This window comes from Enterobacter sp. V89_11 (assembly GCF_029967775.1).
GTDB lineage: Bacteria > Pseudomonadota > Gammaproteobacteria > Enterobacterales > Enterobacteriaceae > Enterobacter > Enterobacter ludwigii.
Genome location: NZ_JASCAN010000015.1, coordinates 1 through 56,500 on the forward strand (window position 1 = coordinate 1; position 56,500 = coordinate 56,500).

At 55.1% G+C, this 56,500-nt stretch carries 55 protein-coding genes (1 of these 55 cut by a window edge); 39 read left to right on the top strand and 16 right to left on the bottom strand.

What is annotated here, in order from left to right; genetic code table 11:
* The first annotated feature begins 276 nt into the window (after window positions 1-276).
* Complete coding sequence (locus QLG09_RS12795) at window positions 277-1,572, top strand: MFS transporter (protein WP_025203439.1); 1,296 nt, start codon at window positions 277-279, stop codon at window positions 1,570-1,572.
* Here QLG09_RS12795 and QLG09_RS12800 read toward each other — a convergent pair.
* From QLG09_RS12800 to trxC, 5 genes are all read right to left on the bottom strand, one after another.
* Window positions 1,569-1,892: a YfiM family lipoprotein gene (locus tag QLG09_RS12800; RefSeq protein ID WP_014171230.1), complete on the bottom strand. Its 324-nt coding sequence runs from the start codon at window positions 1,890-1,892 to the stop codon at window positions 1,569-1,571. The two genes, QLG09_RS12795 and QLG09_RS12800, sit on opposite strands and share 4 nt — an antisense overlap.
* A gap of 44 nt (window positions 1,893-1,936) precedes the next feature.
* Window positions 1,937-3,292, bottom strand: a complete 1,356-nt coding sequence (gene pssA, locus QLG09_RS12805; RefSeq protein WP_044858135.1) for a CDP-diacylglycerol--serine O-phosphatidyltransferase — start codon at window positions 3,290-3,292, stop codon at window positions 1,937-1,939.
* 110 nt (window positions 3,293-3,402) lie between these two features.
* The gene (gene pat / locus QLG09_RS12815; protein WP_282488956.1) at window positions 3,403-6,066 is read right to left on the bottom strand and encodes a protein lysine acetyltransferase; all 2,664 of its coding nucleotides are present in this window, start codon (window positions 6,064-6,066) and stop codon (window positions 3,403-3,405) included.
* A gap of 35 nt (window positions 6,067-6,101) precedes the next feature.
* The gene (tapT, locus tag QLG09_RS12820) at window positions 6,102-6,800 is read right to left on the bottom strand and encodes a tRNA-uridine aminocarboxypropyltransferase (RefSeq protein WP_282488957.1); all 699 of its coding nucleotides are present in this window, start codon (window positions 6,798-6,800) and stop codon (window positions 6,102-6,104) included.
* A gap of 69 nt (window positions 6,801-6,869) precedes the next feature.
* The gene (gene trxC, locus QLG09_RS12825; protein WP_014171226.1) at window positions 6,870-7,289 is read right to left on the bottom strand and encodes a thioredoxin TrxC; all 420 of its coding nucleotides are present in this window, start codon (window positions 7,287-7,289) and stop codon (window positions 6,870-6,872) included.
* A 204-nt stretch (window positions 7,290-7,493) separates the two neighbouring features.
* On the opposite strand from trxC, the gene QLG09_RS12830 reads away from it, so the two are divergent.
* A complete protein-coding gene (locus tag QLG09_RS12830; protein ID WP_282488958.1) occupies window positions 7,494-8,579 on the top strand; it encodes a tRNA/rRNA methyltransferase in 1,086 nt (361 codons plus the stop codon).
* A 46-nt stretch (window positions 8,580-8,625) separates the two neighbouring features.
* Here QLG09_RS12830 and ung read toward each other — a convergent pair whose 3' ends face one another.
* Complete coding sequence (ung, locus tag QLG09_RS12835) at window positions 8,626-9,315, bottom strand: uracil-DNA glycosylase (protein WP_223398846.1); 690 nt, start codon at window positions 9,313-9,315, stop codon at window positions 8,626-8,628.
* Between the two features lie 314 nt (window positions 9,316-9,629).
* Between ung and grcA the strand changes: the two genes are divergently transcribed.
* Complete coding sequence (gene grcA, locus QLG09_RS12840) at window positions 9,630-10,013, top strand: autonomous glycyl radical cofactor GrcA (RefSeq protein ID WP_013098327.1); 384 nt, start codon at window positions 9,630-9,632, stop codon at window positions 10,011-10,013.
* Between the two features lie 52 nt (window positions 10,014-10,065).
* Here grcA and srmB read toward each other — a convergent pair whose 3' ends face one another.
* Window positions 10,066-11,394, bottom strand: a complete 1,329-nt coding sequence (gene srmB, locus QLG09_RS12845; RefSeq protein ID WP_020882998.1) for an ATP-dependent RNA helicase SrmB — start codon at window positions 11,392-11,394, stop codon at window positions 10,066-10,068.
* 132 nt (window positions 11,395-11,526) lie between these two features.
* Here srmB and QLG09_RS12850 point away from each other — a divergent pair, with 132 nt between their 5' ends.
* Entirely contained in the window at window positions 11,527-12,264 is a 738-nt protein-coding gene (locus QLG09_RS12850; protein WP_032680478.1) for a tRNA1(Val) (adenine(37)-N6)-methyltransferase, read from the top strand.
* On the opposite strand, the gene nadB is transcribed toward QLG09_RS12850, so the two are convergent.
* Entirely contained in the window at window positions 12,249-13,868 is a 1,620-nt protein-coding gene (gene nadB, locus QLG09_RS12855; protein WP_020883000.1) for an L-aspartate oxidase, read from the bottom strand. The genes QLG09_RS12850 and nadB overlap by 16 nt on opposite strands.
* A 424-nt stretch (window positions 13,869-14,292) precedes the next feature.
* Between nadB and rpoE the strand changes: the two genes are divergently transcribed.
* From rpoE to acpS, 11 genes are all read left to right on the top strand, one after another.
* Entirely contained in the window at window positions 14,293-14,868 is a 576-nt protein-coding gene (gene rpoE, locus QLG09_RS12860; protein ID WP_006176728.1) for an RNA polymerase sigma factor RpoE, read from the top strand.
* Window positions 14,869-14,899: 31 nt separating this feature from the next.
* Window positions 14,900-15,550, top strand: a complete 651-nt coding sequence (gene rseA, locus QLG09_RS12865; RefSeq protein WP_025203448.1) for an anti-sigma-E factor RseA — start codon at window positions 14,900-14,902, stop codon at window positions 15,548-15,550.
* Complete coding sequence (gene rseB, locus QLG09_RS12870; RefSeq protein WP_014171218.1) at window positions 15,550-16,503, top strand: sigma-E factor regulatory protein RseB; 954 nt, start codon at window positions 15,550-15,552, stop codon at window positions 16,501-16,503. Before rseA ends, rseB begins: the two co-directional genes overlap by 1 nt.
* Complete coding sequence (gene rseC / locus QLG09_RS12875; protein WP_151711810.1) at window positions 16,500-16,976, top strand: SoxR-reducing system protein RseC; 477 nt, start codon at window positions 16,500-16,502, stop codon at window positions 16,974-16,976. Before rseB ends, rseC begins: the two co-directional genes overlap by 4 nt.
* Window positions 16,977-17,161: 185 nt before the next feature.
* Window positions 17,162-18,961 carry a translation elongation factor 4 gene (gene lepA / locus QLG09_RS12880; protein ID WP_014171216.1) on the top strand — a complete coding sequence of 600 codons (1,800 nt, stop codon included), beginning with the start codon at window positions 17,162-17,164 and terminating at the stop codon, window positions 18,959-18,961.
* 15 nt (window positions 18,962-18,976) lie between these two features.
* A complete protein-coding gene (gene lepB / locus QLG09_RS12885) occupies window positions 18,977-19,951 on the top strand; it encodes a signal peptidase I (RefSeq protein WP_014171215.1) in 975 nt (324 codons plus the stop codon).
* 222 nt (window positions 19,952-20,173) lie between these two features.
* On the top strand, window positions 20,174-20,854 hold the full coding sequence (rnc, locus tag QLG09_RS12890) for a ribonuclease III (RefSeq protein WP_003860711.1): 681 nt from the start codon (window positions 20,174-20,176) through the stop codon (window positions 20,852-20,854).
* Window positions 20,851-21,756 (top strand): GTPase Era, encoded by a 906-nt coding sequence (era, locus tag QLG09_RS12895; protein ID WP_014171212.1) that lies wholly within the window; start codon window positions 20,851-20,853, stop codon window positions 21,754-21,756. Before rnc ends, era begins: the two co-directional genes overlap by 4 nt.
* A gap of 11 nt (window positions 21,757-21,767) precedes the next feature.
* Window positions 21,768-22,475, top strand: coding sequence for a DNA repair protein RecO (gene recO, locus QLG09_RS12900; protein WP_014171211.1), 708 nt, complete (start codon window positions 21,768-21,770; stop codon window positions 22,473-22,475).
* A 77-nt stretch (window positions 22,476-22,552) separates the two neighbouring features.
* Window positions 22,553-23,284, top strand: coding sequence for a pyridoxine 5'-phosphate synthase (pdxJ, locus tag QLG09_RS12905; RefSeq protein ID WP_282488959.1), 732 nt, complete (start codon window positions 22,553-22,555; stop codon window positions 23,282-23,284).
* A complete protein-coding gene (gene acpS, locus QLG09_RS12910) occupies window positions 23,284-23,664 on the top strand; it encodes a holo-ACP synthase (protein WP_014171209.1) in 381 nt (126 codons plus the stop codon). Before pdxJ ends, acpS begins: the two co-directional genes overlap by 1 nt.
* Here the strand turns inward: acpS and QLG09_RS12915 are convergent.
* The gene (locus QLG09_RS12915; protein WP_282488961.1) at window positions 23,661-23,921 is read right to left on the bottom strand and encodes a YfhL family 4Fe-4S dicluster ferredoxin; all 261 of its coding nucleotides are present in this window, start codon (window positions 23,919-23,921) and stop codon (window positions 23,661-23,663) included. The genes acpS and QLG09_RS12915 overlap by 4 nt on opposite strands.
* Window positions 23,922-23,977: 56 nt before the next feature.
* A complete protein-coding gene (locus QLG09_RS12920; protein WP_014171207.1) occupies window positions 23,978-24,826 on the bottom strand; it encodes a MurR/RpiR family transcriptional regulator in 849 nt (282 codons plus the stop codon).
* Window positions 24,827-24,944: 118 nt separating this feature from the next.
* Between QLG09_RS12920 and murQ the strand changes: the two genes are divergently transcribed.
* Genes murQ through tadA form a run of 4 tightly spaced genes read left to right on the top strand, consistent with a single transcriptional unit; the run spans window position 24,945 to window position 28,414 of the window.
* Window positions 24,945-25,838 (top strand): N-acetylmuramic acid 6-phosphate etherase, encoded by an 894-nt coding sequence (murQ, locus tag QLG09_RS12925; protein ID WP_014171205.1) that lies wholly within the window; start codon window positions 24,945-24,947, stop codon window positions 25,836-25,838.
* A gap of 11 nt (window positions 25,839-25,849) precedes the next feature.
* Window positions 25,850-27,211 (top strand): PTS transporter subunit EIIC, encoded by a 1,362-nt coding sequence (locus tag QLG09_RS12930; RefSeq protein WP_282488962.1) that lies wholly within the window; start codon window positions 25,850-25,852, stop codon window positions 27,209-27,211.
* A gap of 3 nt (window positions 27,212-27,214) precedes the next feature.
* On the top strand, window positions 27,215-27,850 hold the full coding sequence (gene yfhb, locus QLG09_RS12935; protein WP_020883009.1) for a phosphatidylglycerophosphatase C: 636 nt from the start codon (window positions 27,215-27,217) through the stop codon (window positions 27,848-27,850).
* Window positions 27,851-27,874: 24 nt separating this feature from the next.
* On the top strand, window positions 27,875-28,414 hold the full coding sequence (gene tadA / locus QLG09_RS12940; protein WP_020883010.1) for a tRNA adenosine(34) deaminase TadA: 540 nt from the start codon (window positions 27,875-27,877) through the stop codon (window positions 28,412-28,414).
* On the opposite strand, the gene mltF is transcribed toward tadA, so the two are convergent.
* On the bottom strand, window positions 28,302-29,852 hold the full coding sequence (gene mltF, locus QLG09_RS12945) for a membrane-bound lytic murein transglycosylase MltF (RefSeq protein ID WP_014171200.1): 1,551 nt from the start codon (window positions 29,850-29,852) through the stop codon (window positions 28,302-28,304). The two genes, tadA and mltF, sit on opposite strands and share 113 nt — an antisense overlap.
* A 268-nt stretch (window positions 29,853-30,120) precedes the next feature.
* Here mltF and purL point away from each other — a divergent pair, with 268 nt between their 5' ends.
* The 5 genes from purL (at window position 30,121) to glnB (ending at window position 38,474) form a co-directional block, all read left to right on the top strand.
* Window positions 30,121-34,008, top strand: coding sequence for a phosphoribosylformylglycinamidine synthase (gene purL, locus QLG09_RS12950; protein ID WP_282488963.1), 3,888 nt, complete (start codon window positions 30,121-30,123; stop codon window positions 34,006-34,008).
* A 534-nt stretch (window positions 34,009-34,542) separates the two neighbouring features.
* The gene (qseE, locus tag QLG09_RS12955) at window positions 34,543-35,970 is read left to right on the top strand and encodes a two component system sensor histidine kinase QseE/GlrK (RefSeq protein ID WP_063156713.1); all 1,428 of its coding nucleotides are present in this window, start codon (window positions 34,543-34,545) and stop codon (window positions 35,968-35,970) included.
* 1 nt (window position 35,971) lies between these two features.
* The gene (qseG, locus tag QLG09_RS12960) at window positions 35,972-36,721 is read left to right on the top strand and encodes a two-component system QseEF-associated lipoprotein QseG (RefSeq protein ID WP_282488964.1); all 750 of its coding nucleotides are present in this window, start codon (window positions 35,972-35,974) and stop codon (window positions 36,719-36,721) included.
* The gene (gene glrR, locus QLG09_RS12965) at window positions 36,718-38,055 is read left to right on the top strand and encodes a two-component system response regulator GlrR (RefSeq protein ID WP_014171196.1); all 1,338 of its coding nucleotides are present in this window, start codon (window positions 36,718-36,720) and stop codon (window positions 38,053-38,055) included. The genes qseG and glrR overlap by 4 nt, the downstream gene beginning before the upstream one ends.
* Before the next feature lie 80 nt (window positions 38,056-38,135).
* On the top strand, window positions 38,136-38,474 hold the full coding sequence (gene glnB, locus QLG09_RS12970; RefSeq protein WP_003860685.1) for a nitrogen regulatory protein P-II: 339 nt from the start codon (window positions 38,136-38,138) through the stop codon (window positions 38,472-38,474).
* A gap of 95 nt (window positions 38,475-38,569) precedes the next feature.
* On the opposite strand, the gene hmpA is transcribed toward glnB, so the two are convergent.
* A complete protein-coding gene (gene hmpA / locus QLG09_RS12975; protein ID WP_282488965.1) occupies window positions 38,570-39,760 on the bottom strand; it encodes an NO-inducible flavohemoprotein in 1,191 nt (396 codons plus the stop codon).
* A 304-nt stretch (window positions 39,761-40,064) separates the two neighbouring features.
* On the opposite strand from hmpA, the gene glyA reads away from it, so the two are divergent.
* The gene (glyA, locus tag QLG09_RS12980; RefSeq protein ID WP_282488966.1) at window positions 40,065-41,318 is read left to right on the top strand and encodes a serine hydroxymethyltransferase; all 1,254 of its coding nucleotides are present in this window, start codon (window positions 40,065-40,067) and stop codon (window positions 41,316-41,318) included.
* A 53-nt stretch (window positions 41,319-41,371) separates the two neighbouring features.
* Here glyA and QLG09_RS12985 read toward each other — a convergent pair whose 3' ends face one another.
* A complete protein-coding gene (locus tag QLG09_RS12985) occupies window positions 41,372-41,794 on the bottom strand; it encodes a DoxX family protein (protein WP_014171191.1) in 423 nt (140 codons plus the stop codon).
* A 173-nt stretch (window positions 41,795-41,967) separates the two neighbouring features.
* Between QLG09_RS12985 and QLG09_RS12990 the strand changes: the two genes are divergently transcribed.
* On the top strand, window positions 41,968-43,107 hold the full coding sequence (locus tag QLG09_RS12990; protein WP_282488967.1) for a 3-phenylpropionate MFS transporter: 1,140 nt from the start codon (window positions 41,968-41,970) through the stop codon (window positions 43,105-43,107).
* On the opposite strand, the gene csiE is transcribed toward QLG09_RS12990, so the two are convergent.
* Complete coding sequence (csiE, locus tag QLG09_RS12995; protein ID WP_282488968.1) at window positions 43,108-44,385, bottom strand: stationary phase inducible protein CsiE; 1,278 nt, start codon at window positions 44,383-44,385, stop codon at window positions 43,108-43,110. It abuts the gene before it with no gap.
* Window positions 44,386-44,510: 125 nt separating this feature from the next.
* Here csiE and QLG09_RS13000 point away from each other — a divergent pair, with 125 nt between their 5' ends.
* Together QLG09_RS13000 and QLG09_RS13005 are read left to right on the top strand one after the other, a co-directional pair.
* Window positions 44,511-45,149, top strand: a complete 639-nt coding sequence (locus QLG09_RS13000) for a DUF1007 family protein (protein ID WP_047743086.1) — start codon at window positions 44,511-44,513, stop codon at window positions 45,147-45,149.
* Entirely contained in the window at window positions 45,140-46,120 is a 981-nt protein-coding gene (locus tag QLG09_RS13005; protein ID WP_282488970.1) for a nickel/cobalt transporter, read from the top strand. The genes QLG09_RS13000 and QLG09_RS13005 overlap by 10 nt, the downstream gene beginning before the upstream one ends.
* Window positions 46,121-46,172: 52 nt before the next feature.
* Here QLG09_RS13005 and suhB read toward each other — a convergent pair whose 3' ends face one another.
* The gene (gene suhB, locus QLG09_RS13010; protein ID WP_020883019.1) at window positions 46,173-46,976 is read right to left on the bottom strand and encodes an inositol-1-monophosphatase; all 804 of its coding nucleotides are present in this window, start codon (window positions 46,974-46,976) and stop codon (window positions 46,173-46,175) included.
* Window positions 46,977-47,106: 130 nt separating this feature from the next.
* On the opposite strand from suhB, the gene trmJ reads away from it, so the two are divergent.
* From trmJ to sseB, 11 genes are all read left to right on the top strand, one after another.
* Window positions 47,107-47,835, top strand: coding sequence for a tRNA (cytosine(32)/uridine(32)-2'-O)-methyltransferase TrmJ (trmJ, locus tag QLG09_RS13015; RefSeq protein WP_032669904.1), 729 nt, complete (start codon window positions 47,107-47,109; stop codon window positions 47,833-47,835).
* Between the two features lie 165 nt (window positions 47,836-48,000).
* Entirely contained in the window at window positions 48,001-48,492 is a 492-nt protein-coding gene (iscR, locus tag QLG09_RS13020) for a Fe-S cluster assembly transcriptional regulator IscR (protein WP_020883021.1), read from the top strand.
* A gap of 119 nt (window positions 48,493-48,611) precedes the next feature.
* Window positions 48,612-49,826, top strand: a complete 1,215-nt coding sequence (iscS, locus tag QLG09_RS13025; protein ID WP_020883022.1) for a cysteine desulfurase — start codon at window positions 48,612-48,614, stop codon at window positions 49,824-49,826.
* 23 nt (window positions 49,827-49,849) lie between these two features.
* Window positions 49,850-50,236, top strand: a complete 387-nt coding sequence (iscU, locus tag QLG09_RS13030; protein ID WP_003860661.1) for a Fe-S cluster assembly scaffold IscU — start codon at window positions 49,850-49,852, stop codon at window positions 50,234-50,236.
* 13 nt (window positions 50,237-50,249) lie between these two features.
* Window positions 50,250-50,573, top strand: coding sequence for an iron-sulfur cluster assembly protein IscA (gene iscA / locus QLG09_RS13035; protein WP_003860659.1), 324 nt, complete (start codon window positions 50,250-50,252; stop codon window positions 50,571-50,573).
* A gap of 76 nt (window positions 50,574-50,649) precedes the next feature.
* A complete protein-coding gene (hscB, locus tag QLG09_RS13040; protein WP_014171181.1) occupies window positions 50,650-51,165 on the top strand; it encodes a co-chaperone HscB in 516 nt (171 codons plus the stop codon).
* Window positions 51,166-51,179: 14 nt separating this feature from the next.
* The gene (hscA, locus tag QLG09_RS13045) at window positions 51,180-53,030 is read left to right on the top strand and encodes a Fe-S protein assembly chaperone HscA (RefSeq protein ID WP_020883023.1); all 1,851 of its coding nucleotides are present in this window, start codon (window positions 51,180-51,182) and stop codon (window positions 53,028-53,030) included.
* A 1-nt stretch (window position 53,031) separates the two neighbouring features.
* On the top strand, window positions 53,032-53,367 hold the full coding sequence (gene fdx, locus QLG09_RS13050) for an ISC system 2Fe-2S type ferredoxin (protein WP_014171179.1): 336 nt from the start codon (window positions 53,032-53,034) through the stop codon (window positions 53,365-53,367).
* A gap of 1 nt (window position 53,368) precedes the next feature.
* Window positions 53,369-53,569: a Fe-S cluster assembly protein IscX gene (iscX, locus tag QLG09_RS13055; protein ID WP_014171178.1), complete on the top strand. Its 201-nt coding sequence runs from the start codon at window positions 53,369-53,371 to the stop codon at window positions 53,567-53,569.
* Between the two features lie 53 nt (window positions 53,570-53,622).
* Window positions 53,623-54,909, top strand: coding sequence for an aminopeptidase PepB (pepB, locus tag QLG09_RS13060; RefSeq protein ID WP_020883024.1), 1,287 nt, complete (start codon window positions 53,623-53,625; stop codon window positions 54,907-54,909).
* Between the two features lie 96 nt (window positions 54,910-55,005).
* On the top strand, window positions 55,006-55,782 hold the full coding sequence (sseB, locus tag QLG09_RS13065) for an enhanced serine sensitivity protein SseB (protein ID WP_049022225.1): 777 nt from the start codon (window positions 55,006-55,008) through the stop codon (window positions 55,780-55,782).
* 17 nt (window positions 55,783-55,799) lie between these two features.
* Here the strand turns inward: sseB and QLG09_RS13070 are convergent, their stop codons facing one another.
* Window positions 55,800-56,500, bottom strand: the 3' portion of a protein-coding gene (locus tag QLG09_RS13070) for a MurR/RpiR family transcriptional regulator (RefSeq protein ID WP_014171175.1). It continues 70 nt past the right edge of the window; the window shows 701 of its 771 coding nt (coding positions 71-771); its start codon lies off the right edge, out of view — the gene reads right to left on this strand; its stop codon occupies window positions 55,800-55,802.

Consider the following 56,500-nt stretch of genomic DNA (forward strand, 5'->3'; position numbering starts at 1 on the left):
GAGAGTAGGGAACTGCCAGGCATCAATTAAAAGAACCCCGTACCGTATGGTGCGGGGTTTTTTGCTTTGGGTTTTTCCCGTCGCCGGAGACGGCATCAGACTGCACACCGCCACACCAGCCAACGAACCTTAGTCTTTATCCTATAACTTACCTTGCTAACAGAAAATGTGATCTTACTCTCAATGTTATTTATAACAAAATAATAACATTTGCTTTACAAGATCGTGAGTTCTCAGGACTCAGCATGCCGTTTTTATGGCAGGAGCATAATCACAATGACAGAAAGCATAACATCGAACGGGACGCTGGCTGCCAGTGATTCCCGTAGAAGGGTATGGGCAATCGTCAGTGCCTCTTCAGGGAACCTGGTGGAATGGTTCGACTTTTACGTCTACTCATTCTGTTCACTTTACTTCGCACATATCTTTTTCCCGTCCGGCAACACCACCACACAGCTTCTGCAAACGGCGGGCGTATTTGCTGCGGGCTTCTTAATGCGCCCCATTGGTGGATGGTTGTTTGGACGGATCGCAGACCGTCGAGGACGTAAGGCATCCATGCTGATTTCGGTCTGCATGATGTGCTTTGGCTCGCTGGTGATCGCCTGTCTCCCCGGTTATGACGCTATCGGGACATGGGCGCCGGCTCTTTTGCTACTGGCTCGTCTGTTCCAGGGACTTTCTGTTGGAGGAGAATACGGTACCAGCGCCACTTACATGAGTGAAATTGCCCTTGAGGGCCGGAAAGGGTTTTACGCCTCTTTCCAGTACGTCACGCTTATTGGTGGCCAGCTTCTGGCCATTCTGGTGGTGGTTATTCTGCAGCAGGTCCTTACCGACAGCCAGCTTCATGAGTGGGGATGGCGAATTCCTTTCGCGATGGGCGCTGTACTGGCGGTCGTCGCACTCTGGTTGCGTCGTCAGTTGGATGAAACCTCGCAAAAAGAGGTCCGGGCGCTGAAGGAGGCGGGGTCGTTTAAAGGGCTGTGGCGTAACCGCAAAGCTTTCCTGATGGTTCTCGGGTTCACCGCGGGCGGTTCTCTCAGCTTTTACACCTTCACCACCTACATGCAAAAATATCTGGTGAACACCACGGGCATGCACGCCAACGTCGCCAGCGCTATCATGACCGCCGCGTTGTTCGTCTTTATGCTGATTCAGCCACTTATTGGCGCGCTCTCCGATAAAATAGGGCGTCGCACATCAATGCTGATCTTTGGCGGCATGTCCGCGTTATGTACTGTTCCCATTTTAACTGCGCTTCAGCACGTTTCCTCACCGTATGCCGCCTTTGGTCTGGTCATGCTGGCGATGGTCATTGTCAGTTTTTACACATCGATCAGTGGGATCCTGAAGGCTGAGATGTTCCCGGCACAGGTACGCGCTTTGGGGGTAGGGCTTTCTTATGCGGTCGCCAATGCGCTGTTCGGTGGCTCTGCGGAGTACGTCGCGCTGTCGCTTAAATCATGGGGAACGGAAACAACCTTCTTCTGGTACGTGACGGTGATGGGGGCACTGGCCTTTATTGTCTCCCTGATGTTGCATCGAAAGGGTAAAGGTATTCGTCTCTAATAGCGAGCCATCTGCCACACGGCATAGCCGGTCGTGGCACCGGCTACGTCCCAGGCAAAGTCTTTCCAGCTCCAGCCGCTCCCCGCGGGGCGGCTATCCCACAGTTCTTTTGAAGCCCCAAGGCTTACAGAGAACATCAGGCCGATTGCCGCACTACGATCCCGACTGTACCCCTGATGTTGTGCATACTCATTACCGGCAGCGGACAACATCGCGGAGGCGAGAAAGTGTTGCGCTTTATCCTGCCCGGACCAGCTATCGTTAGCCATGTGGCTACAGCCACTGAGAAAGAGAGCACTCAGCAAGAGAAGAATACGCATTAGCGGACTCCAAAAAAAGCCCTGTCGCTGACAGGGCCCGGACATCACAGAATACGGCTGATAAGTCTGTCAATACGGATTCGACGCAGGCGACGAATAAGCTTGCGGACTTTCACCGGGTAATCGGCAATGCTCTGCAGTTCACGGTAATGCTGAACCACAGTGGTATGCGTGCGAATAAGCTCGAGCTCACGTTCACGACTGGTCGCTAACTCATGTTTCGGGTCATGGATCAGGATGGCATTTTCGAGATCCAGACGCCAGGCGCGAGGGTTGAGGTTATTGCCCGTAAGCAGCATCCATTCATCGTCGACCCACATCCCTTTCAGATGATAACTGTTGTCTTCATCTTTCCACAGACGCACGACCAGCTGGTCAGTGTTAACGTAATACTGTAAACGGCTCAGGAAACGGCGCAGGTTAATCTCATAGAGATAAGGGAGGGCACCGATAATCTTGAACGGTTGATCTTCAGGAATAAAGAAGTCGTTAGCCGTTTTGTCACCGACGATAATTTCAACTTTTTTACCATCACGCAGCAGCTGAATGATATTACGCACCAGCACGGCGGGAAGGTTGAAGTAAGGGGTGCAGATGATGAGTTTCTGCTCCGCACACGGCATCAGGTGGAAAATCGTTTTGTTCAGCAGGCTTGATTTGCCTAACCCCACCAGCGGTGTAACGGATAGCTCTTCGTTATTGGCATCGCCCTGGAAATGGTAGACCGCATCACGCAGTTCCTGGCGGAACGCGCGGATATCATTTTTAATTTCCGGGCTTTTAGGACGGTGTGGATCGTCAAGACGATTTACGCCGCGACCCTGTACTAAGTTCTTATCAACCCAGTTAAACATGATATCCGCCATCTGGGGATTACGAACCAGATGGTAACGGTCATATCGATATTTATCGAGCTGATGAAGGTAAACATCATTCAGGCTCGCGCCGCTGTACAGCACGCTATCATCAATGATGAACCCTTTGAAATGAAGGACGCCGAGCGCTTCTCGGGTATTTACAGGTACGCCGTAAACGGGCACATCGACGCCAGGATTTTCCTGCGCCGTGCGGCAATACCAGTCAGCATTGGTGTTTGAAGCAGCAGCGCCTATACGGCCACGCTGAGCGCGGTGCCAGTCGACCAGCACGCGAACATCCAGTTCCGGACGTTGACGCTTGGCTTCATAGAGCGCATTTAAGATCGCGCGCCCACCTTCATCTTGTTCAAGATACAGGGCCACAATGCAAATGCGACGCGTGGCACTGGCAATCTTTTCCAGAAGCGTCTCCCGAAAATGGGCGGGAGCGTAAAAGAACTCTACATCATCAACTGACTGAGAAATCTTCGGTAGTTGAGCAAGGTGTTGTTGATGTTTATTACGCTTAAATTTTGACAACATCACAGTGCGTTTCTTCTCTGTTCATTGAAGGGTTGTCTGTACCATGCAAACAACATAAGCGGACAATGATACCACCAGTCCCGTCCAAAGTGGGTAACATTTCCAGTAGCTTACTCGGCTTTATCCGCTGATATCAGGCTCAGGGATAAGGCCACAATACCTTCGTCCAGCTGAATATCAACGTCAAATCCAAGTTTTCGCGCCAGGGTCACCATACCGCGATTGTTAGGCATAGTAATGCCATTGAGGCGTAACAATCCGTGATCTCGCGTATAACTGATGAGTTTTTCCAGCAGCCGTCGCCCCAGACCCAACCCTTTCAGATCGGAGCGCACCAGCACAGCAAACTCCGCATCAACATTATCCGGGTCGGAAATAGCACGCGTAACGCCGAGGATCTCATCGCCCTTATCGGAACGACGAACGGCGACAAATGCCATTTCTCGATCGTAGTCGATCTGGGTCATATTGGCTAAATCATCGTGGGTAAATTCGTTGATTTCGCTAAAATAGCGATAGTAAAGATCCTCTTTCGTTACCTGAGAGATGAACGTGCGCAGCTGCGGTTCATCTTCCGGCAGGATAGGGCGGAACAACGCGCGCTCTCCGTTTTTCATCTCCACCCACTCCTCCAGTTGCAGAGGATACGGGCGGATCGCAAGGCGGCTCTCTCTGTCACCCTCGAAAGGCGCGATATCCAGCGTGACGTCCAGGGCCGTAAACTCACTGCCGGAGGCGAGCAGCGGGTGGATGTCCAGCCGCTGGATCTCCGCGCAATCAACAATCAGGTTAGACACCTGCACCAGGAACTGACTCAACCCGGCAATATCAAGAGGGCGCAGCGCGCTTCGGCCCCGGATTTTTTTGCTTTTGATGGCCTGAATGATCAGATAGCGCGCCAGGTTCATGTTCAGTGGTGGCAAAGCCACGACCGCCTGCTCCTCAGGACGCCACTCGACGCCGCCTTCCCCCAGCATGATAAGCGGGCCAAAGACAGGATCGTATTCAACCACCACGCGCAGCTCCTGAGCGCCCGCGCGATTAGCCATGCTTTGCACCAGCAGCCCGTGGATCCGCGCCTGAGGCCAGGCCATTTTGACCCGGTCGAATATGGCATCAGCGGCTTGCTGTACCTCGGTCGCAGTCCGCAGGTATAACATCACTCCCTGGACATCAGACTTATGCGGGATATCCGGTGAGCGAAGCTTGAGGGCAACGGGATAGCCAATTTGTTCGGCAATATGCACGGCTTCGGCGCTGTCGCCGGCAATCCAGGTGGGCAGGGTTTGCATCCCGTAACTGCCCAGAATCGGCTGCACTTCGTGCGTATCAAGCGAGGTGGCTCCCTCTTCGATAGCCTGCTGTAAAAGCCGATGAACATCGGCGGTGTTCGCCGTCAGGTTACCCGGTAAAGCCGGGGTTTCACGGAGCTGCTTCTGGTTGCGGCGATACTCAACCATATGCATAAACGCCGTAATCGTGCCTTCCGGAGTGCGGTAGGTGGGCAGACCGGCTTCACTGAACAGGCGTCGTGCCTCCTGGGAAGAGAACTCACCGCACCAGTTGGTCAGCAGGGTGACATATTTTCCACGAGGATGGTTCCGGACGGCGTCAATCAGTGCGCGCGCGCTTTCACTCCCGGGAGCGACCGCGCTGGGGGAGTGAATAATCATCAGCGCGTCGAAATCCTGGCTATCCAGTAAAAGGGAGATCGCCCTGATATAGTGATCGCTACTTGCGTCATCGCGCAAATCGAGGGGATTGCCTGGGCTAACGCTTGCCGGCAGCGCCTCTTTCAGGCGTTGTAGCGTCTCCTCACCCAGGGTGGCCAGCTTGCCATTGCGCAGCCACAGTTCATCCAGTGCAAGTGCGGCAGGAGCCGCGCCATTACTGACAATCATTAACTTCTCACCGCGTAATGGACGCATATGGCTTAACGTCTCGACGGCGGAAAAAAGCTCGTGTGTATCCTGAACCCGTAACAAACCTGCGCGTTGAATCGCGGCATCCCAGGCGGGATCCATGCCGGAATGCGACTTCAGCAGACGCTGGGCGGCGGGGCTACGCCCGCTTTTGATCACCAGAATCGGTTTGTTACGGGACGCGCTACGGGAAGCTGATACAAAACGACGGGCGTCGCTCAGGTGCTCAAGATAAAGAAGAATGGCGCTGGTTTTGCTGTCGCGAGCCAGAAAATCGAGCAGTTCATCAACGTCGATGTCCAGGCTGTCACCCAGAGCAATGAAGTAGGAAAACCCCATCTCACGCTGTTGCGCCCAGTCGAGGATCGTGTTCGATACCGCAGCCGATTGCGAAATGAAAGCGAGTTTGCCTTTGCGGATAGGGACCGGGGAGAAGCTGGCATTCAGCCCCTGCCACGGGGCGAGCAGGCCCAGACTGTTTGGCCCAAGAATGCGCATCTGGTAGCGACTGGCGCATGCCAGAAGCTCCGGCTGCTGTTCGGGCGGAGACGAGAGAATAATGCAGGTTTTACATCCTTTCCTGCCGAGCGACTCCAGCAGGGCTGGATTACGTTTCGCATTTGTACACAGGATGGCAAGGTCCGGTATGAAAGGCAGGCTCTGCACGTCCGGCCATGCCAGCACCCCTTGAACAGCCTTATAGGCAGGCGTCACAGGCATGACGGGGCCATTAAATCCGCCAGCCAGCAGGTTACGCATCATCAGATAGCCTGCGCGATCTGGTTTCATTGATGCGCCGATAACGGCAATGGATTTAGGACGAAGTAGCGCTTCTAACCCTCGCTGGCTCATGCAGGCCTCCTGTGAATGCAAGCGACCTGATGATTTTAAACGTTTTCTGTCTCAGTTGCTGTGACGCTGCCCTTATGAACGGTTTTTCCTGCCAGGTAGCGTTCACGAAAGCGGGAGAAATGGCTCCCCAGCGCACCTGCCGCGACGGTATCTCCCGCTAAATCCAGAAGGGCAATCGCCACTTCAGCAGTACAGTACTGCCCTTCAGCATGCGCTTCTCGCAGGCGATAGGCCGAGACGCGGGAAAGGTCGACCGAAATCACCGGCAATGAATCGAGATAAGGACTTTTGCGGAACATTTTTCGCGCTTCGGTCCAGGTTCCGTCCAGCATAATAAAAAGCGGCGGTTTACCAGATGGCGGTGCCGAAAGTACCTGGCGATCTTCGCCAGCATACGAGGCCGGAAATACGACCATTGGCTGATAGTCCGGGTTTGCCACTAAGTCGAGCAGGGCCTGCGGAGGTTCCGTGCGTGACCACTGAAATGCCGCGGTATCCGGCAGAATGTCGGCAATAAGGCGTCCGGTATTGCTGGGTTTCATTGGTTCGGTATCGAACATGACCAGGCAAAAACGACTCTTCGCGGTGCTCGGCGCAAGGGTCTCGCACAGACAAACTTTTAGCGGCAGCAGACAACGCTGACAGCGGCGAATACGATTGCCGCGGGCAAGAAAAGGGCGAGTCGCGCGGGCCAGGCGTGTGGCGCGCAGTTGAAGAACAGCGTTATCAGTCATGGGCGAAGTGCAGGAAAAACCCTATTTTCGCAGAGGAAGGAACGGGGCACAAGATGCGCCCCGTTAATGTTACAGTGATTCGTTTAACCAGCTATCAAACGGTGCTTTAGGAACGGCACCGTTAAGCATGTCGATCACTTCACCATTTTTGAAAATCATGATGGTTGGGATGCTGCGAATGCGAAAGCGTGCGCTCAGCTCACGTTCTGCTTCGGTATTGACCTTAACAAAACGCATTTTGCCGCTGCGTTCTTCGGCAACATCTTCGAAGACTGGCGCGAAGCTACGGCACGGACCACACCACGGTGCCCAAAAATCGACAACCACCGGAAGATCGTCCTTGAGAAGTTTGTCCAGCGTAGCACCCGTAGCGTTGATAACATCGCCATCAAACAGTTCATGGCCACAACGCCCGCATTTCGCACCATCTTCAATCCGATCGTCCGGAATGCGATTAAGAGCCTGACAGTTGGCACATACGGTATTCATAACTAACCTCTGATAGAGCCGTGGGACAGCGGCAGAATGCCGATAATGTTTCTAATATGTTACATATTATCATTCAGCCTGTTTGAAACGACAATGCGTTTTATTCAATGAGAACAATAGTCACAGGCTTTTGTACGAATTTATGGCTATGAGCTTGCACATCGGGTAATCTGCGCGCTTCGCGCAGCGCTGGTGGAGAAAAGCATGAACGACGAAATGAAAAACAAAAGCGGCAAGGTCAAAGTGATGTATGTCCGCAGTGATGATGACTCTGATAAACGCACCCAAAATCCGCGTACCGGAAAAGGTGGCGGGCGTCCGGCGTCTTCTCGTGCAGACGGTGGCCGTCGCCCCGCCCGCGATGACAGAAATAACCGCGGTGATGACCGCAAACGTGATGACCGTAAGCGTGACGATCGCAAACGCGATGATTTCTCGCGCGAGGGTTCATCCCCCTGGCGTACCGTTTCTCGCGCCCCTGGTGATGAGGCGCCTGAAAAAGCCGATCACGGCGGCATCAGCGGGAAAAGCTTTATTGACCCGGAAGTGCTGCGCCGTCAGCGTGCAGAAGAGACCCGAGTCTATGGCGAGAACGCCTGCCAGGCGCTGTTCCAGAGCCGTCCTGAGTGCATCGTTCGCGCATGGTTTATCCAGAGCGTAACCCCGCGCTTTAAAGAAGCGCTGCGCTGGATGGCGGCAAACCGTAAAGCCTACCATGTGGTGGATAATGCTGAGCTGACGAAAGCATCAGGCACTGAACACCACGGTGGCGTGTGCTTCCTGATCAAAAAACGTAACGGGACTACCGTACAGCAGTGGGTTAGCCAGGCGGAAGCCGATGACTGCGTGCTGGCACTTGAAGATGTGGGCAACCCGCATAATCTGGGTGCAATGATGCGTAGCTGCGCGCACTTTGGCGTGAAAGGCGTGCTGTTACAGGATGCCGCGCTGCTGGAATCGGGTGCCGCGATCCGTACCGCAGAGGGCGGGGCAGAGCATGTGCAGCCGATCACCGGCGACAGCGTTCTGGATGCCATTGAGCAGTTCCGTAATGCGGGATATGCCATCGTCACAACCTCCAGCCATGCCGCTACGCCGCTGTTTAAAGCGACACTGCCGCGTAAAATGGTGCTGGTGCTGGGTCAGGAGCGTGATGGCCTGTCGGATGCTGCGCTTTCCAGCGCGGATCTGAGCGTCTCTATCGACGGTACAGGCAATGTTGAAAGTCTGAACGTTTCCGTTGCGACTGGCGTACTGCTGGCGGAATGGTGGCGTCAGAATAAAGCATAATACTGTGCGTCGGATGTGCCCGCTAAAAACGGGCACATCCGCTGCGTTACTCACTCTCAGCCGGTAACACTGGCAGCCAGTCAATTGGCGTTTCGCCACGTTTTTCCAGCCACTCGTTCGCCAGAACAAAATGATTACAACCAAAGAAACCACGATGCGCTGACAGCGGTGACGGATGCGGTGCCTTCAGGACATGATGACGCTGCCTGTCGATAATCGCCCCTTTCTTCTGCGCGTGGGAACCCCACAGTAAAAACACCACCCCTTCACGATGCTGGTTGATAAGGCTGATGACTTTATCGGTAAAGGTTTCCCAGCCCAGGCTGGCGTGAGAATGTGCCTGACCGGCACGTACGGTGAGTACCGTATTCAGTAACAGCACGCCCTGGCGCGCCCAGCTTTCCAGATAACCATGAGTGGGCCGGGTAAACCCGGGCACGGTCTTTTCGAGTTCTTTGTACATGTTCAGAAGCGAAGGGGGGATAGCAACCCCAGGACGTACAGAGAAAGCAAGCCCGTGAGCCTGTCCCGGTCCGTGGTAAGGATCCTGACCGAGGATAACAACTTTTACATCGCTGAGTTCGGTATAGCGAAACGCGTTGAAAACATCCTTTTGTGGCGGATAAATCGTCTGGCCAGACTGCCGCTCTGCCGCAACGGTGCTGAGGGTGTTAATAAAATAGGGCTGCTGTTTCTCTTCTGCCAGCACATCGTGCCAGGTCAACGGTGTCGTCATCTCGCTCTCCTGCGAATCACATTCTGCGCCTAGCTTAACCGCTAAAACCCGGGGTGCAAAATCCCAGGCATAAAATCACCGTAAGTCATTCAATTTATTTTGAATAGATGCGAAAGGAGTTGAGCTGGTAAAGCAATGAAATTGATCTGGAACAATAAAATCAAACCACACTCTTTGTGTGGTTGGTGTTTTTGTTGATTTAAATCAATAAATGACCGGGGTGCGAGTGATATATATACACACAAGAAACAATGGTTTTACCAATTGGCCGCGCGAGGCCGACACCAGTTAATGTAGCCTAAGGGAGGCAACACATGATTACAGGTATCCAGATTACTAAAGCTGCAAATGACGACCTGCTCAACTCTTTCTGGCTGCTGGACAGCGAGAAAAATGAAGCGCGCTGTGTAGTAGCGAAAGCGGGTTTTGCTGAAGATGAAATCGTTCCGGTGAACAAACTGGGCGAAATCGAATACCGTGAAATCCCAATGGAAGTAAAACCGGAAGTGCGCGTTGAAGGTGGTCAGCACCTGAACGTGAACGTGCTGCGTCGTGAAACGCTGGAAGATGCGGTTAAGCACCCGGAAAAATACCCACAGCTGACCATTCGTGTATCAGGTTATGCAGTACGTTTTAACTCTCTGACCCCGGAACAGCAGCGCGACGTTATTGCGCGTACCTTTACTGAAAGCCTGTAAGGTTTCAGTCTCGGGGGGGGAATAAAAAAGCCGGGGTTTTCCCCGGCTTTTTTTACTCTTCAGTTTTCGTCTCTGGTGCGGCAGAGCTTGGTTTACGGCGTTTACCAATATTCTTGGTATCGCGGTGGCGCTGCTTCACGCGCGGCTTCTCTTTTTCTTTCTCTTTTTTCTCAGCACGTTTTGCGAGCGCTTTTTTAGACGGTTTGCCCGTCATTTTTTCACTCGGTGCACGTGTGGTCGGGCGAAGCTCATCAATAACGCGTGCTTTCAGTGGCTCATCAACGTAGCGGCCAATTTTCTGCAGCAGCAGGTAGTCATGCGCTTCGACCAGAGAGATCGCGATACCTTTGCGTCCGGCACGGCCGGTACGGCCAATGCGGTGCAGATAGGTGTCGCCGCTGCGTGGCATATCGAAGTTAATGACGTGACTGACGTCCGGAATGTCGATCCCGCGTGCAGCAACGTCTGTTGCGACCAGCACGTTCACGCGACCATCAGTCAGACGTTTAATCCCTTCGGTACGCTTAACTTGCGCCATCTCGCCTTCGAGATAGCAGTTATTGATTCCGGCATTACGCAGCATTTCAGCCAGTTCATGCACACGCTCGCGCTTACGCACAAAGACGATGGTACGGGTGGCATCGTCCTGCTTCAGCAGGTGCTTAAGTAACTCAACCTTGTGTTCAAGGTTATCTGCACGGTAATACCACTGGTGGATCTTCTTGCGTTCGCGCGTGGACGGCGTCGCGGAAACTTCCACCGGATCTTCCAGCAGGCGCTCTGCGAAGTCTTTGATCGCGTCCCCTTCAAGGGTGGCAGAGAACAGCATCGTTTGGTTACGCCAGCGCGTCTCACCCGCGATATGTTCAATATCCTGCGCGAAGCCCATGTCCAGCATACGGTCAGCTTCGTCCAGAATCAGTGTTTCTACCGCGCGGCAGTCGAAGTTCTCTTCTTTAATGTACTGCAGCAGGCGACCGGTCGTCGCAACGACGATGTCCTGGTTTTCGCTGAACACTTCGGCGTGGTTCATATACGCAACGCCGCCAGTGATCGTGGCGATATCCAGATGGGTATTGGCCGCCAGCTCGCGGGCGTGATCGGCAACCTGCATCGCTAGCTCGCGCGTCGGCGTCAGAATCAAAATACGCGGCGGGCCTGATTTTTTACGTGGAAAATCGAGCAGATGCTGCAACACAGGCAGCAAGTAAGCTGCTGTCTTCCCCGTGCCGGTTGGCGCAGAACCGAGCACATCGCGGCCCTCAAGCGCAGGCGGAATGGCCGCTGCCTGAATGGCGGTCGGGCGTGTAAAGCCTTTGCTCTCAAGTGCATTGAGCAGGCTTTCATCGAGTTCAAGTTCGGAAAAAGTCGTTACAGTCATGTTCTACCTCTGTGTGGGGCGCTGATTATAGACGTTACGGCTGTAATCTTCATCTGTTTGTATGGATATCGCTTTGCGGCCACTTCGCTTTCCCCTATGCTACTCCAGTTTCACTTAGAAGGTTGCCCTGACATGTCTCAACTCAAAGCGCAGTTGCGCCGCGATGGTTTTACGTTTAAACAATTTTTTGTCGCTCACGATCGCTGTGCCATGAAAGTCGGTACAGACGGTATTTTACTGGGTGCCTGGGCACCTGTCGCAGGTGTAAAGCGTATTCTGGATATTGGGACGGGCAGCGGGCTGTTGGCGCTGATGCTGGCGCAACGTACCGAAGCGCATGTCACCATAGATGCGGTGGAGCTGGATGCGCAGGCGGCGGAGCAGGCGAGTGAAAATGCGGCTGAATCTCCGTGGGCCGCCCGGATTAACGTTGAATGTGCAGATGTGCTCGACTGGACGCCGGAGCAAACCGCGCGTTACGACCTGATTGTCAGTAATCCTCCCTACTACGCGCCCGGTGTTGAGTGCGGAACGCCTGAGCGTGAACAGGCCCGTTATACCGGCTCTCTCGACCATAAGGCGCTGCTGATCAGTGCCGCAGAGCTTATTTCAGAAGAAGGGTTTTTCTGCGTGGTTCTGCCAGAAAGCACAGGCAATGCGTTTATTGGCATAGCGCAAGAGATTGGCTGGAAATTACGTTTACGCACCGATATTGCAGATACCGAAGGGCGATTGCCGCACCGTGTGCTGCTGGCGCTCTCACCCAAAGAAGGTGAATGCTTTAACGACCGAATGGTGATCCGTGGGCCAGACCAGCGTTATTCCGAAGATTACACCGCTCTGACCCAGGCGTTTTATCTGTTTATGTGAACCTGCGGGGAGAGGATCGACGGGCCGGACTCGGCCAGTTGATCGGGGTAGTCGAGGGTATAGTGCAAACCGCGGCTCTCTTTGCGCATCATCGCGCAGCGAACAATCAATTCGGCAACCTGAACCAGATTGCGCAGCTCCAGCAGATTATTGGATACGCGGAAATTGGCATAATATTCATCGATTTCCTGCTGCAGCATCGTGATACGGCGTAATGCGCGTTCAAGACGTTTCGTGGTCCGCACAATCCCGACGTAGTCCCACATAAACAGCCGCAGTTCGTGCCAGTTATGCTGAATAACGACCAGCTCATCCGGGTTCTCCACGCGGCTTTCATCCCAGGCAGGCAGATTTTCTGTCTGACGGGCGTAAGGCATGCGCTTCGTGATATCTTCCGCGGCAGACCAGCCGTAAACCAGACACTCCAGCAGTGAGTTCGACGCCATCCGGTTCGCGCCATGAAGTCCGGTATAACTTACTTCACCGATAGCATACAGGCCATCCACATCGGTGCGACCATGATCGTCAACCATTACGCCCCCGCAGGTATAGTGGGCGGCAGGCACGATGGGCACCGAATCGCGGGTTAAATCAATCCCCAGACCCAGCAGCTTTTCGTAGATCATCGGGAAATGCTGGCGGATAAACTCTGCCGGCTTATGGCTGATGTCCAGATACATGCAGTCCACGCCAAGACGCTTCATTTCATGGTCGATGGCGCGGGCAACGATATCACGCGGTGCCAGCTCGCCTCTGGGGTCAAAGTCCGGCATAAAGCGGGAGCCGTCAGGGCGTTTCAGGTATGCGCCTTCACCGCGCAGGGCTTCCGTCAGCAGGAAATTACGCGCCTGAGGATGGAACAGGGCGGTCGGGTGAAACTGGTTGAATTCAAGGTTTGCCACGCGACAACCGGCGCGCCAGGCCATGGCGATCCCGTCTCCGGAGGCAATATCGGGGTTGGTGGTATACTGATACACTTTGGATGCACCGCCAGTCGCCAGTACCACAGCCTTCGCTTGACAGGTCTCAACCTTCTCTTTATTGCGATTCCAGACCCAGGCACCCACGACACGACGCGTACCCGGAAGGCCAATCTTGTCGGAAATAATCAGGTCAACGGCATTGCTGCGCTCAAGGACCCGAATGTTAGGATGGCTGAGGGCTTTGCTGACCAGCGTGGTTTCGACTTCTTTACCGGTAGCGTCTGCGGCATGCAGGATACGGCGGTGGCTATGCCCGCCTTCGCGGGTCAGGTGGTAACTCTCTTCACCGTTTGGCTGCACCTGTGTATCAAATAATACGCCCTGATCGATTAACCACTGCACGCAATGACGGGCATTACTGGCCACAAACTCTGCGGCATGCGCATCCACGATCCCGGCCCCGGCAATCAGCGTATCGTCGACATGCGACGCAATGCTGTCTGTCTCATCAAACACGGCGGCAATACCGCCCTGGGCATAAAACGTAGAACCTTCACTTATCGGCCCTTTGCTCAGAACGATAACGCTCTGATGTTCGGCCAGACGCAGTGCTAGGGAGAGACCGGCAGCGCCGCTACCGATGATCAGTACATCACAATGCAGTTCAGGTGTTGTGTTCATGATTTTTGTTTAATTTACTAAACAGTGTTTGGTCAGAATAGCATCCGAATGCGAGATATCGCACGTTTTTTTTGATGTGAGTTGTAACCGCTAAACTCGAGGCGGAGGATTAAAACCACGTAAAAGAAAGAAAATATTTTGCGAAGCAGATCGTTAGCGTCAGATTTTGTGGTGAAATAAAGACTGGGTTGCGTTACTCTTCTGGCGGGAAAAGAGATGTTTCTTGTCATAAAGTGGTGCGTATCGTGAACAGACTTATAATGAGAGAAAATGAACAGTCTGCGGCGCGATGAACAAAAACAAAGGCGTTACGGAACTTATTGAAGATCAGACACTCTAATTCGGTGCTTGCTCAAAGTGCGGTTTTTTAAGAGTGGCGTTTCGATAACGCGTGGAATTTAGGTTTGGGGAGACATTACCTCGGATGAGCGAGCAGTTAACGGACCAGGTCCTGGTTGAACGGGTCCAGAAGGGAGATCAGAAAGCCTTTAACTTACTGGTGGTGCGCTACCAGCATAAGGTGGCGAGCCTGGTTTCCCGCTATGTACCGTCAGGCGATGTGCCTGATGTAGTACAAGAGTCTTTTATTAAGGCCTATCGCGCGCTGGATTCATTCCGGGGAGATAGTGCTTTTTATACCTGGCTGTACCGTATTGCGGTCAATACGGCAAAGAATTATCTGGTCGCTCAGGGCCGCCGTCCGCCTTCAAGTGATGTGGACGCAATCGACGCCGAAAACTTCGAAAGTGGCGGTGCGCTGAAAGAAATTTCGAACCCTGAGAACTTAATGTTGTCAGAAGAACTGAGACAAATCGTTTTTCGCACGATCGAGTCGCTCCCGGAAGATTTACGCATGGCAATTACGTTACGGGAGTTGGATGGTCTGAGCTATGAAGAGATAGCCGCCATCATGGATTGTCCGGTCGGCACGGTACGTTCACGTATTTTCCGTGCGCGAGAAGCAATTGATAATAAAGTTCAACCGCTTATCAGGCGTTGACGATAGCGGGATACTGGAAAAGGTATTAGGCATGCAGAAAGAAAAACTTTCCGCTTTAATGGATGGTGAAACGCTGGATAGTGAGCTGCTCAACGAGCTGTCTCATTCTCCCGAAATGCAAGAGACCTGGGAGAGTTATCATCTCATCCGTGACACCCTTCGCGGTGACACCGGCGAGGTTCTCCATTTCGATATCTCAGCTCGCGTGATGGCGGCCATTGAAAATGAGCCTGTCCGTCAGACCACTCCGCTGATTCCTGAAGCTCAACCTGCGCCTCACCAGTGGCAGAAAATGCCGTTCTGGCACAAGGTGCGTCCGTGGGCCAGCCAGCTCACCCAAATGGGTGTGGCTGCATGCGTATCGCTTGCAGTTATCGTTGGCGTCCAGCACTATAATACTCAGTCTGAAACTAATCAGCAGCCAGAAGCGCCAGTGTTCAACACACTGCCGATGATGGGCAAAGCCAGCCCGGTAAGTTTGGGTGTTCCGGCTGATGCATCCGCCAGCGGCGGCCAGCAACAGCAGGTTCAGGAGCAACGCCGTCGCATTAATGCGATGTTGCAGGATTACGAGTTGCAGCGTCGTCTGCACTCTGAACAGCTTCAGTTTGAGCAGGCACAAACCCAGCAAGCGGCTGTGCAGGTGCCCGGAAACCAAACTTTAGGAACGCAATCGCAGTAATGAAGCAACTTTGGTTCGCCATGTCTCTGATGGCGGGTAGCCTGTTCTTCTCTGCCAACGCCTCGGCTGATGTTTCATCCGGGGCGTTGTTGCAGCAAATGAATCTGGCCAGCCAGTCACTCAATTACGAGTTGGCATTTATCAGTATCAATAAGCAGGGCGTCGAGTCGTTACGATACCGCCATGCCCGTCTTGATAACCAGCCGCTCGCCCAGCTTTTACAGATGGATGGCCCGCGTCGGGAAGTTGTCCAGCGTGGTAACGAAATCAGTTATTTCGAACCCGGTCTGGAGCCTTTCACGCTGAATGGCGATTATATCGTCGATTCTCTGCCATCGCTTATCTACACCGACTTCAAACGTCTTGCGCCTTACTATGATTTCATTTCGGTAGGGCGTACGCGCATCGCGGACAGACTGTGCGAAGTAATCCGCGTTGTTGCCCGTGACGGAACGCGCTACAGCTATATCGTCTGGATTGACGCCGAGACCAAGCTGCCAATGCGTGTAGACCTGCTTGACCGTGATGGTGAAACGCTGGAGCAGTTCCGCGTTATCTCCTTTAGCGTGAACAATCAGGTGGGTAATAGCATGCAGAATCTGGCGAAAGCCAGCCTGCCGCCGCTGCTTTCGGTACCGGCGGGTGATTCCGTCAACTTCAACTGGGTTCCTTCCTGGATCCCGCAAGGGTTTAGCGAAGTCTCCAGCAGCCGTCGACAACTGCCAACCATTGAAACACCGGTTGAATCGCGTCTTTATTCCGATGGTTTGTTCAGTTTCTCGGTGAACATTAACCGCGCATCGGCAAACAGTTCTGAACAAATGCTGCGTACCGGACGCAGGACGGTCAGCACCACGGTTCGCGATAACGCAGAGATCACCATTGTGGGTGAATTACCGCCACAAACGGCGAAGCGTATTTCCGACAGCATTAAATTCAGGGCTGCACAATGATTAAAGAGTGGGCTACGGTCGTATCGTGGCAGAATGGCATTGCGCTGGTGAGCTGTGATGTTAAGGCCTCATGCAATAGCTGTGCTTCCAGAGCCGGTTGCGGTAGCCGCGTGCTGAACAAGCTCGGGCCGCAAACCTCGCATACCATTTCCGTGCCAAGCGATCGGCCGCTGATGGTGGGGCAAAAGGTGGAGCTGGGAATTGCAGAAGGTAGCCTGCTCACGTCCGCCATGCTGGTTTATCTCTCTCCGCTGGTGGGGCTGTTTGTTATGGGCGGCGTATTCCAGATGCTGTTTGATACTGATGTGGCCGCCATGTGTGGTGCGGCATTGGGCGGCGTAGGGGGATTCTGGCTGGCCAAAGCTCTCTCCCCGAAGCTTGCCGCACGCGAAGAGTGGCAGCCTGTTATTCTCAGCGTTGGGCTGGCACCCGACCAGCTTCGTGTTGAGACGCTCTCTTCTGAGGCCCGGTGATCCATCGGGCTTTGTCCTTTTTTACGTCCTAAAACAGAAAACGTCATTTCTTCACGCTATACCTGGCGCTAAGTACATTTCCAGGTAACGGGGATGTAGTGTAGAATGCGGCGTTTTCGCACTGAAAAACGTCAGGCTAAGAACAGCGGCCTCCAGGAATTCGTAAGGCATAATTATTTAACTATATGAAGAACATACGTAACTTTTCGATCATTGCTCACATTGACCACGGTAAGTCGACGCTGTCTGACCGTATTATCCAGATTTGCGGTGGCCTGTCTGATCGTGAAATGGAAGCCCAGGTTCTGGACTCCATGGACCTGGAACGCGAACGCGGTATCACCATCAAAGCGCAGAGCGTTACGCTTGATTACAAAGCGGCTGATGGCGAAATCTATCAGCTGAACTTTATCGACACCCCAGGCCACGTTGACTTCTCCTATGAAGTTTCACGCTCGCTGGCGGCCTGTGAAGGCGCGCTGCTGGTTGTGGATGCCGGGCAGGGCGTTGAAGCCCAGACTCTGGCAAACTGCTACACCGCGATGGAAATGGATCTCGAGGTTGTGCCGGTTCTGAACAAAATTGACCTGCCAGCTGCCGATCCTGAGCGCGTAGCGGAAGAGATTGAAGATATTGTCGGCATCGACGCGACCGATGCGGTGCGCTGCTCCGCTAAAACGGGCGTGGGCGTGACCGACGTGCTGGAACGCCTGGTGCGTGATATCCCGGCACCAGAAGGTGACCCGGATGCCCCGCTGCAGGCGCTGATCATCGACTCCTGGTTTGATAACTACCTGGGCGTTGTCTCACTGGTGCGTATTAAAAACGGCACCATGCGTAAAGGCGACAAAATCAAGGTAATGAGTACTGGCCAGGTTTACAACGCTGACCGTCTGGGTATCTTCACGCCAAAACAGGTTGACCGTACCGAGCTGAAATGTGGCGAAGTAGGCTGGCTGGTCTGCGCCATTAAAGACATCCTCGGCGCGCCAGTGGGTGATACCCTGACCGGTGCACGTAACCCGGCAGACAAAGCGCTGCCAGGCTTTAAAAAGGTTAAACCGCAGGTTTACGCGGGTCTGTTCCCGGTCAGCTCTGACGACTATGAAAACTTCCGTGATGCGCTCGGTAAGCTGAGCCTCAACGATGCTTCCCTGTTCTATGAACCAGAAAGTTCCACGGCGCTGGGCTTCGGCTTCCGCTGCGGCTTCCTTGGTCTGCTGCACATGGAGATCATCCAGGAGCGTCTGGAGCGTGAATACGATCTGGATCTGATCACCACGGCACCGACCGTTGTGTACGAAGTGCAGACCACCAACAAAGAGATCGTCTACGTCGATAGCCCGTCCAAGCTGCCGCCGCTGAACAATATCGAAGAACTGCGCGAGCCCATTGCAGAGTGTCATATGCTGCTGCCGCAGGAGTTCCTGGGTAACGTTATTACGCTGTGTATTGAGAAGCGTGGCGTACAGACCAACATGGTTTACCACGGTAATCAGGTTGCGCTGACGTACGAAATCCCTATGGCGGAAGTGGTCCTCGACTTCTTCGATCGTCTGAAGTCTACCTCTCGTGGCTATGCGTCACTGGATTACAACTTCAAACGCTTCCAGGCGTCTAACATGGTGCGTGTGGACGTGCTGATCAATGGCGAGCGTGTGGATGCGCTGGCACTCATCACTCACAACGACAATGCGCCATACCGTGGCCGTGAGCTGGTTGAGAAGATGAAAGAGCTGATCCCGCGTCAGCAGTTTGATATCGCGATTCAGGCCGCCATCGGTAACCACATTATTGCCCGTTCTACTGTGAAACAGCTGCGTAAAAACGTTCTGGCGAAATGCTACGGCGGTGACGTCAGCCGTAAGAAAAAGCTGCTGCAGAAACAGAAAGAAGGTAAGAAGCGTATGAAGCAGGTCGGTAACGTCGAACTGCCGCAGGAAGCATTCCTTGCCATCCTTCATGTTGGTAAAGACGGCAAATAACCCTAAGGAGTTGGCATGGCGAACATGTTTGCCCTGATTCTGGTCATTGCTACCCTGGTGACAGGTTTGTTGTGGTGTCTGGATAAGTTTATTTTCGCCCCAAAACGCCATGAACGTCAGGCTGCCGCACAGGCAGCCACTGGCGATGGGCTGGACGCGAAAACCCTGAAGAAAGTCGGCCCTAAACCGGGCTGGCTGGAAACCGGGGCATCGGTATTTCCGGTGCTGGCGATTGTGCTGGTTGTCCGCTCGTTTATTTACGAGCCGTTCCAGATCCCGTCTGGTTCAATGATGCCAACGCTGCTGATTGGCGATTTTATTCTGGTTGAGAAGTTTGCCTACGGGATTAAAGATCCGATCTACCAGAAAACGCTGATCGAAACCGGTCATCCAAAACGTGGCGACATCGTGGTGTTTAAATACCCGGAAGATCCGCGTCTGGATTACATCAAGCGTGCAGTGGGTCTGCCGGGTGATAAAGTCACCTACGATCCGGTGGCGAAAGAAGTTACCGTTCAGCCTGGCTGCAGCTCCGGTACCGCGTGTGAAAACGCGCTGCCAATCACTTACTCAAACGTTGAGCCAAGTGATTTTGTGCAGACCTTTGCTCGCCGTAACGGCGGTGAAGCGACCAGCGGTTTCTTCCAGGTGCCCAAAGGCGAGACCAAAGAGGACGGTATTCGCCTGGTTGAACGTAAAGAGACGCTGGGTGATGTGACCCACCGTATCCTCACCGTGCCAATCGCGCAGGATCAAGTGGGGATGTACTACCGGCAGCCGGGCCAACAGCTGGCCAGCTGGATCGTACCACCGGGACACTACTTCATGATGGGTGATAACCGCGATAATTCCGCGGACAGCCGTTACTGGGGCTTTGTGCCGGAAGCGAATCTGGTAGGTAAAGCGACCGCTATCTGGATGAGTTTTGAGAAGCAGGAAGGCGAATGGCCGACCGGCGTTCGCCTGAATCGTATCGGCGGGATCCATTAATTCTCATTAAATGAACGCGTAGCCGCGTTAATTAGCGGCTACGTGAATTATTTCAGCGATAAATCTCTTTGGACTAACGACATCCCCTGTCGTTGTGTATAGAATATTCCCCCGAAGTTTAAGGTTGGCCCTGCAAGGGTGCCACGGCACACGAAACCGCGTTGGTCTTCTCAGGTCGGTTTCGTGTGCTGCATTTTTGACGCATTCATTTACTGGTATCGCATGAACCCCATCGTAATTAATCGGCTTCAACGGAAGCTGGGCTACACTTTTCATCATCAGGAGTTGTTGCAACAGGCATTAACCCACCGCAGTGCCAGCAGCAAGCATAATGAGCGCCTCGAGTTCCTGGGTGACTCTATTTTAAGTTTCGTGATCGCGAATGCGCTTTATCATCGTTTCCCACGTGTGGACGAAGGTGATATGAGCCGCATGCGCGCGACGCTGGTTCGGGGTAATACCCTGGCGGAAATCGCTCGTGAATTTGAACTGGGCGAATGTCTGCGACTTGGGCCGGGTGAACTGAAAAGCGGCGGCTTCCGTCGTGAATCTATTCTTGCCGACACGGTCGAAGCATTAATTGGTGGTGTGTTCCTGGACAGCGATATTCAGACCGTAGAAAAGCTGATCCTTAACTGGTATCAAACCCGTCTGGACGAAATCAGTCCGGGCGATAAACAAAAAGATCCGAAAACGCGTCTGCAGGAATATTTGCAGGGTCGCCACCTCCCGCTGCCATCCTATCTGGTGGTACAGGTGCGGGGCGAAGCGCACGATCAGGAATTTACCATCCATTGCCAGGTCAGTGGCCTGAGTGAACCGGTGGTCGGCACAGGTTCTAGCCGTCGTAAGGCTGAACAGGCTGCCGCCGAACAGGCGTTAAAAATGCTGGAGCTGGAATGAGCGAAGAAAAAACGTATTGCGGGTTTATTGCCATCGTCGGACGTCCGAACGTTGGCAAATCTACCCTGTTGAATAATCTGCTTGGGCAGAAAATTTCCATTACTTCCCGTAAGGCGCAGACCACGCGTCACCGCATCGTCGGTATCCACACGGAAGGCGCCTATCAGGCGATCTACGTTGATACCCCGGGCCTGCACATGGAAGAGAAGCGCGCCATCAACCGCCTGATGAACAAGGCGGCGAGCAGCTCGATTGGCGACGTAGAGCTGGTGATTTTCGTGGTGGAAGGCACTCGCTGGACGCCTGACGACGAAATGGTGCTGAACAAACTGCGCGACGGTAAAACGCCGGTGATCCTTGCGGTCAACAAAGTGGACAACGTGCAGGAAAAAGCCGATCTGCTGCCGCACCTGCAGTGGCTGGGAAGCCAGATGAACTTCCTTGATATCGTCCCGCTGTCTGCCGAGACCGGTCTGAACGTCGATACCATCGCAGGCATCGTGCGCAAACATCTGCCGGAAGCGATTCATCACTTCCCGGAAGATTACATCACCGATCGTTCTCAGCGCTTTATGGCCTCTGAGATCATCCGTGAAAAACTGATGCGTTTCCTTGGCGCGGAACTGCCGTACTCCGTAACGGTTGAGATTGAACGTTTTCAGACCAACGAACGCGGCGGCTATGACATCAACGGCCTGATCCTCGTTGAGCGTGAAGGGCAGAAGAAGATGGTGATCGGCAACAAAGGTGCCAAGATCAAAACCATCGGCATTGAAGCGCGCAGAGACATGCAGGACATGTTTGAAGCCCCGGTTCACCTTGAACTGTGGGTGAAGGTGAAATCAGGCTGGGCCGATGATGAGCGTGCATTGCGCAGCCTCGGTTACGGCGACGACGTCTAAGACTGAACATCGTGGATGGATGGCAGCGTGCCTTTGTCCTCCATAGCCGTCCGTGGAGCGAGACCAGCCTTATGCTGGACGTTTTCACGGAAGAGTCGGGCCGTGTGCGCCTTGTTGCTAAAGGCGCACGTTCCAAACGCTCCGGCCTGAAGGGCGCCTTACAGCCTTTCACTCCGCTGCTGGTACGTTTCGGCGGGCGTGGGGAAGTCAAAACCCTGCGCAGTGCCGAAGCCGTCTCTCTGGCGCTCCCCCTTTCTGGTATCACGCTGTACAGCGGTCTCTATGTCAACGAACTCATCTCACGTGTTCTGGAGCATGAGACTCGCTTCTCTGAACTTTTCTTTGATTACCTGCACTGTATCCAGGCGCTGGCCGGCGCTACCGGTACGCCCGAACCTGCCCTGCGTCGTTTTGAACTGGCGCTGCTTGGACACCTGGGCTATGGGGTCGATTTTTTGCATTGTGCAGGGAGCGGAGACGAGGTAGAGGATGCGATGACCTATCGCTACCGTGAAGAAAAAGGCTTTATCGCCAGCGTTGTGATAGATAACAGCACCTTTACCGGGCGACAGCTTAGAGCGCTGTATGCGCGCGAGTTTCCCGATCAGGATACCCTTCGCGCAGCAAAACGCTTTACCCGGATTGCGCTCAAGCCGTATCTTGGCGGCAAGCCCTTAAAGAGCCGCGAATTGTTCAGGCAGTTTATGCCGAAACGTTAACGTATCAGACCCTCGCTCCAGCCCTCTCACTGAGGGAGAGGGAGGCAGGGACACGAACTAAAATACCGAGGATTGTCATGGCTGAATTACTGTTAGGCGTCAACATTGATCACATCGCCACGCTGCGTAATGCACGCGGCACGGCTTATCCCGATCCGGTTCAGGCGGCGTTCATCGCTGAGCAGGCTGGCGCCGATGGCATTACCGTTCACCTGCGTGAAGACCGCCGTCATATTACCGACCGCGATGTGCGCATTCTGCGTCAGACGCTGGACACCCGCATGAACCTGGAGATGGCGGTCACGGAAGAGATGCTGACGATTGCCTGCGAGACGAAGCCGCATTTCTGTTGCCTGGTACCGGAAAAACGTCAGGAAGTGACCACCGAAGGGGGCCTGGACGTGGCGGGTCAACGCGACAAAATGCGTGATGCCTGCAAGCGTCTGGCTGAGGCAGATATCCTGGTCTCTCTGTTCATCGACGCCGATGTAGCACAGATCAAAGCGGCTGCCGAAGTGGGCGCGCCCTATATTGAAATTCATACCGGCTGTTACGCTGATGCGAAAGACGAAACTATGCAGTCCAAAGAGCTGGAGCGTATCGCCAATGCGGCCACCTATGCCGCGAGCCTGGGTCTGAAAGTTAACGCCGGGCATGGCCTGACCTACCATAACGTCAAGGCCATTGCAGCCCTGCCAGAAATGCATGAGCTGAATATCGGCCACGCTATTATTGGCCGTGCGGTAATGAGTGGCCTGAAAGAGGCGGTCTCAGAAATGAAACGCCTGATGCTGGAAGCGCGTCAGTAATGGCTATTCTGGGCTTAGGCACCGATATCGTTGAAATAGCCCGCATTGAAGCGGTGATCGCCCGTAGCGGCGATCGCCTGGCACGACGCGTGTTGAGCGATAACGAATGGGCCATCTGGGAGACGCATCAGCAGCCGGTACGTTTTCTGGCCAAGCGCTTTGCCGTCAAAGAGGCGGCAGCCAAAGCCTTCGGCACCGGTATTCGTAACGGTCTGGCGTTTAATCAGTTTGAAGTGTTTAACGATGAGCTGGGTAAACCGCGCCTGCGTTTATGGGGTGAGGCGCAAACGCTGGCAGAGAAACTCGGCGTAAATCACATGCACGTGACGCTCGCCGATGAACGCCACTACGCCTGCGCGACGGTGATTATCGAAAGTTAAAGTTTGTCCGCGTGATGCAGCAGGACAAACTTATCCCAAAGCTGCTCTTCGCTCTCGACGCGTGCCGGATCCTTCAGGATGGTATTGGGGATTGGGCACACTTTCTGACAGGTCGGCGTTTCGTAGTGGCCGATGCATTCAGTGCAGCGGTCGCTGTTAATCTCATAAATGCTCTCGCCCATCGAAATCGCCTGGTTCGGGCATTCCGGTTCGCACATATCGCAATTGATGCATTTTTTGGTGATTAACAACGCCATCAGGAAATTCTCAGAAACAACACAAACAGGGCGGGCATTATACGCTCATTACCTGTTCAAACCAGTTTTTTTACCAGCTCTTCACTGTGCCGGATACGCTCTGGCGCGTGCTCCAGATCCTGTTGCACCAGGGCCATAAACAGCAGGTCGGTCAACATCATTTGCGCACTTGTCGAGGAGATCGCCGCGCTGCGCGTGGCCTGCTCTTCCGCGATAGTATATAAACAGCGCGTAGCCCGCTGCTGCAGCGCGTTGGGAGTAAACCCGGTGATGGCCAGAATCTTACCGCCTACGCGTAAGGCTTCATCGGTAGCCATATTGATCTCGCGGCGTTCGCCGGAATAGGAGATCGCCAGCAGCAGATCGTTAGCATCCATCGCCTGCACGGTCGCCAGCAGGGCGTGCATATCCTGCTCGACAATGGCGTTGTAACCTATTTTTGTCAGCTTCCAGCCAAAGTTACGTGCCACCAGTCCGGACGCGCCTATCCCGGTCAAAATAATACGTCGCGCTGCACGCAGCATCGCCACGCTTTCCAGTAATTTTTCTTCGGTATTCACATCAAGGGTGGCATGCATGGCCGCGACATTCTCTTTGATGAGCTTCTCTCCCACCAGACGCATCGGGTCATCGCCACGAATCTGATTATGCACCGGCATCGACTGCGGGTTGGGGTTACTCACCAGCGCTTCGCTAATCGCCAGCTTGAGAGCCGGGAAGCCTTTAAAGCCAATCTTCTGGGCAAATTTCACCACGCTCGACTGACTCACTCCGGCCTCACTCGCCAGCTGCTGCGAGCTGAGATGGCGGGCATGGTCGGGCTGAGAGAGCAGAAAATCCGCCAGCTTTTTGTCGCTTTGAGCAAAGCCTGCATAACGCTGGCGAATGCGAATTAAACAGTTCATAGGTTCTCCTGGCGAAATTGTGATTGTCTGCGCAAATACGAATTTTGCTCGCCTGAATGAATTTTATATTCCATTATAGTGAGATTATTATGAATTAAAAATTCTTGAGGTACAAAAGATGAATCTTGGCTCACTTGTTTCTGAAACGCGTAACCCACAAACCATGGATCTGGATGCGCTCAGCACCCTGGAGCTGGTTAACCGTTTTAATCAACAGGATACGCTGGTCGCGCAGGCAGTGAAAGAGACATTACCCGAGGTGGCGAAAGCTGTCGATGCGGCAGCGGAAGCACTGAAGGCCGGTGGTCGCATTATCTACATGGGCGCCGGAACCAGCGGGCGTCTTGGTGTGCTGGATGCCTCTGAATGCCCGCCAACGTTTGGTGTGCCGCACGGTCTGGTGGTCGGGTTGATTGCTGGCGGCCCTGGCGCGCTGCTGAAAGCCGTGGAAGGAGCGGAAGACAACAAACAGCTCGGTGAGGATGACCTGAAGGGGCTAAATCTGACCGCTCAGGATCTGGTTGTTGGGCTGGCGGCTTCCGGGCGTACGCCGTACGTTATTGGCGGTCTGGAGTATGCCAACAAGACGGGCTGCACCACGGTGGCGATTTCCTGTAATCCTGGCTCGCCGATTGCGCAGGTCGCTGCTATCGCTATCTCTCCGGTTGTCGGCCCGGAAGCGTTAACCGGCTCTACGCGTCTGAAATCCGGCACCGCGCAAAAGCTGGTGCTCAACATGATCTCCACTGGCGCGATGGTGAAGTTTGGCAAGGTTTATCAGAACCTGATGGTGGATATGCAAGCGACCAACGTCAAGCTGGTGGACAGAGCCTGCCGTATGGTCATGGAGGCGACGGGAGCAAGCCGCGAAGAGGCGGAAGCAGTACTGAAACAAACCGATCACGATGTTAAACCGGCCATTCTGATGATCCTGAGCGGACTGGACGCTGCGGCCGCCAGAGCAAGGCTCAATGCCCATAACGGGTTCTTACGGGCGGCATTAGAAAACTAACAGAGGCGTGTATGGACAAAACAGCAGCGCTCGCCAGCGATATCCTGCAGGGGATCGGTGGGGAAAAAAATATTCAGCGTCTGGAAAACTGCATGACGCGCGTGCGTGTCGAGGTGCATAACGACGAGCAGCTTGATGTGCCGCGTCTGAAGCAGCTTTCCGGCGTGAGTGGTTACGTTAAACAGGGGCAACAGCACCAGCTGATTGTCGGGCCGGGAAAGGCGGCGCAGGTTGTGGATGCCATGCGTGCGCTGATGGTCGGCGGCGAGAGCGTGGCGATCGACGACGTCGAACGTACGAAGGCGCAGGCAAAGGCCCGATACAAAGCCCCCATGAGCGATGCGCTGCGACAACTGGCCAACGTCTTTATTCCGCTGATCCCGGCGTTTATTGCCTCTGGCTTAATCACCGGGATCATCAATATTCTTAAGCGTCCGGATATCGTAGGGGACTTCGCGACCCAGTATCCTAATTTATTAGGCATTCTCGGTATTTTCGGCAGCGCCGTGTTTGCCATCATGAACATTCTGGTGGGGGTCAACACCGCGAAGGTCTTTGGCGGCTCGCTGGCCATGGGCGGGGTGATGGCAGGTATTCTGTCCAGCCCACAACTGGCGCAGATAACCCTGTTTGGTGAGGCGCTCCAGCCTGGCCGCGGCGGGGTGATTGCCGTGCTGCTGGTGGTCATCCTGATGTGCTGGATCGAGAAGAAACTGCGCACTCTCCTGCCTGGATCAATTGAGCTGATCCTCAATCCACTGTTAACGACGTTAATCACCGGCAGCGTGGCTATTGTGGCGTTACAACCGCTGGGGGGCTGGATCTCTGAGGCCATCGCCCATGGCGCATCGCTGGCTATCGATCGCGGCGGTCTGTTAGTGGGTGCCGTGCTGTCAGGCACCTTCTTGCCGCTGGTACTGACCGGTCTGCATCAGGGGCTGGTGCCGATCCACGTCGAGCTGGTGCAGGCGCACGGTTACAACGCGCTGCTGCCCATCCTGTCGATGGCTGGCGTGGGGCAGGTCGGGGCGGCGATTGCCGTACTGATGAAAACCCGCAACGCGCGGCTGAAAAAAGTGATCAAAGGTGCGTTGCCGGTCGGATTACTCGGAATTGGCGAGCCGCTGATTTTCGGCGTCACGCTGCCGCTGGGGAGACCGTTCCTCGGTGCTTGCCTGGGAGGGGCGGTAGGCGGAGCGCTGATCAGCTACTGGAAAGTGGCAACGGTGATCGCCTTCGGGATCTCCGGGCTGCCGCTGGCGCTCACCATCGTGACCGGAAAAGTTATGCTCTATCTGTTAGGCTATCTGGTAGCGGTGATCGCCGGGTTCCTGTTTACCTGGCTGTTAGGATTCAACGATCCAGAGGAGTAAGGTTTGGCAAATCACGAGCGTCGCGTTGTTTTTTTCGACCTGGACGGTACGCTGCATCAGCAGGATATGTTTGGTACGTTTATGCGCTACCTGCTGCGGCGTCAGCCTTTGAATGCGCTGCTCGTATTACCTCTCTTACCCGTAATTGGCATTGCGCTGCTGCTAAAAGGTCGGGCAGCGCGCTGGCCAATGAGCCTGTTGCTCTGGGGCTGTACCTTTGGACGCAGCGAAGCGCGGCTTAAACAGCTTCAGCAGGACTTTGTGCACTGGTTTCGCGGGCATGTGACCGCGTTTCCGGTTGTTCAGGCAAGGCTCACCAGCTATCTCGACGCGAACGATGCCGACATCTGGTTGATTACCGGATCCCCGCAAGCGCTGGTGGAACAGGTCTATTATGATACCCCGTGGCTGCCGCGGGTGAATCTTATCGCCACGCAAATTACCCGCGGCTACGGTGGATGGGTACTGACCATGCGCTGCCTGGGACATGAAAAGGTGGTGCAACTGGAGAAGCGAATCGGTACGCCACTGCGTCTTTACAGCGGCTACAGCGACAGCAAGCAGGACAACCCGCTGCTCTATTTTTGCCAGCATCGCTGGCGCGTCACGCCCGCAGGCGAACTTCAGCAACTCGAATAGTCTTATCTATAGCGGGTGTGTATAATGCCGCCCGCTTTTAGACTGGAGTATCAACCGTTGTGCAACCCTGAACGCGATCATGAATACTGGATGCGCCATGCGCTTACGCTTGCCCAGCGCGCCTGGGACGAGGGGGAAGTGCCCGTGGGTGCTGTGCTTGTCCACAATAACCAGGTGATAGGGGAAGGGTGGAACCGCCCGATTGGCCGTCACGATCCGACTGCGCACGCTGAAATCATGGCCCTTCGTCAGGGCGGGATGGTGCTGCAAAACTATCGTCTGCTTGATACCACGCTGTATGTCACGCTTGAGCCGTGCGTTATGTGTTCCGGCGCGATGGTGCATAGCCGTATCGGCACGCTGGTCTTTGGCGCGCGGGATGAAAAAACCGGAGCGGCCGGTTCGCTGATGGACGTACTGGGACACCCGGGGATGAACCACCAGGTGCAGACTATCGGTGGGGTACTTGCACCAGAGTGTGCGGGGCTATTAAGTGATTTCTTTCGAATGCGCCGTCAGCAGAAAAAGCAACAAAAGGCAGAATTGAAGTTGTCGGGCGAGTAAGTTCGTCCGGTGCCACCACCGGATAACTCTGGGCCAGCTGATTTGCCTCTGCCGCCTCTTTTTCCTTCTCCAGCAGATAACCCACCAGGCTAATCTGATATTTACGGATATTTTCCACGTAGGCGTAGGCTTCATGCCCGCGCGCGTAACCGTAGGTCAGCTTGTTGTACCACGGCTTCTGGCTCAGCAGCGGCAGGCGCTGTTTTACGTCTGACCAGCTGTCCGGGTTACCTTTCGTTTTCGCCGTCAGCGCGCGCGCGTCAAGCATGTGCGCATAACCCATGTTGTAGGCTGCCAGCGCAAACCAGATCCGTTCCTCTTCAGGCACCGTCTCCGGCACTTTGCCCATCATATCCTGCAGATACCGTGCGCCGCCGCTGATGCTCTGTTCTGCATCGGTGCGGTCGGTCAGCCCAAGGCTCTGAGCGGTATTTTTAGTGAGCATCATTAAGCCGCGAACGCCAGTGGGCGAGGTGGCCTGAGTATCCCAGTGGGATTCCTGATAAGAGATCGCTGCCAGTAATCGCCAGTCGATCTCCTGGGCATACTTCTCAAATAACGGCTGCAGGTCTGGCAGCACACTATCGACTGCGCGCAAGAAGCTTCGGGTGTCGACGTAATCAAAATCGTCACCGTGGCCGAGGTATTTCTCTTCCAGACGCGCCAGCGTACCGTCTTCATTGATGGTGTTGAAGAAATCGAGCATCGCCGCAGAGAGGGTCTGATCGTCATCAAGCTGGCTAAACCAGGTCACCGGCTGTTCGTCTGTCACGTCCAGCGCCACCGCGATTTCGGGGTGCACGCGCTGGAAAAGGCTGATCGCGACCGAATCGGCGATGGTGTAGGGCAGTTTTTTATCTTTTACCTGGTCCAGCAGCTCAGTCGTACCGAGCTTAGGATCAACCGTCCAGCTCAGGTCCGGGAATTTCTTCTCCTTGAGCTCACGCAGATCGTCAATCACGACGTGACCCGGGGCGATGGTCAACTGTTGTGCATTAATCGCCGCCAGCGTTCGCGGGCGCAGGCTCCCGACCCGGTAGACCAGCTGTTGAGAAACGGAGTAGTAGGTTGGGCCTGGCTGATAGTTCTTGCTGCGCTCGCTGTTGTACACCAGCCCGGCCGCAAGGATATCGGCGTCGTTGTTATCCAGGTCATCAAACAGCTGGCTGATATTCTGACGGACGGTAATTTTGAGCTTCACGCCAAGATAGTCGGCAAACTGCTGCGCCAGTTCATAATCCAGGCCAATCGTTTTGCCGTTAATGTCGCTGTAAATCAGCGGCGAGTTGAGGGTACTGACGCGCAATTCCCCCCGCTCCTGTATGGCGGCGATACGGTTTTCGGCTTTACCGAACCAGGGGATGGAAGGCCAGAGGGCCACTGCCAGCAGCAACGTTACAATGCCGATGAGCAGATAATTAATCTTTAATTTTTTCAATTAGTTAATTCTCTGCGACGCCGGGTGCCTCAGTATGCTGTAGCCATGTTAAGAATAAGGTTTGCCATTGAATGAGCGGCATTTTGCGTAAAGTTACGCCACTTGGCAACAAATTAGAGAGAGAGGTCACATCTATTGTTAAACGTAAACGTTGATTTTATTTCGACGCAAACGGTTTCGTCGACGCTCAGGATTCTCTATAATGACGCCCGTTTTCCCCCCCTTGCGCACACTGTAAGCGCCCCGGCGCTTCGAAGACGAGAGACTTATGATGGAAATTCTGCGTGGTTCGCCTGCACTGTCTGCCTTCCGTATCAATAAACTGCTGGCACGTTTTCAGGCAGCCGACCTTCCGGTAAGCAATATTTACGCTGAGTATGTCCATTTTGCTGACCTGAATGCACCCCTGAATGCAGAGGAGCGAGTACAGCTGGAACGCCTGCTCAAATATGGTCCAAGCCTGAGCAGCCATACGCCAACCGGCAAACTGATCCTTGCGACGCCTCGTCCAGGCACCATCTCCCCCTGGTCTTCCAAAGCCACCGACATCGCCCACAACTGTGGTCTGAACCAGATTAACCGTCTGGAGCGCGGCGTGGCGTACTACGTTGAAGCCTCTACCCTGACCGATGCGCAGTGGCAAACCGTTGCCGCTGAGCTGCACGACCGCATGATGGAGAGTGTCTTTGCCTCTCTGGACGATGCGCAGAAACTCTTCTCCCACCATCAGCCTGCGCCGGTACAGAGCGTCGATTTGCTGGGGCAGGGCCGTCAGGCGCTGATTGACGCCAACCTGCGTCTCGGTCTGGCACTGGCAGAAGACGAAATTGACTACCTGCAGGATGCGTTTGTTAAGCTGAACCGCAACCCGAACGACATCGAGCTTTACATGTTCGCTCAGGCAAACTCTGAGCACTGCCGTCACAAGATTTTCAACGCCGACTGGATTATCGACGGTGAAGAGCAGCCGAAGTCGCTGTTCAAAATGATCAAAAACACCATGGAAAAAACGCCTGACCACGTGCTGTCTGCCTACAAAGACAACGCCGCGGTGATGGAAGGTTCTGAAGTGGGCCGCTTCTTCGCCGATCGCGAAGCAGGGCGCTATGATTTCCATCAGGAGCCGGCGCATATCCTGATGAAAGTCGAAACGCATAACCACCCGACGGCGATCTCGCCGTGGCCGGGTGCGGCGACCGGGTCTGGCGGGGAAATCCGCGACGAAGGCGCAACCGGACGGGGTGCTAAACCAAAAGCCGGTCTGGTCGGTTTCTCCGTCTCCAACCTGCGCATCCCAGGCTTTGAACAGCCGTGGGAAGAAGATTTCGGCAAGCCGGAACGTATTGTGACCGCGCTGGATATCATGACCGAAGGCCCACTGGGCGGGGCGGCGTTCAACAATGAATTTGGACGTCCTGCGCTGAACGGTTACTTCCGTACCTACGAAGAGAAAGTGGAGAGCCACAACGGCGAAGAGCTGCGCGGCTATCACAAACCGATCATGCTGGCTGGCGGGATCGGTAACATTCGCGCCGATCACGTGCAAAAAGGCGAGATCGTAGTTGGTGCGAAGCTGATCGTTCTGGGTGGCCCGGCAATGAACATCGGCCTGGGCGGCGGGGCTGCCTCCTCTATGACCTCCGGTCAGTCTGATGCGGATCTCGATTTTGCATCCGTACAGCGTGATAACCCGGAGATGGAACGCCGTTGCCAGGAGGTCATTGACCGCTGCTGGCAGCTGGGTGATGCCAACCCCATCCTCTTTATTCATGACGTAGGCGCGGGCGGTCTGTCCAACGCCATGCCGGAGCTGGTCAGTGACGGTGGTCGTGGCGGTCGCTTCAACCTGCGCGACATCCTGAGTGATGAGCCAGGCATGAGCCCGCTGGAAATCTGGTGTAACGAATCCCAGGAACGTTATGTTCTGGCCGTCGCTGCCGATCAGTTGCCGCTGTTTGACGAGCTGTGCCGCCGCGAGCGTGCCCCGTATGCCGTCATCGGTGAAGCGACCGAAGCGCTGCACCTGTCCCTGAGCGACACCCATTTCGACAACCAGCCGATCGATCTGCCGCTGGACGTGCTGCTCGGCAAAACGCCGAAGATGACCCGCGACGTTGAGACCCGTAAAGCAGCTGGCAAAGCGCTGGATCGTCAGGGTATTACCGTGGCTGAGGCGGTCAATCGCGTTCTGCACCTGCCGGCCGTGGCGGAGAAAACCTTCCTGGTCACCATCGGCGACCGTACCGTGACCGGTATGGTGTCGCGCGATCAGATGGTTGGCCCGTGGCAGATCCCGGTGGCTAACTGTGCCGTCACCACCGCGAGTCTCGACAGCTACTACGGTGAAGCGATGGCGCTGGGCGAACGTACCCCGGTCGCTCTGCTGGACTTCGCCGCATCTGCTCGCCTGGCCGTTGGTGAAGCGCTGACTAACATTGCCGCAACGCAGATTGGTGACATTAAACGTATCAAACTTTCCGCGAACTGGATGGCCGCAGCGGGCCACCCGGGCGAAGATGCGGGCCTGTATGAAGCCGTGAAGGCGGTGGGTGAGGAGCTCTGCCCGGCACTTGGCCTGACCATTCCGGTGGGTAAAGACTCCATGTCGATGAAGACCCGCTGGCAGGACGGTAACGAGCAGCGCGAGATGACCTCTCCGCTGTCGCTGATCATCTCCGCGTTTGCCCGCGTAGAAGATGTGCGCCATACCGTGACGCCACAGCTGGTGACTGAAGATAACGCCCTGCTGCTGATTGACCTGGGTAAAGGCCATAACGCGCTGGGAGCGACCGCGCTGGCGCAGGTTTATCGTCAACTGGGTGATAAGCCGGCAGATGTACGTGATGTGGCGCAGTTAAAAGGTTTCTACGACGCCATCCAGGCCCTGGTGGCACAGCGTAAACTGCTGGCCTACCACGACCGTTCCGACGGCGGCCTGCTGGTTACTCTGGCTGAGATGGCCTTCACCGGCCACTGCGGCGTCGAAGCGAACATCGCGACGCTGGGCGAGGATCGTCTGGCGGCGCTGTTTAACGAAGAGCTGGGCGCGGTGATTCAGGTGCGTGCCGCAGATCGTGACGCGGTTGAAAGCGTACTGGCTCAGCACGGCCTGGCAGATTGCGTGCATTATCTGGGTAAAGCCGTGCAGGGCGACCGCTTTGTCATTGAAGCGGATGGCCACGCGGTGTTCAGCGAGAGCCGTTCTACCCTGCGTATGTGGTGGGCTGAAACCACCTGGCAGATGCAGCGCCTGCGTGACAACCCGGAGTGTGCCGATCAGGAACACAACGCGAAGGCTAACGACAACGATCCTGGCCTGAACGTGAAGCTCTCCTTCGACATCAACGAAGATATCGCCGCGCCGTACATTGCGACCGGCGCGCGTCCGAAAGTGGCCGTACTGCGTGAGCAGGGCGTCAACTCCCACGTTGAGATGGCTGCTGCCTTCTTCCGTGCGGGTTTTGATGCCATCGACGTTCACATGAGCGACCTGCTGGCCGGGCGTACCGGTCTGGAAGATTTCCAGGCGCTGGTCGCCTGCGGTGGTTTCTCTTACGGCGACGTGCTGGGTGCAGGTGAGGGTTGGGCGAAGTCCATCCTCTTCAACAGCCGTGTCCGCGACGAGTTTGAAACCTTCTTCCACCGTCCGCAAACGCTGGCGCTGGGCGTATGTAATGGTTGCCAGATGATGTCCAACCTGCGCGAGCTGATCCCCGGTAGCGAAGCCTGGCCGCGCTTTGTGCGTAACCAGTCTGACCGCTTTGAAGCGCGTTTCAGCCTCGTGGAAGTGACCCAAAGCCCGTCTCTGCTGCTGCAGGGCATGGTAGGGTCGCAGATGCCCATCGCCGTTTCCCATGGCGAAGGCCAGGTTGAAGTGCGCGATGCAGCTCATCTGGCTCAGCTTGAAAGCAAAGGCCTGGTGGCGCTGCGCTTTGTCGATAACTTCGGCAAGGTGACAGAATCCTACCCGGCTAACCCGAACGGTTCGGTGAACGGTATCACTGCGGTGACCAGCGAAAGCGGTCGTGCGACCATTATGATGCCGCACCCGGAACGTGTGTTCCGTACCGTGAGCAACTCCTGGCACCCGGAAAACTGGGGCGAGGACAGCCCGTGGATGCGTATCTTCCGTAATGCGCGTAAACAGCTAGGTTAAGCGTACCGCTACTCCCACAGCAGGCCCGGTAAGCGAAAACGCCACCGGGCTTTTTTGTGCCTGTCGCAAAACCGCGACAATCCGCTATTCGTAGTGTCTCCAAAAGGAGACATTTAACTCATTGAATTATATGGGGTGTAGTGGGTTGTCGTTAAGGTGTTGCTTTTTAGCGACACTTAGCCTGGAAATCATTCAGCGGGCAATTAACGGCATAATCGCATAAAATACATAAATATCAACAAGATAATTTATTGTTTTGCATTATGGCACGAGTGTTGCATAATATTAATCAGTGGCTCATTCACCTTCTTATGTCAGCCCCTTCGGGACGTGCTACATAAACTTCGAATGACGCACAAAAAGGTGCCTGCCGTCCAACTACTGATCATAGCGTTGCTTTATCAGGCCAGGGCGAAACGTCGAGTTAGGCACCGCCTCATTCCATGACAAAGCCGGGTTTTTACCCGGCTTTGTTGTATCTGAAGGGCAGACTCAGTTACGCTCTCCTTAAACCCCGATAAAGAGAGTAATGCGTTGAAACGCTGGCCCGTTTTTCCTCGTTCCCTGCGACAGCTTGTCATGATGGCCTTTCTGCTAATCCTGCTGCCTTTGCTGATCCTGGCATGGCAGGCGTGGCAGAGTCTCAACGCGCTGAGTGCGCAGGCGGCACTGACTAACCGCACGACGCTGATCGACGCCCGACGCAGTGAAGCGATGACTAACGCCGCGCTGGAGATGGAACGCAGCTATCGCCAGTACTGCGTGCTTGACGATCCTACTCTGGAAAAGGTCTATCAGAATCAACGTAAACGCTACAGTGAAATGCTGGACGCCCATGCAGGGGTGCTGCCGGACGATAAGCTTTATCAGGCGTTACGTCAGGATTTGAACGATCTGGCGCAACTGCAGTGTAAGAACAGCGGCCCGGATGCCGCAGCGGCTGCCCGTCTTGAAGCCTTTGCGAATGCCAATACCGAGATGGTGCAGTCTACCCGCACGGTTATCTTCTCGCGCGGGCAACAGCTGCAGCAGGAGATTGCGGAACGTGGCCAGTTCTTTGGCTGGCAGGCGCTGGTGCTGTTCCTCGTCAGCCTCGGTCTGGTTCTGCTCTTTACCCGCATGATCATCGGCCCGGTGAAGGGTATCCAGCGCATGATTAACCGCCTGGGCGAGGGGAAGTCTCTCGGGGATACGGTCGCCTTTAAAGGTCCTCGCGAGTTGCGCTCCGTTGGCCAGCGCATTATCTGGCTTTCTGAACGTCTGGCATGGCTGGAATCCCAGCGCCATCAGTTCTTGCGTCATATTTCCCATGAGCTTAAAACGCCGCTTGCCAGCATGCGCGAAGGAACGGAACTGCTGGCAGATGAAGTGGCGGGGCCGCTTACGCCCGAACAGAAAGAGATTGTCGACATCCTGGATGTCAGCAGCCGCAATCTGCAAAAGCTGATTGAGCAATTGCTGGACTACAACCGCAAGCTGGCGGATGGCGCGGTGGTGCTGGAAAACGTCGATATTGCGCCGCTGGTGGATATGGTGATCTCCGCCCATAGCTTGCCAGCAAGAGCTAAAATGATGCATACCGGGGTGGAGCTCAGTGAGCCAACCTGCCTCGCGGAACCGATGCTGTTGATGAGCGTTCTGGATAATCTTTACTCCAATGCGGTGCACTATGGTACTGAATCCGGTAACATTTATATCCGAAGTTATACGAATGGTTCACGGGTGTTTATTGACGTCGCTAACACCGGCACTCCAATCCCTGATGACGAAAAAACCATGATCTTTGAACCCTTTTTCCAGGGAAGTCATCAGCGGAAAGGGGCGGTAAAAGGAAGTGGGCTGGGCCTGAGTATTGCCCGGGACTGCATACGACGCATGCAGGGTGAGCTGAAAATTGCCACGGACGAACGGTCAGATGTTTGCTTCCGTATTGAACTGCCCCTGAGCCGGAAAAATCAATGAAATGAATCTATGCCTGGTGAGTATGTCACACGTCTTTTCCCGCGCCGTGCGCGCGGTGTTTTCCAGCAATATGTTTCGCCTGAGCCTGCCCTGTTTATTTCTGGCGGGCTGTGTTTCCCATGTGCCACAAAGTGCGATTAGCGATAAACAACAAGATAAATGGCCAGATAATCAGCTGGCAGATTTTCTGTCGACCCGCTGTGACGACATCTGGAATCTGTCGGGGCATGACGTCGAGAGCAATCCGCTGTTCTGGCTACGTGGAATAGATTGCGCCCAGCGTCTGGCGCCGGTCGAGGCGCGCTCGCAAGCGGCGATGCTCAATGACGATACCTGGCAGGACGCGTTCAAGCGTGGAATTTTACTCGCGGATGCGAAAATCACCCCCGTTGAGCGTCGCACCAACGTCACGCGGCTGGACACGTTTGTCGGAAACCTTCCGGCGCAGGTGCGCCCGGTGTATCAGCTCTGGCGTGATGGTCAGGCGTTGCAACTGCAGTTGTCTGAAGAGCGTTTTCGCTACAGCAAATTACAGCAATCCACCGACAGCGAGCTTGATACGCTGCGCCAGCAGGAGCAGCACTTGCGTGCTCAACTGGATACCACGACGCGCAAGCTTGAAAACCTGACCGACATCGAAAGACAGCTCTCGACGCGTAAACCGGCCGGAAATTATCTGCCTGATACGCCAAAAGGGTCAGCCGCGACGCCAGACGGTGATGCGCAGAAACAAGAGGATGTGAAGCCATGACAAGCCGAAAACCTGCCCATCTCTTACTGGTGGATGACGATCCGGGGCTGTTAAAGCTGCTGGGGATGCGTCTGGTCAGTGAAGGCTACAGCGTGGTGACGGCGGAAAGCGGGCAGGAGGGGCTGAAAGTCCTGAGCCGCGAGAAGGTTGATCTGGTGATTAGCGACCTGCGAATGGATGAAATGGATGGCCTGCAGCTGTTCGCGGAGATCCAGAAGCAGCAGCCTGGCATGCCGGTGATCATCCTGACGGCGCACGGATCGATTCCGGATGCCGTTGCCGCGACGCAGCAGGGGGTATTCAGCTTCCTCACCAAGCCGGTAGATAAAGATGCCCTCTATAAGGCTATCGACAGCGCGCTTGAGCACGCGGCTCCGTCGAATGATGAAGCGTGGCGGGAGTCTATCGTCACCCGCAGCCCGATTATGCTGCGTCTGCTCGAACAGGCCCGGATGGTGGCGCAGTCAGACGTTAGCGTGCTGATTAATGGCCAGAGCGGTACCGGGAAAGAGATCCTTGCCCAGGCTATCCATAACGCCAGCCCGCGCAGCAAAAACGCCTTTATCGCGATTAACTGTGGTGCGCTCCCTGAACAACTGCTTGAGTCTGAACTGTTTGGTCATGCCCGCGGGGCGTTCACCGGGGCGGTGAGCAGCCGGGAAGGGCTTTTCCAGGCGGCAGAAGGCGGCACACTTTTCCTGGACGAGATTGGCGATATGCCGGCACCGCTGCAGGTCAAATTGCTGCGTGTTTTGCAGGAGCGAAAAGTGCGCCCCCTCGGCAGTAACCGCGATATCGATATTAACGTGCGTATCATTTCGGCCACGCACCGCGATTTACCAAAAGTCATGGCGCGCAACGAGTTTCGTGAAGATCTCTACTACCGTCTGAACGTGGTGAACCTGAAAATTCCAGCACTGGCCGAGCGGGCGGAAGATATTCCGCTGCTGGCAAACCATCTTTTGCGCCAGGCGGCCGATCGGCATAAGCCTTTTGTCCGGGCGTTTTCCACCGATGCGATGAAACGGCTGATGGCCGCAAGCTGGCCGGGCAACGTGCGCCAGCTGGTGAACGTTATTGAACAGTGCGTGGCGCTGACCTCGTCACCCGTCATTAGCGACGCGCTGGTGGAGCAGGCGCTGGAAGGGGAAAACACCGCCCTGCCGACGTTTGCAGAAGCGCGTAATCAGTTCGAACTGAACTATCTGCGCAAGCTCCTGCAGATAACCAAAGGCAACGTAACCCATGCGGCGCGTATGGCCGGGCGCAACCGTACTGAGTTCTACAAGCTGCTCTCCCGCCATGAGCTGGAAGCAAACGATTTTAAAGAGTAGTACCGCAAAATCTGAATGAGTATGATACTGTGAGCAACCGATTACGAAGCAGCTTACAGGCAAGAGTTTAAGGACCCACCATGAAAAAGATTGATGCGATTATTAAACCTTTCAAACTGGATGATGTGCGTGAAGCGCTGGCGGAAGTGGGCATCACCGGGATGACAGTGACGGAAGTGAAAGGTTTTGGTCGCCAGAAGGGCCACACCGAACTTTACCGTGGCGCAGAGTACATGGTGGACTTTCTGCCAAAAGTGAAAATTGAAATCGTGGTGAGCGACGATATCGTGGATACCTGTGTGGATACCATTATCCGTACGGCGCAGACCGGCAAAATTGGCGACGGTAAAATCTTCGTCTTTGATGTGGCACGCGTGATCCGTATCCGTACCGGTGAAGAAGACGACGCCGCGATTTAATCGTCAGTACCTGATTCCTGATTCAGCCGGGTGGCGCTATGCTTACCCGGCCTGCAAAAACTCACCGGCCGGGAAAGTGTAGCGCCATCGGGCGATTACAGTACTTTATGCGGCCCAAAACATTCGTAATGAATGTTGTCTTTATTCACGCCCAACTCCACCAGCTGCTTCGCGGCATACTGCATAAACGCTACCGGTCCGCAGACATAAAACTGCATCTCCGGCGCGCTGAATGCCCCTTCGTGCTGACTCAAATTCATCAGACCTTCGCTGTCAAAGCGTGCGGCTGCACGGTCGGCATCCGTCGGCAGACGATACCAGGTATGGGCGGTAAAGCGTGGCAGACCGGAAGCCAGCGCATTCACTTCATCGGCAAACGCGTGCATTTCACCGTTCTCGGCGGCGTGGAACCAGTTTACCTGCGCGCTGTGGTTTGATTTAGCGAGGGTGTCGAGCATCGCCAGCATTGGCGTCTGACCCACCCCGGCTGAGATCAGGGTAACCGGCGTATTCGCCTCAACCGCCATAAAGAAGTCGCCCGCAGGCGCGGCCAGATGAACCACATCACCCACGTTAGCCTCGTTATGCAGCCAGTTTGATACCTGGCCACCATCTTCGCGTTTTACGGCAATGCGATAACGTTTACCGTCTGGTTTGCGGGTCAGGGAGTACTGCCGAATCTCCTGGTGCGGGAAACCTTCAGGCTTCAGCCACACGCCCAGATACTGCCCCGGCTGATAATCAGCGACCGGCTTGCCATCCACTGGCTCGAACTCAAAACTGGTGATGAGCTGGCTGCGCGGCGTTTTCTCGACGATGCGGAAAGCGCGGGTACCTTCCCAGCCGCCAGCCTTACTGGCGTTTTCGCTGTAGATCTGTGCTTCACGGTTAATGAACACGTTTGCCAGCACGCCGTAGGCTTTTCCCCACGCGTCCAGCACCTCCTGACCCGGGCTAAACATCTCATCCAGTGTGGCCAGCAGATGGCCGCCGACGATATTGTACTGCTCGGGTTTGATCTGGAAGCTGGTGTGCTTCTGCGCAATTTTTTCCACGGCAGGCAGCAACGCCGCCAGATTTTCGATATTACTGGCGTAGGCTGCGATGGCGTTGAACAAGGCTTCGCGCTGATCGCCGTTACGCTGGTTGCTCATGTTGAAAATCTCTTTCAACTCCGGGTTATGCGTAAACATACGATCGTAGAAATGGGCGGTGAGTTTCGGGCCGGTTTCGACCAGCAGGGGAATAGTGGCTTTAACTGTGGCGATGGTTTGAGCGTCGAGCATAGCAGCGTCCTTCAGTGGTGTTTTTAATGATGTATTTTAAATGCATCTTATAAAAAATACCCCTGCGTTGTAAATGGTTCTTTGCAACGTGAAAAATATGCATCACAAACCTGAAAAGAAATCCGTTGAAAATGATGAGGGCTTTATTCCTCAAACCCTTGCGTGGCGGGTAGGAAAACGTTTGCGTAAAATCGTTTGTCAAGACCTGTTATCACAGAACTAATCAGTTATACTGTTGCCCGTCGTCCAACAGGACTGCCTTTTCAGGCCAAAATTTTATTGTTAGCTGAGTCAGGAGATGCGGATGTTAAAGCGTGAAATGAACATTGCCGATTATGATGCCGAACTGTGGCAGGCTATGGAGCAGGAAAAAGTACGTCAGGAAGAGCACATCGAACTGATCGCCTCCGAAAACTACACCAGCCCGCGCGTAATGCAGGCGCAGGGTTCTCAGCTGACCAACAAATACGCTGAAGGTTACCCGGGCAAACGCTACTACGGCGGTTGCGAGTACGTTGATATCGTTGAGCAACTGGCCATCGATCGCGCTAAAGAACTGTTTGGCGCCGACTACGCTAACGTACAGCCGCACTCTGGCTCTCAGGCTAACTTCGCGGTCTACACCGCGCTGCTGCAACCGGGCGATACCGTTCTGGGTATGAACCTGGCGCAAGGCGGCCACCTGACTCACGGCTCTCCGGTTAACTTCTCTGGCAAACTGTACAACATCATTCCTTACGGCATTGATGAGTCCGGTAAAATTGACTACGAAGACATGGCGAAGCAGGCGCAGACCCACAAACCGAAGATGATTATCGGCGGTTTCTCTGCTTACTCCGGTATCGTTGACTGGGCAAAAATGCGTGAAATCGCAGACAGCATCGGTGCTTACCTGTTCGTTGACATGGCGCACGTTGCCGGCCTGATTGCTGCAGGCGTTTATCCGAACCCGGTTCCGCATGCTCACGTTGTGACCACCACCACGCACAAAACCCTGGCGGGCCCACGCGGTGGCTTGATCCTGGCAAAAGGTGGCGACGAAGAGCTGTACAAAAAGCTGAACTCTGCCGTATTCCCAAGCGCGCAGGGCGGCCCACTGATGCACGTTATCGCGGCGAAAGCGGTGGCGCTGAAAGAATCGATGGAGCCAGAGTTTAAAGTTTACCAGCAGCAGGTTGCTAAAAACGCCAAAGCGATGGTGGACGTCTTCCTGAACCGCGGTTACAAAGTGGTTTCCGGTGGTACTGAGAACCACCTGTTCCTGCTGGACCTGGTTGATAAAAACCTGACCGGTAAAGAAGCTGACGCTGCCCTTGGCCGTGCCAACATCACCGTGAACAAAAACAGCGTGCCAAACGATCCGAAGAGCCCGTTCGTGACCTCCGGTATCCGTATCGGTTCTCCGGCTGTTACTCGCCGCGGCTTTAAAGAAGCGGAAGTGAAAGAGCTGGCAGGCTGGATGTGTGATGTTCTGGACAATATCAATGACGAAGCGGTTATCGAGCGCGTTAAAGGTAAAGTTCTGGAAATCTGCGCACGCTTCCCGGTATACGCATAATCTTTTTGTTTTGCAGAAATAAAAAAGGCCGCGATTGCGGCCTTTTTTATGGGTTAACGCCGGTCAAGGGAGAGGGCTCCCGGTCCCACTATCGCCAGTAAAATAAACGCTCCGGCAATACTGATATTCTTGTAGAAGTTAATCATATTCGGCATGACGGCATCACCGGTCATATCCCAGTAGTGGTGGCCGATAATCGCGGTACCCAGCGTGTAAAATACAAAGAGTACGGCAACAGGGCGGGTGAAAAAGCCCAGCACGATCAGGATGGCGGCAGGCACCTCCATTACCACCGCAATAATGGCCGCCAGCATGGGCATGGGTGTACCCAGCGACGTCATATATTGTACGGTCCCGCTAAATCCCGTCAGTTTTGGATAGCCGAAGATAATAAACAGTACGACAAGCGCGATACGACCTATTAACAGCAACAGGTGACGTGCCTGGCCGAAATCTAAATAGCGAAGTGAGTTCATGGCAGAAATACCTCTGCAAGTGGAGTAATTTAAACGTAATACACATTTTCATTCCCTGCCATAAGTCAGATGACTGCACAATATGTTAAATTTTCGTTAATTTATAGCAGGCTATCGACTTGCTTAATTTTTGTATTCTCGCCAGACTATGGCCTCCATTTCGGGAGGGATTCATGGTCTTGCATTCCACGCGCTGGCTGGCGCTCAGTTATTTCACCTATTTCTTTAGCTACGGTATTTTTCTGCCTTTCTGGAGCGTCTGGCTCAAGGGGATCGGCCTGACGCCCGAGACCATAGGTATCCTGCTTGGCGCTGGTCTGGTGGCACGTTTCCTGGGAAGCCTGCTGATCGCACCGCGCGTCAGCGATCCCTCCTTGCTGATTAAGGCGGTACGCATTCTGGCGCTGTTGACGCTGGTCTTTGTCGCCTGTTTCTGGGTGAGCCACCAGTTTGCATGGCTGATGGTGGTGATGGTCGGTTTTAACCTCTTTTTCTCGCCGCTGGTTCCGCTGACGGATGCCCTGGCAAACACCTGGCAAAAACAGATAACGATGGATTATGGCCGCGTGCGGCTGTGGGGCTCAATTGCCTTTGTCATCGGCTCTGCACTGGTGGGTAAACTGGTTAGCCTTTACGATTACCGTGCGATCCTTGCGCTGCTGAGTATCGGTATTGCCTCCATGCTGCTGGGGATGCTGTTGCGTCCATCGGTAATGCCGCAAGGTGAGAGCCGTCATCAGGAAAGCGCCGGCTGGCCGGCCTGGCGAAGCCTGGTGGCACAAAGCTGGCGTTTCCTGGCCTGCGTCTGTCTGCTGCAGGGCGCGCACGCGGCGTACTATGGTTTCAGCGCCATCTACTGGCAGGGGGCAGGATACTCCGCATCTGCAGTGGGTTACCTGTGGTCGCTCGGTGTGGTCGCTGAGGTGATTATCTTCGCGCTGAGCAAAAAGCTGTTCCGGCGCTTCGGCGCGCGCGATCTGCTCCTGCTTTCTGCCGTCTGTGGTGTTATACGGTGGGGCATTATGGGCTGGACGACCGAGCTGCCGTGGCTGATCGTGGCGCAAATTCTGCACTGCGGCACCTTCACGGTATGTCACCTGGCGGCCATGCGTTATATCGCCGCGCGTGAAGGCGGAGATGTCATTCGGTTGCAGTCGGTTTATTCGGCGGTGGCGATGGGCGGCAGTATTGCGGTGATGACGGTCTTTGCGGGCTTCCTTTACCAGCATCTGGGACAGGGGGTCTTCTGGGTCATGGCGCTTGTCGCCCTACCGGCGATGTTCGTTCGCCCTAAAGTCGCCGCGCGCGCGTAGCTACGATTCCAGCATGGCGCGAATATGTTCTTGCTGCTGCGTGTTCAGCGTCTCAACGGCGTGGATCAGCGGTGGTGAGAACAGGGGCAGGGCGGTCGGATAAGGGGTGATGACCAGCGCCGCTTCGCGCGGTGCCCCCTCTTTCTGATAGGCCTGCAGCGTCTGATATCGAATGTTGAGCGGCAGCAACGTCAATTCGCGCAGTTGCTGCTCTATCACGTCCTCACAGGATTTATCCTCTCCCGTCAATAACACCACCTGCTTCTCATGCAGTTCGGTCTCCTGCATCAGCCAGGCGCCGAAAATGACCGCCACCAGGCTCATCTCTTCATCAGAAAAACGCAGCCCGAATTCCGCTTCCAGCTCAAACAACGCCTCTTTGGTGGTGCGTAACAGGCGGGGGTAGAGACGATGGATCTCTTCCGGCAGGCTATTGTCGATGCCTATCTCAAACAGCGAACGGTCCAGCGCCTGGGCCAGATGAATATAAAGCTGATCGGTCAGCCCCTGTTCATCGCTGAAGTTCATCCCGGTTTGCGCCCGAAAACGGGCGACCATGCGCACAATCGCCCGACGCAGGCGCTGATCCTGCTGATGCTTATCAAGCACAGGGTCAGGGGTGCGCAGCATCATAAACAGCAGTGCAAGAAACAGTTGTTCATCGCTGTGGGTCCCTTGTGGCACACGGCGTTTCCAGTGACGAACAATCTCCTGAGCGGTGAAATATTCCCCTCTTGATTGCGTCCAGTTACGCTGCACCGATGAAAACTGCGGGGTATTCCCCAGATGATGCTGCATCAGGCAATACTGCAGATAGAGTTGCAAAAACTGTACGTCCCGGCAATCAAACGGGCGCTGAAGCTTGCGCGAGCAGAAGCTGATCAACGCCCGCAGGTTGGTATCGTCATAGAGAGGACGGGCAATGCCCTGCTGTTTAAGCGCGGTTTTCAGCGCGGGGGTAAACTGATGCGAAACGAATTGCGGACACAGCCGCATAGCCCTGCGCAGCCAGTGCAACAGGCATAAACGTTGATTCAGGGCTGAGCCTTCAATCCGGTAGCTGCCGTCATGGTACGTGACGATGTCGAGCCGGTGATAGCGCTGGATTTCATCGCGCGTCTCGGCTATATCTTGCCGTGCCATAGCGTCGTCCACGCCATTGGCAGCGATAATGCTCTGTGCGGTAACGGCAGCATCGGGCAGGTAAAGCATTAAAAGCACCTGGCAGCGGCGCTGCGAACTGGAAAGCACAGATGGAATTTCAAGCGTCGTCATCATCTGTCGGGTATCCAGTGGGAATGTTTGATAAGAATAGCTAAAGGATGGGCGCTGAAAAGCGCGCCGGCAGGCCTTTCACTCAGGATTGCTGGCGAACATCACAGAATTTATGACGTGAGGAATTGATGCAAACAGTTAAACAAAGCGCAATGGCGTTATTTTTGACGGTGATCCCCTTTGCTGTCGTCGCGCATCCTCACAGTTTTATCAGCCTGAAAACCGAGCTGGTAACGGACGGAACGCAGCTCAGTGGCCTGAAAATGCGCTGGACGATGGATGAAATCACCTCGGCTGACCTGCTGTACGATGCCGGGAATGCAAAACCCGGGGATGAAATCTGGAAAAAGCTGGCGGCGGAAGTGATGGCCAACGTGCTTGGTCAGCACTATTTCACCGAGTTCTGGCACAACGGACAAAAAGTGAAATTTATGAATCGGCCGACGGAATATGGCATGACCCGCGACGGACATCAGGCGGTACTGACGTTTGTCCTGCCGCTGGCGCATCCGCAACCGCTGGCTGGGCAGACCTATACGTTTTCCACCTTTGATCCCACTTACTATGTCGATATGCATTACGCAGAGGAGAGTGATGTGACGCTACCGGCAGCCCTGCAAAAAACCTGCAAGATGGCAATGCACACGCCAAAACCGAGCGAAGAGACGCTCAATTTTGCGGTCTCTCTCGATAAAGAAGATGCACCACCCGAAGACATGGAGCTGGGTAAACAGTTCGCACAGCAGGTGACGTTGCAATGTCAGTGATCGCGTCTCCGGCACGAAAATCACGCCGCTGGCTTCATCTCTGGCCGCTGGCGCTCTTTTTGCTGCTGGCCGTGTGCGGCGCGTTGTGGCTATGGCACGCCTGGCCGCAGGTGATGATGAAAAGCATTGTCTGGCAGCGCGAGGTCAACCAGCAGATGAGTGGTTTACTGAAGGCGGTGGCGGAGAACCCGACGAAGGCAGGCGGTTCTCTTCTGGCCTTCAGCTTTCTCTACGGTGTCCTGCATGCGCTGGGGCCGGGACACGGCAAAATCGTGATCGCGACCTGGCTTGCGACCCATCCGTCCAGGCTCAAATCAAGCATCGGGTTGACCCTCGCATCTTCGCTGCTTCAGGGCGGCGTGGCGATTGCGCTGGTGGTGGTCGTCCTGTCGTTATTACGCCTTCCTGCTCGTCAGCTGCATATCAGCAGTTTCTGGCTGGAGAAGGGCAGTTACGCGCTGGTCGGTGTGCTGGGCCTGCTCCTGTGCTGGCGGGCACTGAAAAAACTGCGGGCTTTGCTGCACAAACCCCAGTTCAGGGCTTTTACGCCGCACCATGGACACACTGCGAACTGCGGCTGTGGACATCAGCATCTGCCGACGCAGGCGCAGCTGCAGAACGGTGATGACTGGCGAGCGCGGCTGATGGTTGTGCTCTCAATGGGCATGCGTCCGTGTTCAGGGGCAATCATGGTGCTGCTTTTCAGTAAGGTGATGGGTGTATTTGGCTGGGGAATGCTCTCGGCATTGGCCATGGCGGCCGGGACGTCACTCACGATTTCGTCACTGGCACTGCTGGTGCACAGTTTCCGTCAACTGGCGGTCAAACTCAGCGGCAATAAAACGCCGGTGCTGTGGCGGCAGGTCGGATGGACAACGCTCGCGCTGGCGGGCGGGATGATTCTGCTGGTGGCTGCGGTAACGATGTGGATGAGCGCGGTGCCGGTGGGAAGGGGATTAAGGCCGTTTTAGTCAGGTACAGCATGGTGCCCTTTCCCGGCGGGAGAGGGCACCGCAGGCTGGATTAACGCTTCAGCGCGTCGCTCAGCTCATCACGCATGTTTGCCAGCATGGCTTTAACAACACGTGGGTTACCTGCAACGATGTTGCCGGTCGTCAGATGGTTGTGTCCGCCGGTGAAATCGCAAACAATGGCGCCTGATTCACGCGCGATCAGCTCGCCCGCTGCAAAATCCCACGGCTTCAGTGACAGCTCAAAGTAACCGTCAACGCGACCGGTAGCCACATAGGCCAGGTCCAGCGCGGCAGAACCGGTGCGACGGAAGTCCGCGCATTCGGTGAACAGTTTGCCCAGAATATTCATGTAAGTGGTTGCGTGCTGCTTCGCCTTGAACGGGAAGCCGGTCGCCAGAATGGTACCGTCGAGGTCGCGTGCATTGCTGCAGCGCAGACGGTAGCCGTTCAGCTGCGCGCCCTGACCGCGGGTTGCTGTGAACAGTTCGTTACGCATTGGATCGTAAACCACGGCGACTTCAGTACGGCCTTTAATGCGTACTGCGATAGACACGGAGAAGTGTGGCAGACGTTTGACGAAGTTGGTGGTGCCATCCAGTGGATCGATAACCCATTGAACATCCTGATCGGTACCTTCAAGTTCACCGCTTTCTTCGGTGATGATGGTGTGCTGCGGGTAAGATTTGCGGATGGTATCGATAATAATCGCTTCAGCGGCTTTATCGACGTTGGTTACGAAATCATTGCTGCCTTTCTGGCTGGTTTCAACAGAATCTGGCGTTTCGTAGTGTTTGGCAATTACATTACCCGCCTTGCGCGCTGCGCGCACGGCGATGGTCAGCATCGGATGCATCGGTCTCTCTCACTGGATGTTAAAGAACGGGAAAATCGGCGCAGAGTATAGCAGCGAGATCGGAATATGTCTCTCGTTTATGATAATATGGCCGAATATTCTTCAGACACAGAATCCAGACATTAAAACTATGCTGCAAAACATTCGAATCGTGCTGGTCGAAACATCGCACACTGGCAATATGGGCTCCGTAGCCCGCGCTATGAAAACCATGGGCTTAACGAACCTGTGGCTGGTTAACCCACTGGTGAAACCCGACTCACAGGCTATCGCTCTGGCTGCGGGCGCCAGCGATGTCATTGGTAACGCGCAGATCGTGGATACTCTGGACGAAGCCCTGGCAGGGTGCAGTCTGGTGGTCGGGACCAGCGCCCGCTCCCGTACACTGCCGTGGCCGATGCTGGATCCGCGTGAATGCGGTCTGAAAAGCGTCTCTGAAGCCGAACAGGCTCCTGTAGCGCTGGTATTTGGCCGTGAACGCGTGGGCCTGACCAACGATGAACTGCAGAAGTGCCATTACCACGTGGCCATTGCCGCTAACCCGGAATATAGCTCCCTGAACCTGGCAATGGCCGTTCAGGTGATTGCCTATGAAGTGCGTATGGCGTGGCTGGCGACGCAGGAAAAAGCAACGGCAGAGCCGCAGGAAGAGGCCGTCTACCCGCTGGTGGACGATCTGGAGCGCTTCTATGGTCACCTGGAGCAGACCCTGCTCTCTACCGGTTTCATCCGTGAAGGTCATCCGGGGCAGGTAATGAACAAGCTGCGCCGCCTGTTTACCCGTGCGCGTCCGGAAAGCCAGGAACTGAACATTCTGCGCGGGATTCTGGCGTCGATTGAGCAAAAGAATAAAGAGTAGTGCCCATCCTGGTGATACGGCACGGAAGGTTAAATACCTGACTAAAACAGTCAAGTAAATAGTTGACCATTTTAGTCAGGAATGTCAGACTTGGCCCTGCTATGCAATACCCCCATTTTACTATAAAAAACCCCGGGCAGGGGCGAGTTTGAGGTTAAGTAAGACATGAGACTGACATCTAAAGGGCGTTATGCCGTGACCGCGATGCTGGACGTTGCGCTCAACTCCGAAGCGGGCCCGGTTCCGTTGGCTGATATTTCTGAACGACAAGGGATCTCCCTCTCCTATCTGGAGCAGCTGTTCTCCAGACTGCGTAAAAATGGACTGGTTTCCAGCGTTCGTGGCCCAGGCGGCGGTTATCTGCTGGGTAAAGACGCGGGCAGTATTGCAGTTGGCGAAGTGATCAGTGCCGTTGACGAATCCGTTGATGCGACCCGTTGCCAGGGTAAAGGCGGCTGCCAGGGCGGCGATAAGTGCCTGACCCACGCGCTGTGGCGCGACCTGAGCGATCGTCTGACCGGCTTCCTGAACAACATCACCTTAGGTGAACTGGTAAATAACCAGGAAGTTCTGGATGTCTCTGGCCGTCAGCACAGCCAGGACTCCCAACGCAGCACCCGCGGGCAGGACGCGATCGACGTCAAATTACGCGCGTAATAAAAAGATAAGTATTTCAGAATCAGGCCGGAGCGTTCGCTCGCTCCGTGTACTCGGTCGTACATCCAGCCGGTTGCCTGATTCCTTGCATTGAAGCGATGTACGGAGTTTATAGAGCAATGAAATTACCGATTTATCTCGACTACTCCGCAACCACGCCGGTGGACCCGCGTGTTGCCGAGAAAATGATGCAGTGTCTGACCCTGGACGGAAACTTTGGTAACCCAGCTTCCCGTTCACACCGTTTTGGCTGGCATGCTGAAGAGGCGGTAGATATCGCCCGTAATCAGATTGCTGACCTGGTGGGTGCCGACCCGCGTGAGATTGTATTCACCTCCGGTGCGACCGAATCCGATAACCTGGCGATCAAAGGTGCGGCCAACTTTTATCAGAAAAAAGGCAAGCACATCATCACCAGCAAAACCGAACACAAAGCCGTGCTGGACACCTGCCGTCAGCTCGAGCGTGAAGGTTTCGACGTGACTTACCTGGCACCACAGAGCAACGGTATCATCGACCTGAAAGAGCTCGAAGCGGCCATGCGTGATGACACCATTCTGGTCTCCATCATGCACGTAAACAACGAAATTGGCGTTGTGCAAGATATCGCGACCATCGGCGAAATGTGCCGTGCGCGCGGCATCATCTACCACGTAGACGCCACCCAGAGCGTGGGCAAACTGCCTATCGATCTGAGCCAGCTGAAAGTGGACCTGATGTCCTTCTCCGGCCACAAAATCTATGGCCCGAAAGGTATTGGTGCACTGTACGTTCGTCGTAAACCGCGTATCCGCATCGAAGCACAGATGCACGGTGGCGGTCACGAGCGCGGTATGCGTTCCGGTACGCTGCCTGTTCACCAGATCGTGGGTATGGGCGAAGCTTACCGTATTGCGAAAGAAGAGATGGAAACCGAGATGGCGCGCCTGCGCACGCTGCGTAACCGTCTGTGGGATGGCGTGAAAGATATGGAAGAAGTGTATCTGAACGGCGATCTCGAACAGGGCGCACCAAACATTCTCAACGTCAGCTTCAACTATGTTGAAGGTGAATCGCTGATTATGGCGCTGAAAGACCTGGCGGTTTCTTCCGGTTCTGCCTGTACGTCTGCAAGCCTGGAGCCATCCTATGTGCTGCGCGCACTGGGCATGACTGACGAGCTGGCACACAGCTCTATCCGTTTCTCTTTAGGTCGTTTCACTACCGAAGAAGAGATTGACTACACCATCAAGCTGGTTCGCAACTCCATCGGTCGTCTGCGTGACCTTTCTCCACTGTGGGAAATGTTCAAGCAGGGCGTGGATCTGAACAGCATTGAATGGTCACATCACTAATCGGTACATAAGGAGAATTCAACATGGCATACAGCGAAAAAGTTATTGATCATTACGAGAACCCGCGCAACGTTGGCTCTTTTGACAACAGCGACGAAAGCGTAGGTAGCGGTATGGTCGGTGCGCCAGCGTGTGGCGACGTGATGAAGCTGCAGATTAAAGTCAACAATGAAGGTATCATTGAAGATGCGCGCTTCAAGACCTACGGCTGCGGTTCTGCTATCGCCTCCAGCTCCCTGGTCACCGAATGGGTGAAGGGCAAGTCTCTGGACGAAGCACAGGCAATCAAGAACACGGATATTGCTGAAGAACTCGAACTGCCACCCGTGAAAATTCACTGTTCTATCCTGGCAGAAGACGCGATCAAAGCCGCCATTGCGGATTACAAAAGCAAACGTGAAGCAAAATAATTGAGGTTTGAGTATGTCGATTACCCTTAGCGACAGCGCTGCCGCGCGAGTAAGCTCTTTTCTGGCGAACCGTGGTAAAGGCTTTGGCCTGCGACTGGGCGTACGTACCTCCGGCTGTTCTGGTATGGCTTACGTACTGGAGTTTGTTGACGAACCGGCGTCTGATGACACCGTATTTGAAGACAAGGGCGTGAAGGTGGTGGTCGATGGCAAAAGCCTGCAATTCCTCAATGGCACTCAGCTGGACTTTGTAAAAGAAGGCCTGAACGAAGGGTTCAAATTCACGAACCCGAACGTCAAAGACGAGTGTGGTTGCGGCGAAAGCTTCCACGTTTAACCGCGCGTCATCCGAAACCCCACCGCAGGACTCCTGTGCGTGGGGTTTGTTCTAACAGGCTACCCCTGAGATTGTTATGGATTACTTCACTCTCTTCGGACTACCCGCTCAATACCCGATTGATCTCCAGGCGCTGACGATCCGCTTCCAGGATCTGCAGCGTCAGTATCATCCGGATAAATTCGCCAGTGGTACTCAGTCAGAGCAATTGGCTGCGGTATCGCAATCTGCGACCATCAATCAGGCCTGGCAGACGCTGCGCCATCCACTGTCTCGCGCTGAGTATCTGCTCTCGCTTCATGGCTTTGATCTGGCGAGTGAACAGCACACCGTGCGTGATACGGCGTTTTTGATGGAACAGCTGGAACTGCGTGAAGAGCTGGATGAGATTGAACAGGCCAAAGATGAAGCGCGTCTGGAAAGCTTCATCAAGCGCGTAAAAGGCATGTTCGATACCCGCCATCAACTGATGGTGGAGCAACTGAACAACGAGACCTGGGATGTGGCGGCAGACACTGTGCGCAAACTCCGTTTTCTCGATAAACTGCGAAGCAGTGCTGAACAACTCGAAGAAAAGCTGCTCGATTTTTAATTTCGGAAGCAATTATGGCCTTATTACAAATTAGTGAGCCTGGCTTAAGTGCCGCACCGCACCAGCGTCGTCTGGCAGTAGGTATTGATCTGGGCACCACCAATTCTCTCGTGGCGACCGTGCGAAGCGGCCAGGCGGAAACGCTGGCTGACGAGCAGGGCCGTCATCTGCTGCCTTCCGTGGTCCACTACCAACAGCAGGGCCACGCGGTTGGCTACGACGCACGCGCGAACGCCGCGCGCGATCCGGCGAACACCATCAGTTCCGTAAAACGCATGATGGGCCGCTCCCTCGCCGATATTCAGACCCGTTATCCGCATTTGCCGTATCAGCTGCAGGCCAGTGAAAACGGCCTGCCAATGATTGCCACGGCAGCGGGGCTGCTGAACCCGATCCGCGTTTCTGCTGATATCCTCAAAGCGCTGGCGGCGCGTGCTACGGCAACGCTCGGCGGCGATCTCGATGGCGTGGTCATTACCGTTCCGGCCTACTTTGATGATGCACAGCGTCAGGGCACCAAAGACGCGGCGCGTCTGGCGGGACTGCACGTTCTGCGCCTGCTGAACGAACCGACGGCGGCCGCCATTGCCTACGGCCTGGACTCCGGTCAGGAAGGGGTGATTGCGGTTTACGATCTGGGTGGCGGGACCTTTGATATTTCTATCCTGCGCTTAAGCCGTGGGGTGTTTGAAGTGCTGGCTACCGGCGGTGATTCTGCGCTGGGTGGCGATGACTTCGACCATCTGCTCGCCGATTTCATTCGCGAGCAGGCGGGTATTCCCGATCGCAGCGATGCACGCGTGCAGCGTGAACTGCTGGACGTGGCCATCGACGCGAAAATCGCGCTGAGCGATGCGCAGTCTGTCACCGTCAACGTGGCGGGCTGGCAGGGGGAAATCACCCGGGAACAGTTTAACGACCTGATCGCGCCTTTGGTGAAACGCACTCTGCTGGCCTGCCGTCGCGCACTGAAAGATGCGGGCGTTGAGGCTGACGAGGTGCTGGAAGTGGTCATGGTTGGCGGCTCCACGCGAGTACCGCTGGTGCGTGAACGTGTGGGTGAATTCTTTGGCCGCACGCCGCTGACGTCCATCGACCCGGATAAAGTGGTTGCCGTGGGCGCGGCTATCCAGGCGGACATTCTGGTCGGCAACAAGCCGGACAGCGAGATGTTGCTGCTGGATGTTATTCCACTCTCCCTGGGTTTAGAAACCATGGGGGGACTGGTGGAGAAAGTCATTCCGCGTAACACCACCATTCCGGTGGCGCGCGCGCAGGAATTCACCACCTTCAAAGACGGCCAGACCGCGATGTCCATCCATGTGATGCAGGGCGAGCGCGAGCTGGTGCAGGACTGTCGTTCACTGGCGCGCTTTGCGCTGCGCGGTATTCCTGCGCTGCCTGCGGGCGGTGCGCATATTCGCGTTACCTTCCAGGTGGATGCGGACGGCCTGCTGAGCGTCACGGCGATGGAGAAATCCACCGGCGTTGAGTCGTCTATCCAGGTGAAGCCGTCCTACGGCCTGACCGATGGTGAGATCGCCTCCATGATTCAGGATTCAATGAGCTACGCCGAACAGGATGTGAAGGCGCGTATGCTGGCAGAACAGAAAGTTGAAGCCGCACGCGTGCTGGAAAGTCTGAACGGTGCGCTCGCTGCCGACGCCGCGCTGTTAAGCGCCGCTGAGCGTCAGGTGATTGACGAGGCTGCCGCGCGCTTAAGCGCAGTGGCCGAAGGCAATGATGCTGATGCAATAGAAGAAGCCATTAAAAACGTTGATAAACAAACCCAGGACTTTGCTGCTCGCCGCATGGACAAATCTGTCCGCGTCGCGCTGAAAGGCCAGTCCGTGGACGAGGTTTAATATGCCAAAGATTGTTATTTTGCCTCATGCGGACCTCTGTCCGGATGGTGCTGTTCTGGAAGCGAAGACCGGTGAGACCATTCTCGATGTTGCCCTGCGTAACGGTATCGAAGTGGAACACGCCTGTGAAAAATCCTGTGCCTGCACAACCTGCCACTGCATCGTGCGTGAAGGTTTTGACTCTCTGGCCGAGAGCACCGAAGATGAAGACGACATGCTGGATAAAGCATGGGGTCTGGAGCCAGACAGCCGTTTGAGCTGCCAGGCTCTGGTGACCGATGAAGATCTGGTCGTGGAATTCCCACGCTACACCATCAACCACGCACGCGAGCACTGATATGGGACTGAAGTGGACTGACAGCCGTGAAATCGGCGAAGCGCTCTACGACGCTAACCCGGATCTCGATCCTAAAACCGTACGCTTCACCGATATGCATCAGTGGATCTGCGATTTAGACGATTTTGACGACGATCCAAACGCATCCAATGAAAAAATTCTGGAGGCGATTCTGTTAGTCTGGTTAGATGAAGCAGAATAAATCACCTTACGGGCTGCCTTCAGGCGGCCCGTTTGCTAATAAGGATAAATAAAATGACCGAAGCGATGAAGATTACGATCTCGAATCAGCCTGCTGACGCGCGCTGGGGCGAGAAAGCCACCTACAGTATCAACAACGACGGTATTACCCTGCACCTGACTGGCAACGATGATTTGGGTCTGATCCAGCGCGCGGCGCGCAAAATTGATGGTCTGGGCATTAAACATGTCACCCTGGACGGCGAAGGCTGGGATATCGACCGCAGCTGGGCATTCTGGGCGGGTTACAAAGGACCGAAAGGCAGCCGTAAAATCGAGTGGGCGACGCTCGACGAAGCGGGTCAGAAAGAGCTGGAAAGCCGTCTGACCATTATCGACTGGGTGCGCGATACCATTAACGCCCCGGCAGAAGAGCTGGGTCCTGAACAACTTGCGCAGCGCGCCGTTGACCTGCTGTGCGGCGTGGCGGGCGACAAAATGTCTTACCGCATCACCAAAGGTGAAGACCTGCGCGAGCAGAACTATATGGGGATCCACACCGTGGGTCGCGGTTCCGAGCGTCCTCCGGTATTGCTGGCGCTGGATTACAACCCAACCGGTGATAAAGCAGCACCGGTATTTGCCTGCCTGGTCGGGAAAGGCATCACGTTCGATACCGGCGGTTACAGCCTGAAGCAGAGCGCGTTCATGGACTCCATGAAGTCCGATATGGGCGGTGCGGCAACCATCACCGGCGCGCTGGCGTTTGCCATTACGCGCGGTCTGAACAAGCGCGTGAAGCTTTACCTGTGCTGTGCGGACAACATGGTGAGCGGTAATGCCTTTAAGCTCGGCGACATCATTCGCTACCGTAACGGTAAAAACGTGGAAGTGATGAACACCGATGCGGAAGGTCGTCTGGTGCTGGCCGATGGTCTCATCGACGCGTCTGCGCAGAAGCCAGAGCTGATTATCGACATGGCGACCCTGACCGGTGCGGCGAAAACCGCGCTGGGCAACGACTACCATGCGCTGTTCAGCTTTGACGACAAACTGGCAGCTCGCCTGCTGGCAAGCGCGGCCGCGGAGAACGAACCGTTCTGGCGTCTGCCGCTGGCCGAATTCCACCGCAGCCAGCTGCCGTCTAACTTCGCCGAACTGAACAACACCGCGAGCGCAGCCTATCCGGCGGGTGCGAGCACGGCGGCCGGCTTCCTGTCTCACTTCGTTGAGAACTATCACGAGGGCTGGCTGCACATCGACTGCTCCGCAACCTACCGTAAAGCGGCCGTTGAGCAGTGGTCTGCAGGGGCAACGGGACTGGGCGTGCGTACTATCGCGAACCTGTTGACTGCCGAGTAATTGTCTTTGTCCGGCGGCGCTGTGCTTGTCCGGGCCTACGGTTTTGTAGGCCTGTTAGCCTTGCGCCAGCCGACATTATGTTGAAGTAGCCAAACTATGTCTGAAACGAAAAACGAATTAGAAACTCTGCTGGAACAGGCGGCGACCGAGCCCGCCCACCGTCCGGCATTTTTCCGCACGTTGCTGGAGTCCACCGTCTGGGTTCCGGGTACCGCAGCGGAAGGCGAACAGGTTGTTGAAGACAGCGCGCTGGACCTGCTCCACTGGGAGAAAGACGACGGCACGTCGGTGATCCCGTTCTTCACCTCGCTGGAAGCGCTGCAGCAGGCTGTTGAAGACGAGCAGGCGTTCGTGGTGATGCCGGTGCGCACTCTCTTCGAAATGACGCTGGGCCAGACCTTGTTCCTCAACGCCAAACTGCCAACCGGGAAAGAGTTCACCCCGCGTGAAATCAACCATCTGATTGGCGAGGAGGGCAACCCGCTCAGTACGCAGGAAGTGCTGGAAGGGGGCGAAACGCTGCTGTTGTCTGAAGTAGCCGAACCCCCTGCGCAGATGATTGATTCGCTGACCACGCTGTTCAAAACCCTCAAACCCGTGAGGCGCGCGTTCCTCTGCTCTGTTAAAGAGAGCACGGATGAACAGCCGGTACTGCTGATTGGCATTGAAGCAGACGGCGATATCGAGGAGATTATTCAGGCTGCGGGCAGTGTTGCCACCGATACGCTGCTGGGTGATGAGCCGATCGATATCTGTCAGGTGAAGAAGGATGAGAAGGGCATCAGCCACTTTATTACCGAGCACATCACGCCGTTTTACGAGCGTCGCTGGGGCGGATTCCTGCGCGATCTCAAAACCACCCGCATTATCTGATTACGCGGGGTGATTTTTCACCCCGTCGCTTCCAGCAGCAGTAAATCCATCAGCAGGACCAGATTCGACTCAAACGACGTCACGCCAGCGGCTTCTGCGGCGTAATGTACCGCCTCGTCATATAAGGCAAAGTGTAAATCTGCCATTCCCGCCAGCGTATTGGCCGAAGCGCGCGTAAAAGCCACGACCGTCATACCCACGTTTTTAGCAATCCGCGCTTTATCCAGCACCTGTTCGGTTTCACCGCTGCGTGAGACGGCGATAAACACCTGATACCGCGCAGCGTTGCTGAGGAAAATGTTCCGGCTATCCCCCGGCCCGGAAATAAACGCCGTTTTGCCCAGCACCTGCAATTTCTTGGTAAGGTACTCGGCGAAGAGATAAGAGAAGCCGGCGCCATAAAGAAAGAAGCTCTCTTTCTGGCGCAGTAACGTCGAAAATTGCGCGCGCTTCTCCTGCGTTACCCACTGAAAGGTTTGCTGATAGTTCGCGATAAATTGACTGAAAAGCGCCGGCAGTTCGGGGCGCTGTTGTGCCTGCGCGGCGATATACGGTGTCTCGGTTAACAGCTGTTTGCAGTGCCAGATAAATTCGCTGAAACCGCTGAAGCCTAATTTCTGACACAGGCGCATAATGGTGGCGGTTGAGACGAACGTCGCCTGCGCCAGTTCGCGCACCGTAATATTGCCCACCAGCAGAGGATGCTCTGTGAGGTGGG

Excerpts from the sequence above, each read along its gene's own strand:
- QLG09_RS12795 (WP_025203439.1), top strand. The coding sequence starts at position 277 with ATGACAGAAAGCATAACATCGAACGGGACGCTGGCTGCCAGTGATTCC.
- QLG09_RS12800 (WP_014171230.1), bottom strand. The coding sequence starts at position 1,892 with ATGCGTATTCTTCTCTTGCTGAGTGCTCTCTTTCTCAGTGGCTGTAGC.
- pssA (WP_044858135.1), bottom strand. The coding sequence starts at position 3,292 with ATGTTGTCAAAATTTAAGCGTAATAAACATCAACAACACCTTGCTCAA.
- pat (WP_282488956.1), bottom strand. The coding sequence starts at position 6,066 with ATGAGCCAGCGAGGGTTAGAAGCGCTACTTCGTCCTAAATCCATTGCC.
- tapT (WP_282488957.1), bottom strand. The coding sequence starts at position 6,800 with ATGACTGATAACGCTGTTCTTCAACTGCGCGCCACACGCCTGGCCCGC.
- trxC (WP_014171226.1), bottom strand. The coding sequence starts at position 7,289 with ATGAATACCGTATGTGCCAACTGTCAGGCTCTTAATCGCATTCCGGAC.
- QLG09_RS12830 (WP_282488958.1), top strand. The coding sequence starts at position 7,494 with ATGAACGACGAAATGAAAAACAAAAGCGGCAAGGTCAAAGTGATGTAT.
- ung (WP_223398846.1), bottom strand. The coding sequence starts at position 9,315 with ATGACGACACCGTTGACCTGGCACGATGTGCTGGCAGAAGAGAAACAG.
- grcA (WP_013098327.1), top strand. The coding sequence starts at position 9,630 with ATGATTACAGGTATCCAGATTACTAAAGCTGCAAATGACGACCTGCTC.
- srmB (WP_020882998.1), bottom strand. The coding sequence starts at position 11,394 with ATGACTGTAACGACTTTTTCCGAACTTGAACTCGATGAAAGCCTGCTC.
- QLG09_RS12850 (WP_032680478.1), top strand. The coding sequence starts at position 11,527 with ATGTCTCAACTCAAAGCGCAGTTGCGCCGCGATGGTTTTACGTTTAAA.
- nadB (WP_020883000.1), bottom strand. The coding sequence starts at position 13,868 with ATGAACACAACACCTGAACTGCATTGTGATGTACTGATCATCGGTAGC.
- rpoE (WP_006176728.1), top strand. The coding sequence starts at position 14,293 with ATGAGCGAGCAGTTAACGGACCAGGTCCTGGTTGAACGGGTCCAGAAG.
- rseA (WP_025203448.1), top strand. The coding sequence starts at position 14,900 with ATGCAGAAAGAAAAACTTTCCGCTTTAATGGATGGTGAAACGCTGGAT.
- rseB (WP_014171218.1), top strand. The coding sequence starts at position 15,550 with ATGAAGCAACTTTGGTTCGCCATGTCTCTGATGGCGGGTAGCCTGTTC.
- rseC (WP_151711810.1), top strand. The coding sequence starts at position 16,500 with ATGATTAAAGAGTGGGCTACGGTCGTATCGTGGCAGAATGGCATTGCG.
- lepA (WP_014171216.1), top strand. The coding sequence starts at position 17,162 with ATGAAGAACATACGTAACTTTTCGATCATTGCTCACATTGACCACGGT.
- lepB (WP_014171215.1), top strand. The coding sequence starts at position 18,977 with ATGGCGAACATGTTTGCCCTGATTCTGGTCATTGCTACCCTGGTGACA.
- rnc (WP_003860711.1), top strand. The coding sequence starts at position 20,174 with ATGAACCCCATCGTAATTAATCGGCTTCAACGGAAGCTGGGCTACACT.
- era (WP_014171212.1), top strand. The coding sequence starts at position 20,851 with ATGAGCGAAGAAAAAACGTATTGCGGGTTTATTGCCATCGTCGGACGT.
- pdxJ (WP_282488959.1), top strand. The coding sequence starts at position 22,553 with ATGGCTGAATTACTGTTAGGCGTCAACATTGATCACATCGCCACGCTG.
- acpS (WP_014171209.1), top strand. The coding sequence starts at position 23,284 with ATGGCTATTCTGGGCTTAGGCACCGATATCGTTGAAATAGCCCGCATT.
- QLG09_RS12915 (WP_282488961.1), bottom strand. The coding sequence starts at position 23,921 with ATGGCGTTGTTAATCACCAAAAAATGCATCAATTGCGATATGTGCGAA.
- QLG09_RS12920 (WP_014171207.1), bottom strand. The coding sequence starts at position 24,826 with ATGAACTGTTTAATTCGCATTCGCCAGCGTTATGCAGGCTTTGCTCAA.
- murQ (WP_014171205.1), top strand. The coding sequence starts at position 24,945 with ATGAATCTTGGCTCACTTGTTTCTGAAACGCGTAACCCACAAACCATG.
- QLG09_RS12930 (WP_282488962.1), top strand. The coding sequence starts at position 25,850 with ATGGACAAAACAGCAGCGCTCGCCAGCGATATCCTGCAGGGGATCGGT.
- tadA (WP_020883010.1), top strand. The coding sequence starts at position 27,875 with ATGCCGCCCGCTTTTAGACTGGAGTATCAACCGTTGTGCAACCCTGAA.
- purL (WP_282488963.1), top strand. The coding sequence starts at position 30,121 with ATGATGGAAATTCTGCGTGGTTCGCCTGCACTGTCTGCCTTCCGTATC.
- qseG (WP_282488964.1), top strand. The coding sequence starts at position 35,972 with ATGAATCTATGCCTGGTGAGTATGTCACACGTCTTTTCCCGCGCCGTG.
- glrR (WP_014171196.1), top strand. The coding sequence starts at position 36,718 with ATGACAAGCCGAAAACCTGCCCATCTCTTACTGGTGGATGACGATCCG.
- glnB (WP_003860685.1), top strand. The coding sequence starts at position 38,136 with ATGAAAAAGATTGATGCGATTATTAAACCTTTCAAACTGGATGATGTG.
- hmpA (WP_282488965.1), bottom strand. The coding sequence starts at position 39,760 with ATGCTCGACGCTCAAACCATCGCCACAGTTAAAGCCACTATTCCCCTG.
- glyA (WP_282488966.1), top strand. The coding sequence starts at position 40,065 with ATGTTAAAGCGTGAAATGAACATTGCCGATTATGATGCCGAACTGTGG.
- QLG09_RS12985 (WP_014171191.1), bottom strand. The coding sequence starts at position 41,794 with ATGAACTCACTTCGCTATTTAGATTTCGGCCAGGCACGTCACCTGTTG.
- QLG09_RS12990 (WP_282488967.1), top strand. The coding sequence starts at position 41,968 with ATGGTCTTGCATTCCACGCGCTGGCTGGCGCTCAGTTATTTCACCTAT.
- csiE (WP_282488968.1), bottom strand. The coding sequence starts at position 44,385 with ATGATGACGACGCTTGAAATTCCATCTGTGCTTTCCAGTTCGCAGCGC.
- QLG09_RS13000 (WP_047743086.1), top strand. The coding sequence starts at position 44,511 with ATGCAAACAGTTAAACAAAGCGCAATGGCGTTATTTTTGACGGTGATC.
- QLG09_RS13005 (WP_282488970.1), top strand. The coding sequence starts at position 45,140 with ATGTCAGTGATCGCGTCTCCGGCACGAAAATCACGCCGCTGGCTTCAT.
- suhB (WP_020883019.1), bottom strand. The coding sequence starts at position 46,976 with ATGCATCCGATGCTGACCATCGCCGTGCGCGCAGCGCGCAAGGCGGGT.
- trmJ (WP_032669904.1), top strand. The coding sequence starts at position 47,107 with ATGCTGCAAAACATTCGAATCGTGCTGGTCGAAACATCGCACACTGGC.
- iscR (WP_020883021.1), top strand. The coding sequence starts at position 48,001 with ATGAGACTGACATCTAAAGGGCGTTATGCCGTGACCGCGATGCTGGAC.
- iscS (WP_020883022.1), top strand. The coding sequence starts at position 48,612 with ATGAAATTACCGATTTATCTCGACTACTCCGCAACCACGCCGGTGGAC.
- iscU (WP_003860661.1), top strand. The coding sequence starts at position 49,850 with ATGGCATACAGCGAAAAAGTTATTGATCATTACGAGAACCCGCGCAAC.
- iscA (WP_003860659.1), top strand. The coding sequence starts at position 50,250 with ATGTCGATTACCCTTAGCGACAGCGCTGCCGCGCGAGTAAGCTCTTTT.
- hscB (WP_014171181.1), top strand. The coding sequence starts at position 50,650 with ATGGATTACTTCACTCTCTTCGGACTACCCGCTCAATACCCGATTGAT.
- hscA (WP_020883023.1), top strand. The coding sequence starts at position 51,180 with ATGGCCTTATTACAAATTAGTGAGCCTGGCTTAAGTGCCGCACCGCAC.
- fdx (WP_014171179.1), top strand. The coding sequence starts at position 53,032 with ATGCCAAAGATTGTTATTTTGCCTCATGCGGACCTCTGTCCGGATGGT.
- iscX (WP_014171178.1), top strand. The coding sequence starts at position 53,369 with ATGGGACTGAAGTGGACTGACAGCCGTGAAATCGGCGAAGCGCTCTAC.
- pepB (WP_020883024.1), top strand. The coding sequence starts at position 53,623 with ATGACCGAAGCGATGAAGATTACGATCTCGAATCAGCCTGCTGACGCG.
- sseB (WP_049022225.1), top strand. The coding sequence starts at position 55,006 with ATGTCTGAAACGAAAAACGAATTAGAAACTCTGCTGGAACAGGCGGCG.